Annotated in this window: 56 protein-coding genes, 3 tRNA genes and 1 pseudogene (1 of these 60 running past the window's edge); 28 read left to right on the top strand and 32 right to left on the bottom strand. The window is 38.8% G+C overall.

Annotated features, from left to right (window positions below; genetic code table 11):
* The 3 genes in view from CVT00_RS04945 to CVT00_RS04935 are tightly spaced (at most 30 nt apart) and all read left to right on the top strand, a layout consistent with a single transcriptional unit that may run on beyond the window.
* Positions 1 to 539 carry the 3' portion of a diaminopimelate dehydrogenase gene (locus CVT00_RS04945; protein WP_103558059.1) on the top strand. The gene continues 448 nt to the left of window position 1, outside the view, so only the last 539 of its 987 coding nucleotides appear in the window; its start codon lies off the left edge, out of view; it ends in the stop codon at positions 537 to 539.
* A 30-nt stretch (positions 540 to 569) separates the two neighbouring features.
* A complete protein-coding gene (locus tag CVT00_RS04940) occupies positions 570 to 1,526 on the top strand; it encodes a methionine ABC transporter ATP-binding protein (protein ID WP_103558060.1) in 957 nt (318 codons plus the stop codon).
* Positions 1,526 to 2,200 (top strand): methionine ABC transporter permease, encoded by a 675-nt coding sequence (locus CVT00_RS04935; protein WP_103571991.1) that lies wholly within the window; start codon positions 1,526 to 1,528, stop codon positions 2,198 to 2,200. Before CVT00_RS04940 ends, CVT00_RS04935 begins: the two co-directional genes overlap by 1 nt.
* On the opposite strand, the gene CVT00_RS04930 is transcribed toward CVT00_RS04935, so the two are convergent.
* Positions 2,189 to 3,148: a permease gene (locus tag CVT00_RS04930; RefSeq protein ID WP_103571990.1), complete on the bottom strand. Its 960-nt coding sequence runs from the start codon at positions 3,146 to 3,148 to the stop codon at positions 2,189 to 2,191. The two genes, CVT00_RS04935 and CVT00_RS04930, sit on opposite strands and share 12 nt — an antisense overlap.
* 102 nt (positions 3,149 to 3,250) lie before the next feature.
* Between CVT00_RS04930 and CVT00_RS04925 the strand changes: the two genes are divergently transcribed.
* The 4 genes from CVT00_RS04925 (at position 3,251) to CVT00_RS04910 (ending at position 6,214) form a co-directional block, all read left to right on the top strand.
* A complete protein-coding gene (locus CVT00_RS04925; protein ID WP_103558062.1) occupies positions 3,251 to 3,586 on the top strand; it encodes an ArsR/SmtB family transcription factor in 336 nt (111 codons plus the stop codon).
* A gap of 258 nt (positions 3,587 to 3,844) precedes the next feature.
* Positions 3,845 to 4,627 carry a MetQ/NlpA family ABC transporter substrate-binding protein gene (locus CVT00_RS04920; RefSeq protein ID WP_002940462.1) on the top strand — a complete coding sequence of 261 codons (783 nt, stop codon included), beginning with the start codon at positions 3,845 to 3,847 and terminating at the stop codon, positions 4,625 to 4,627.
* A 76-nt stretch (positions 4,628 to 4,703) separates the two neighbouring features.
* Positions 4,704 to 5,483, top strand: coding sequence for a MetQ/NlpA family ABC transporter substrate-binding protein (locus CVT00_RS04915; RefSeq protein WP_103567524.1), 780 nt, complete (start codon positions 4,704 to 4,706; stop codon positions 5,481 to 5,483).
* A gap of 140 nt (positions 5,484 to 5,623) precedes the next feature.
* Positions 5,624 to 6,214 carry a DedA family protein gene (locus CVT00_RS04910; protein ID WP_107915275.1) on the top strand — a complete coding sequence of 197 codons (591 nt, stop codon included), beginning with the start codon at positions 5,624 to 5,626 and terminating at the stop codon, positions 6,212 to 6,214.
* Between the two features lie 69 nt (positions 6,215 to 6,283).
* Here the strand turns inward: CVT00_RS04910 and murI are convergent, their stop codons facing one another.
* Positions 6,284 to 7,072 carry a glutamate racemase gene (gene murI, locus CVT00_RS04905; protein ID WP_107915273.1) on the bottom strand — a complete coding sequence of 263 codons (789 nt, stop codon included), beginning with the start codon at positions 7,070 to 7,072 and terminating at the stop codon, positions 6,284 to 6,286.
* A gap of 91 nt (positions 7,073 to 7,163) precedes the next feature.
* Between murI and CVT00_RS04900 the strand changes: the two genes are divergently transcribed.
* Positions 7,164 to 8,324: an FtsW/RodA/SpoVE family cell cycle protein gene (locus tag CVT00_RS04900; RefSeq protein ID WP_009293817.1), complete on the top strand. Its 1,161-nt coding sequence runs from the start codon at positions 7,164 to 7,166 to the stop codon at positions 8,322 to 8,324.
* Positions 8,321 to 9,343: an undecaprenyldiphospho-muramoylpentapeptide beta-N-acetylglucosaminyltransferase gene (gene murG, locus CVT00_RS04895; protein WP_107915271.1), complete on the top strand. Its 1,023-nt coding sequence runs from the start codon at positions 8,321 to 8,323 to the stop codon at positions 9,341 to 9,343. Before CVT00_RS04900 ends, murG begins: the two co-directional genes overlap by 4 nt.
* Here the strand turns inward: murG and CVT00_RS04890 are convergent.
* Complete coding sequence (locus CVT00_RS04890; protein WP_107915269.1) at positions 9,335 to 10,069, bottom strand: imidazole glycerol phosphate synthase; 735 nt, start codon at positions 10,067 to 10,069, stop codon at positions 9,335 to 9,337. The two genes, murG and CVT00_RS04890, sit on opposite strands and share 9 nt — an antisense overlap.
* A 115-nt stretch (positions 10,070 to 10,184) precedes the next feature.
* Here CVT00_RS04890 and CVT00_RS04885 point away from each other — a divergent pair, with 115 nt between their 5' ends.
* Positions 10,185 to 10,952 (top strand): hypothetical protein, encoded by a 768-nt coding sequence (locus CVT00_RS04885; RefSeq protein ID WP_107915267.1) that lies wholly within the window; start codon positions 10,185 to 10,187, stop codon positions 10,950 to 10,952.
* On the opposite strand, the gene CVT00_RS04880 is transcribed toward CVT00_RS04885, so the two are convergent.
* From CVT00_RS04880 to CVT00_RS04770, 23 genes and pseudogenes are all read right to left on the bottom strand, one after another.
* Entirely contained in the window at positions 10,953 to 12,203 is a 1,251-nt protein-coding gene (locus CVT00_RS04880; protein ID WP_230853807.1) for an RNA polymerase factor sigma-54, read from the bottom strand.
* 3 nt (positions 12,204 to 12,206) lie between these two features.
* A complete protein-coding gene (gene lptB / locus CVT00_RS04875) occupies positions 12,207 to 12,935 on the bottom strand; it encodes an LPS export ABC transporter ATP-binding protein (RefSeq protein WP_009293825.1) in 729 nt (242 codons plus the stop codon).
* On the bottom strand, positions 12,928 to 13,326 hold the full coding sequence (tsaE, locus tag CVT00_RS04870; protein ID WP_107915263.1) for a tRNA (adenosine(37)-N6)-threonylcarbamoyltransferase complex ATPase subunit type 1 TsaE: 399 nt from the start codon (positions 13,324 to 13,326) through the stop codon (positions 12,928 to 12,930). Before tsaE ends, lptB begins: the two co-directional genes overlap by 8 nt.
* Positions 13,326 to 13,571, bottom strand: coding sequence for an RNA-binding S4 domain-containing protein (locus CVT00_RS04865; protein WP_103558070.1), 246 nt, complete (start codon positions 13,569 to 13,571; stop codon positions 13,326 to 13,328). The genes tsaE and CVT00_RS04865 overlap by 1 nt, the downstream gene beginning before the upstream one ends.
* A gap of 33 nt (positions 13,572 to 13,604) precedes the next feature.
* Positions 13,605 to 14,432 carry an alpha/beta hydrolase gene (locus CVT00_RS04860; RefSeq protein WP_103558071.1) on the bottom strand — a complete coding sequence of 276 codons (828 nt, stop codon included), beginning with the start codon at positions 14,430 to 14,432 and terminating at the stop codon, positions 13,605 to 13,607.
* A complete protein-coding gene (locus tag CVT00_RS04855) occupies positions 14,426 to 16,531 on the bottom strand; it encodes a TonB-dependent receptor domain-containing protein (RefSeq protein WP_107915261.1) in 2,106 nt (701 codons plus the stop codon). The genes CVT00_RS04860 and CVT00_RS04855 overlap by 7 nt, the downstream gene beginning before the upstream one ends.
* 182 nt (positions 16,532 to 16,713) lie before the next feature.
* Positions 16,714 to 17,433: pseudogene (locus CVT00_RS10480) on the bottom strand (methyl-accepting chemotaxis protein); the annotation flags it as partial.
* Between the two features lie 539 nt (positions 17,434 to 17,972).
* Positions 17,973 to 18,473, bottom strand: coding sequence for a PAS domain-containing protein (locus CVT00_RS04845; RefSeq protein WP_103575911.1), 501 nt, complete (start codon positions 18,471 to 18,473; stop codon positions 17,973 to 17,975).
* 27 nt (positions 18,474 to 18,500) lie between these two features.
* On the bottom strand, positions 18,501 to 19,736 hold the full coding sequence (locus CVT00_RS04840) for a type II secretion system F family protein (RefSeq protein WP_103639469.1): 1,236 nt from the start codon (positions 19,734 to 19,736) through the stop codon (positions 18,501 to 18,503).
* Positions 19,733 to 21,484, bottom strand: coding sequence for a GspE/PulE family protein (locus CVT00_RS04835; protein WP_103558076.1), 1,752 nt, complete (start codon positions 21,482 to 21,484; stop codon positions 19,733 to 19,735). The genes CVT00_RS04840 and CVT00_RS04835 overlap by 4 nt, the downstream gene beginning before the upstream one ends.
* Positions 21,484 to 22,023 carry a hypothetical protein gene (locus CVT00_RS04830; RefSeq protein ID WP_021092328.1) on the bottom strand — a complete coding sequence of 180 codons (540 nt, stop codon included), beginning with the start codon at positions 22,021 to 22,023 and terminating at the stop codon, positions 21,484 to 21,486. The genes CVT00_RS04835 and CVT00_RS04830 overlap by 1 nt, the downstream gene beginning before the upstream one ends.
* The gene (locus tag CVT00_RS04825) at positions 22,020 to 22,895 is read right to left on the bottom strand and encodes a CDC27 family protein (protein WP_103569637.1); all 876 of its coding nucleotides are present in this window, start codon (positions 22,893 to 22,895) and stop codon (positions 22,020 to 22,022) included. Before CVT00_RS04825 ends, CVT00_RS04830 begins: the two co-directional genes overlap by 4 nt.
* On the bottom strand, positions 22,888 to 23,715 hold the full coding sequence (locus CVT00_RS04820) for an ATP-binding protein (RefSeq protein WP_103558079.1): 828 nt from the start codon (positions 23,713 to 23,715) through the stop codon (positions 22,888 to 22,890). The genes CVT00_RS04825 and CVT00_RS04820 overlap by 8 nt, the downstream gene beginning before the upstream one ends.
* Positions 23,708 to 25,234, bottom strand: coding sequence for a pilus (MSHA type) biogenesis protein MshL (gene mshL, locus CVT00_RS04815; protein ID WP_103558080.1), 1,527 nt, complete (start codon positions 25,232 to 25,234; stop codon positions 23,708 to 23,710). The genes CVT00_RS04820 and mshL overlap by 8 nt, the downstream gene beginning before the upstream one ends.
* Positions 25,212 to 25,622: a hypothetical protein gene (locus CVT00_RS04810; RefSeq protein ID WP_103558081.1), complete on the bottom strand. Its 411-nt coding sequence runs from the start codon at positions 25,620 to 25,622 to the stop codon at positions 25,212 to 25,214. Before CVT00_RS04810 ends, mshL begins: the two co-directional genes overlap by 23 nt.
* On the bottom strand, positions 25,622 to 26,269 hold the full coding sequence (locus tag CVT00_RS04805) for a pilus assembly protein PilO (protein ID WP_107915253.1): 648 nt from the start codon (positions 26,267 to 26,269) through the stop codon (positions 25,622 to 25,624). The genes CVT00_RS04810 and CVT00_RS04805 overlap by 1 nt, the downstream gene beginning before the upstream one ends.
* Positions 26,266 to 27,786, bottom strand: a complete 1,521-nt coding sequence (locus CVT00_RS04800) for a C4-dicarboxylate ABC transporter (RefSeq protein ID WP_103558082.1) — start codon at positions 27,784 to 27,786, stop codon at positions 26,266 to 26,268. Before CVT00_RS04800 ends, CVT00_RS04805 begins: the two co-directional genes overlap by 4 nt.
* A gap of 60 nt (positions 27,787 to 27,846) precedes the next feature.
* Complete coding sequence (gene era / locus CVT00_RS04795; RefSeq protein ID WP_103558083.1) at positions 27,847 to 28,716, bottom strand: GTPase Era; 870 nt, start codon at positions 28,714 to 28,716, stop codon at positions 27,847 to 27,849.
* Positions 28,713 to 30,035 (bottom strand): HslU--HslV peptidase ATPase subunit, encoded by a 1,323-nt coding sequence (gene hslU / locus CVT00_RS04790; protein WP_012001741.1) that lies wholly within the window; start codon positions 30,033 to 30,035, stop codon positions 28,713 to 28,715. The genes era and hslU overlap by 4 nt, the downstream gene beginning before the upstream one ends.
* A gap of 8 nt (positions 30,036 to 30,043) precedes the next feature.
* A complete protein-coding gene (gene hslV / locus CVT00_RS04785) occupies positions 30,044 to 30,577 on the bottom strand; it encodes an ATP-dependent protease subunit HslV (protein WP_002940451.1) in 534 nt (177 codons plus the stop codon).
* Positions 30,578 to 31,024 (bottom strand): 50S ribosomal protein L9, encoded by a 447-nt coding sequence (rplI, locus tag CVT00_RS04780; RefSeq protein ID WP_021086217.1) that lies wholly within the window; start codon positions 31,022 to 31,024, stop codon positions 30,578 to 30,580.
* Positions 31,025 to 31,047: 23 nt separating this feature from the next.
* The gene (locus tag CVT00_RS04775; protein ID WP_107915251.1) at positions 31,048 to 32,271 is read right to left on the bottom strand and encodes an argininosuccinate synthase; all 1,224 of its coding nucleotides are present in this window, start codon (positions 32,269 to 32,271) and stop codon (positions 31,048 to 31,050) included.
* A 182-nt stretch (positions 32,272 to 32,453) separates the two neighbouring features.
* Complete coding sequence (locus tag CVT00_RS04770; protein ID WP_103558086.1) at positions 32,454 to 33,992, bottom strand: inorganic phosphate transporter; 1,539 nt, start codon at positions 33,990 to 33,992, stop codon at positions 32,454 to 32,456.
* Positions 33,993 to 34,122: 130 nt separating this feature from the next.
* Between CVT00_RS04770 and CVT00_RS04765 the strand changes: the two genes are divergently transcribed.
* From CVT00_RS04765 to CVT00_RS04750, 4 genes are all read left to right on the top strand, one after another.
* Complete coding sequence (locus tag CVT00_RS04765; protein ID WP_103558087.1) at positions 34,123 to 35,025, top strand: disulfide bond formation protein DsbA; 903 nt, start codon at positions 34,123 to 34,125, stop codon at positions 35,023 to 35,025.
* Between the two features lie 30 nt (positions 35,026 to 35,055).
* A complete protein-coding gene (locus CVT00_RS04760; protein WP_103558088.1) occupies positions 35,056 to 35,487 on the top strand; it encodes a GatB/YqeY domain-containing protein in 432 nt (143 codons plus the stop codon).
* A 193-nt stretch (positions 35,488 to 35,680) separates the two neighbouring features.
* Positions 35,681 to 35,755 (top strand) — tRNA-Gln (locus CVT00_RS04755).
* Positions 35,756 to 35,782: 27 nt separating this feature from the next.
* A tRNA-Met gene (locus CVT00_RS04750) sits at positions 35,783 to 35,857 on the top strand.
* Positions 35,858 to 35,885: 28 nt separating this feature from the next.
* Here CVT00_RS04750 and CVT00_RS04745 read toward each other — a convergent pair.
* The 4 genes from CVT00_RS04745 to flgL all read right to left on the bottom strand — a co-directional run bounded on the left by CVT00_RS04745 (position 35,886) and on the right by flgL (position 42,013).
* Entirely contained in the window at positions 35,886 to 36,140 is a 255-nt protein-coding gene (locus CVT00_RS04745) for a site-specific integrase (RefSeq protein WP_223232074.1), read from the bottom strand.
* A 276-nt stretch (positions 36,141 to 36,416) separates the two neighbouring features.
* Positions 36,417 to 37,412 (bottom strand): hypothetical protein, encoded by a 996-nt coding sequence (locus CVT00_RS04740; RefSeq protein ID WP_107915249.1) that lies wholly within the window; start codon positions 37,410 to 37,412, stop codon positions 36,417 to 36,419.
* Positions 37,413 to 37,448: 36 nt separating this feature from the next.
* Positions 37,449 to 39,566 carry an FtsK/SpoIIIE family DNA translocase gene (locus CVT00_RS04735; protein WP_103558102.1) on the bottom strand — a complete coding sequence of 706 codons (2,118 nt, stop codon included), beginning with the start codon at positions 39,564 to 39,566 and terminating at the stop codon, positions 37,449 to 37,451.
* 131 nt (positions 39,567 to 39,697) lie between these two features.
* Positions 39,698 to 42,013 carry a flagellar hook-associated protein FlgL gene (gene flgL, locus CVT00_RS04730; RefSeq protein WP_103558103.1) on the bottom strand — a complete coding sequence of 772 codons (2,316 nt, stop codon included), beginning with the start codon at positions 42,011 to 42,013 and terminating at the stop codon, positions 39,698 to 39,700.
* 141 nt (positions 42,014 to 42,154) lie between these two features.
* Between flgL and CVT00_RS04725 the strand changes: the two genes are divergently transcribed.
* The 10 genes from CVT00_RS04725 (at position 42,155) to CVT00_RS04680 (ending at position 50,402) form a co-directional block, all read left to right on the top strand.
* A complete protein-coding gene (locus CVT00_RS04725) occupies positions 42,155 to 42,901 on the top strand; it encodes a YaaA family protein (RefSeq protein ID WP_103558104.1) in 747 nt (248 codons plus the stop codon).
* Between the two features lie 124 nt (positions 42,902 to 43,025).
* Positions 43,026 to 43,328: an HU family DNA-binding protein gene (locus tag CVT00_RS04720; RefSeq protein WP_012001719.1), complete on the top strand. Its 303-nt coding sequence runs from the start codon at positions 43,026 to 43,028 to the stop codon at positions 43,326 to 43,328.
* Between the two features lie 71 nt (positions 43,329 to 43,399).
* A tRNA-Leu gene (locus tag CVT00_RS04715) sits at positions 43,400 to 43,486 on the top strand.
* Between the two features lie 244 nt (positions 43,487 to 43,730).
* The gene (locus CVT00_RS04710) at positions 43,731 to 44,636 is read left to right on the top strand and encodes an AEC family transporter (RefSeq protein WP_002942203.1); all 906 of its coding nucleotides are present in this window, start codon (positions 43,731 to 43,733) and stop codon (positions 44,634 to 44,636) included.
* A gap of 63 nt (positions 44,637 to 44,699) precedes the next feature.
* On the top strand, positions 44,700 to 44,972 hold the full coding sequence (locus CVT00_RS04705; RefSeq protein WP_103578618.1) for a pyruvate kinase: 273 nt from the start codon (positions 44,700 to 44,702) through the stop codon (positions 44,970 to 44,972).
* A 9-nt stretch (positions 44,973 to 44,981) separates the two neighbouring features.
* Positions 44,982 to 45,644, top strand: coding sequence for a response regulator transcription factor (locus CVT00_RS04700; protein WP_021089189.1), 663 nt, complete (start codon positions 44,982 to 44,984; stop codon positions 45,642 to 45,644).
* Positions 45,637 to 46,800, top strand: coding sequence for a sensor histidine kinase (locus CVT00_RS04695; protein WP_107915247.1), 1,164 nt, complete (start codon positions 45,637 to 45,639; stop codon positions 46,798 to 46,800). The genes CVT00_RS04700 and CVT00_RS04695 overlap by 8 nt, the downstream gene beginning before the upstream one ends.
* Positions 46,801 to 46,934: 134 nt before the next feature.
* Positions 46,935 to 48,410: an aldehyde dehydrogenase family protein gene (locus tag CVT00_RS04690; RefSeq protein WP_103558107.1), complete on the top strand. Its 1,476-nt coding sequence runs from the start codon at positions 46,935 to 46,937 to the stop codon at positions 48,408 to 48,410.
* A 125-nt stretch (positions 48,411 to 48,535) separates the two neighbouring features.
* On the top strand, positions 48,536 to 49,258 hold the full coding sequence (locus tag CVT00_RS04685) for a metallophosphoesterase (protein ID WP_103558108.1): 723 nt from the start codon (positions 48,536 to 48,538) through the stop codon (positions 49,256 to 49,258).
* A complete protein-coding gene (locus CVT00_RS04680) occupies positions 49,239 to 50,402 on the top strand; it encodes a hypothetical protein (protein WP_103558109.1) in 1,164 nt (387 codons plus the stop codon). The genes CVT00_RS04685 and CVT00_RS04680 overlap by 20 nt, the downstream gene beginning before the upstream one ends.
* 27 nt (positions 50,403 to 50,429) lie before the next feature.
* Here CVT00_RS04680 and CVT00_RS04675 read toward each other — a convergent pair whose 3' ends face one another.
* Both CVT00_RS04675 and CVT00_RS04670 read right to left on the bottom strand, forming a co-directional pair.
* Complete coding sequence (locus CVT00_RS04675) at positions 50,430 to 51,251, bottom strand: YihY family inner membrane protein (RefSeq protein WP_103558110.1); 822 nt, start codon at positions 51,249 to 51,251, stop codon at positions 50,430 to 50,432.
* Positions 51,252 to 51,254: 3 nt separating this feature from the next.
* Positions 51,255 to 51,977 carry a plasminogen-binding N-terminal domain-containing protein gene (locus CVT00_RS04670; protein WP_002942758.1) on the bottom strand — a complete coding sequence of 241 codons (723 nt, stop codon included), beginning with the start codon at positions 51,975 to 51,977 and terminating at the stop codon, positions 51,255 to 51,257.
* Positions 51,978 to 52,091: 114 nt separating this feature from the next.
* Here CVT00_RS04670 and CVT00_RS04665 point away from each other — a divergent pair, with 114 nt between their 5' ends.
* From CVT00_RS04665 to CVT00_RS04650, 4 genes are all read left to right on the top strand, one after another.
* On the top strand, positions 52,092 to 53,261 hold the full coding sequence (locus CVT00_RS04665) for a peptidoglycan DD-metalloendopeptidase family protein (RefSeq protein ID WP_087581705.1): 1,170 nt from the start codon (positions 52,092 to 52,094) through the stop codon (positions 53,259 to 53,261).
* Between the two features lie 9 nt (positions 53,262 to 53,270).
* Complete coding sequence (gene mgtE, locus CVT00_RS04660) at positions 53,271 to 54,638, top strand: magnesium transporter (RefSeq protein WP_009293917.1); 1,368 nt, start codon at positions 53,271 to 53,273, stop codon at positions 54,636 to 54,638.
* Complete coding sequence (locus tag CVT00_RS04655) at positions 54,623 to 55,207, top strand: NUDIX domain-containing protein (RefSeq protein WP_103575055.1); 585 nt, start codon at positions 54,623 to 54,625, stop codon at positions 55,205 to 55,207. Before mgtE ends, CVT00_RS04655 begins: the two co-directional genes overlap by 16 nt.
* Positions 55,208 to 55,370: 163 nt before the next feature.
* Positions 55,371 to 57,488 (top strand): RNA degradosome polyphosphate kinase, encoded by a 2,118-nt coding sequence (locus tag CVT00_RS04650; protein WP_258033487.1) that lies wholly within the window; start codon positions 55,371 to 55,373, stop codon positions 57,486 to 57,488.
* Positions 57,489 to 57,671: the final 183 nt, after the last annotated feature.

Below are 57,671 nucleotides of genomic sequence, written 5' to 3'. Positions count from 1 at the left end.
AAGGTGTGAGCCAAGGCCACTCAGACGCCATACGCAGGATAAAAGGCGTCGTGGACGCACGCCAATACACAGTGCCCATAGATAGCGCCTTGGAGCGAGTTCGCGCTGGGGAAAATCCAAATTTAGCGACAAGAGAAAAACACCTGCGTGATTGCTACGTAGTGGCGCAGGACGGCGCTGATAAGGCACGCATCGAGCATGAGATAAAAACGATGCCAAATTATTTTGCTGACTACGACACGAGCGTGCATTTTATCGACCTTGAGACGCTTAAAAAAGAGCATGGCGGTATCCCACATGGGGGATTTGTGCTGCGAAGCGGAGTGAGCGGAGAGCATGGCGAGAACAAACATTTGATCGAGTTTTCGCTAAAACTTGACTCAAATCCAGAATTTACAGCAAGTGTGCTAGTAGCCTACGCCAGATCAGCATATCGCTTGGCGCAAAGAGGTGAGAGTGGCGCATTTAGCGTATTTGATATAGCTCCGGCACTTCTTTCGCCAAAGAGCGCTGATGAGCTAAGGCGAGAAATTTTATAAATTTAGGCAGTTAAAAATAAGGAAAATTTAGTGATAAAAATAGAAAATTTAACCAAATTTTATGGCGGCACACAGATCCTTTTTGATGTAAATTTAGAGGTTGCAAAGGGCGAAATTTTTGCTATCGTGGGGCATAGTGGCGCTGGTAAATCAACGCTTTTAAGGTGCATAAACGGCCTAGAGAGCTACCAAGGTGGCAGCTTAAAAGTCTTTGACCAAGAGATAAAAAATTTAGACGAGACGCAGCAGAGACATTTGAGGCGAGATGTTGGGATGATATTTCAGCATTTTGCCTTGATGGCTAGAAAAAATGTCTTTGAAAACGTCGCTACTCCGCTTAAATTTTGGGGTTACAAAAGCGATGAAACTGAAAAAAGAGTGAGAGAGCTTTTAAATTTAGTCGGTCTTGAAAGCAAGGCAAAAAGCTATCCAAGCGAGCTAAGTGGCGGTCAAAAACAGCGTGTTGCCATCGCTAGAGCACTTGCTTTAAATCCTAAAATTTTACTAAGCGATGAGGCGACTTCGGCTCTTGATCCAAACACGACAAATCAAATTTTAGAGCTACTTGAGAAGATAAACAAAGAGCTAGACATCAGCGTCGTCATCGTCACTCACGAGATGGAGGTGGTAAAGTCTATCGCAAAACGCGCGATACTGCTAGAAGGTGGCAAGATCATAGGCTCTGGAAGCATCGAAGAGCTATTTTTAAAGCCAGATGAGAAGATGAAAGAGTTTTTGGGTGAAGTTGAAATTCTGCCAAGCACTGGCACAAATATCAGGCTATTTTTCCCAAAAGAAGTGGCTCAAAACAGCGTGATTACACACATGGCAAGAAGTCTAAATATCGACTTTAACATAGTCTGGGGCAAGCTTGAGAAGCTAAACGACAACGTCCTTGGCTCACTTGTCATAAACATAGATGAAAAAGATAAAGAAAACGTGCTTAACTATATCAAGCAAAGTGGCGTTTTGTGGGAGGTTGCTTGATGTTTGGTATTGATTTTTCTAAATTTCCAGATGTATTTTCCAGGATACTTTTGCCAGCTATCGGCGAGACACTATATATGAGCATCGTCTCCACCCTGCTCGCCTTTGCCATAGGCCTTATACCTGCAGTTTTGCTCATCCTTTCAGACAAAAACGGTCTAAAGCCAAACAAACAGCTCTATTTTGTCCTTGATATCATTATAAACGTGCTTAGAAGCTTTCCGTTTATCATTTTGATCATCGTGCTCTTTCCAGTCACAAAAATGATCGTAGGCACGAGCATCGGCACCACAGCTGCGATAGTTCCGCTAACTATCGGAGCAGCTCCGTTTGTAGCAAGGCTTATTGAAAATGCCTTAAAAGAAGTTGATAAAGGCATCATCGAAGCTGCTCAAAGCTTTGGTAGCTCAAAATTTCAGATCATCTTTCGTGTGATGTTTGTAGAGGCGCTTCCTGGCATCATCTCTGCATTTACGCTAACGCTTATCGTAAATATCGGCTTTTCAGCGATGGCTGGTGCAGTTGGCGGTGGCGGACTAGGATCTGTTGCTATAAACTACGGATATCAGAGATTTCGCCCAGATATCATGCTCTACACCGTGGTTATTCTTATCATTATGGTTCAAATTTTCCAAGTTTTAGGCAACTATCTCTATAAAATTTCAAAAAAATGATTTTAAAAACATAGCAAATGCTAATGCCACACATAAGATAAAAGCGATAAAAATTGCCATAAATTTTGGCTTAAAAAACCTATTAAGAAGTATTATTTCCGGCAGGCTAACCCCTGCCGCCGTTATTACAAACGCTCCAAATGCGGCCGCACTAGCACCCGAGGCAAGAAGTGCTAAGCCAATTGGCACTAGCGATTCTACTCTAACATAGAGTAAAATTCCAAATAATGCCGAAATAAGTATCGAGGCGATGTCGCTAGAACCAAGGTAGTTTGAGATAAGCTTTTGTGGAACAAATCCGTGTATAGCGGCACCGATAAACATCGCAAGTAGTATGTAATAAAATAGTTTTTTATACTCTTTTACCGAGTTTAAAAGCGCCATTTTGTAAATATTTTTACTATTTTTTATATCCTTGCAAGAGCAAGCTTGTGTCTGATTAATGGGTGTAAAAACAAAGCCTTTAGTTGGATTGTATGGGCTAAATTTTGGTTTTAAAAAATCATCTTTTAAAAATAGATTTTGATCTGCTTTTGATAACAAAAGACCAAAAGCAAGCGATGAGATAAAAATGACCGTAAAATAAATAATGCTAAATTTAAACCCAAAACTCATAAAAAGAAGCGTTAAAATTACAGGATTAACAAGCGGAGAGCTTAACAAAAATACGCTACTAACGCCAAGTGATACGCCGCTTTTTAAAAACCCATTTAAAAGCGGTATAGTAGAGCACGAACAAAACGGCGTAATAGCGCCAACCAAAAACGCCTTGATAAAGCTTGAAATTTTTGTGCTTATAAGGTGTTTTTTGAGTTTTTGACTAAATTTTTCAGATACGATAAATACCAAAAAAGATACACAAAAAAATAGTAGTGAAATCTCTGTAAAATAAAGTATGAAAAATTTGATAAACTCAAATATATTGTGTTGATTAAAAAGATCGAGCATTTTTTTACCTTTAAATTTTTTATATGATTATATACTAATATAGGAATATAGTCAAGTATAAATTTAGCTCTTTTAAGTTAAAATCATAAAAAAGGTATAAAAATGCAATATGTTGATATTCTTGCGCTAAAAAGCGAATTTATGAGAGTTTTGGCTCATCCTATTAGGATCGGGATAGTTGAGGTTTTAGGTGATAAAAAGATGAGCGTAGGTGAAATTTGCGAGCTTTTAAATAAAGAACAAGCAACGGTTTCAAAGCATCTTGGGGTATTAAAAAATGGAGGAATTTTAAAAAGCGAGAAGTCCGGACTTAATGTTTTTTACTCGGTTGATATTTGCTGTTTGCCAAATTTTTTGGAATGTTTAAAAAATATTTTAGAGGAAAAAGCAGCCAAAAACTCAAAAAATGCAAGAGGTGTCATAAAAAGTCTAAGATAAATTTCTAAAATTTATTTTTTTTTAAAGTTTATTTATTTAGAATGCGCGAAATTAATTTAACCGAAAGGATCTAAAATGAAATCAGATATGTGCCAGATGTGCCGCCTACTAAAAAACGCGTCGTCGAAAGACTAATCTCTAAGCACAGAATTTCTTTTTAAGTGCTTAGAAAAAGCTTAAGCGCTTAAAAAGAAATTTAACTTTCTAGCTTAAATTTATCCTTTTTGGTGCTTGGCAAATTTTAAAAAAGGATAACAAATGAAAAAACTACTTCTTACCTCTTTAGTTGCCCTAGGCCTTAGCGTTAGCGCAAACGCAGCTGATAAGTCAAAAACAATAATCGTCGGTGCTACACCTATCCCACATGCTGAAATTTTAGAGGTTGTAAAGCCTATTTTGGCAAAAGATGGCTACACGCTTGAGATCAAAGAATTTAACGACTACACCACGCCAAACCTTGCGACAGAGGACGGCGACCTTGATGCAAACTTCTTTCAGCACATCCCATATCTTGAAGAATTTAACAAAAATAAAGGCACTCACCTTGTAAAAACAGTTGGCGTACATCTCGAGCCTATGGGCGTTTATTCTAAAAAGATCAAAGACATAAAAGAGCTAAAAGATGGCGCAGTGGTCTCTATCCCAAATGATCCAACAAACGAGAGCCGCGCACTTGACATCGTAGCTAGCGCTGGACTTATCAAGCTAAATGACAACCCGCTAAAAACTCCGCTTGACATAGTTGATAATCCTAAAAAGCTTAAATTTGAAGAGATCGAGGCTGCTCAAGTGCCAAGAACGCTTGATGACGTTACTATCGCAGTTATCAACACAAACTACGCGCTAAATGCAAATTTAAATCCAACAAAAGACGCGCTTGTGATCGAGGGTAAAGATAGCCCATACGTAAATTACGTAGTTGTTAAAGCTGGCAACGAGAACAGCCCTAAAACTAAAGCCCTTGATAAAGCTATCAACTCACCAGAAGTTAAGAAATTTATCGAGACAAAGTATAACGGCGCTATCATCCCAGCGTTTTAATTAAATTTATAAAAAGCGACGTAAAAGCTTTTACCTTTTTAGCGTCGCTTTAAATCAAACCAAAAAAGGAAAAACAATGAAATTTATCAAACTTTTAACCGCATCTTTAGTTGCTCTAAGCCTTCACGCAGCCGACAAAGACCACACTATCACTGTTGGCGTCTCACCTGTGCCACACGCTGAAATTTTAGAATTTGTAAAACCAAAGCTAAAAGATAAGGGCTATGACCTTGTTATTTCTGAAATTTCAGACTATTCGATACCAAATGTCGCCACAGAAGATGGCAGCTTAGACGCAAATTTCTTTCAACATTTACCATATCTTGAGGAGCAAAACAAGGCTAGAGGCCTGCATCTTGTAAGCGTTGCGAGCGTGCATGTTGAGCCACTTGGCTTTTACTCTAAAAAGATAAAAGATATCAAAGAGCTAAAAGATGGCGCAAAAGTGGCGATCGCTTACGATCCGTCAAATGGCAACAGAGCGCTTAGAATTTTAGAAAAAGCTGGTCTTATAGAGATCGATAAAAACGTAAAAGTTGCAACTGTAAATGACATAACTAAAAATCCTAAAAATTTACAATTTGTCGAGCTAGAAGGCGCTCAGATCCCAAGAACGCTTGATGATGTCGATATCGCTGCTATTAGCACAAATTTCGTCCTTGATCTTGGCATGAGCGTGGCGAAAGACGCACTTTTACTTGAAGATGCCAACAGCCCTTACGCCAACATCATCGTCACAAGAGCTGGCAACGAGAACAATCCTAAGATCAAAGCTTTAGTCGATGCGGTGCTTAGCCCAGATACTAAAAATTTCATCATCACTCGCTACAAAGGCGAGGTCATACCTGCATTTTAAAAACGGGGCGAGCTTTCGCCCTACTTCTTTATAAATTTTTACTACCCCATTTAATTTAAATTTTATCACTCCATGTTAGTTACTATTAGTAAATAAAGCTTTGCTACAATGGCTCGCTTTATTAAATTTTCGGAGTAAAAATGCTACATGACATTATTGACTTTATCGTTTCAAGCGTGAGTAGCTGGGGGTATGCTGGCATATTTGTGATGATGTTTTTAGAGAGCTCGTTTTTCCCATTTCCAAGCGAAGTGGCGATGATACCAGCAGGATATCTAGCCCACAAAGGCGAGATGAGCCTAGCACTTGCCTTTATCTCAGGCACGCTTGGCAGCTTGCTTGGAGCTATTTTCAACTACTATCTTTGCTACTTTTTTGGACGTGAGATCATCTTGAAATACGGCAAATTTGTAGGCATCACTCATGAAAAGATGGATAAATTTGAAGCATTTTTTAATAAACATGGCGAAATTTCGACCTTTAACTCACGTCTCATCCCAGGAATTCGTCAGTATATAAGCCTGCCAGCTGGGCTAGCTAAGATGAATATTTTTAGATTTTGCCTATTTACCACGCTTGGCGCTGGGATTTGGTGTGCGGTTTTGCTTGGAGTTGGCTACTTTCTAGGCTCAACTCCAGACAAACAGACACTTCTAACGATCACGATCGCCCTTTTAACTGTGGTTGCGGCAATAAGTGCTATCTATATAGTAAAGCAAAGAAAGAAATAATACATATAAAAATACATAAAATTTAGTGTATTTTGCTAAATTTGGCTCAAATTTTTATCTAAATTTAGCCTAGCTGATCGCTCTCATTTTTTCTAGGCGAGCTAAATTTCTTGAAATTTTCTCTAGCTCGTTTTGTTCGCAAACCTCCTCACCTGAGTAAAAAAATTTCACATTTGGAGTTAAATTTACACTTGAAATTTTAAGTTTAAGCTCGCTTATAAGGCGCTTTATCGTCCCTTCATTGCCGTCTATTATACTTACATTTGGAGGCAAAATTTCTCTTAAGCTATCTTTAAAATAGTTAAAATGCGTGCAGCCAAGCACCAAAAAGTCAAATTTACTTAGATCAAATTTAGCTAGCTCTTCTTTTAGATATGACTTAACGTTTTCACTCTCAAATTCAGCCTTTTCAGCGAAATTTACAAGGCGAGGCAAAGCAAGTAGTTCGGTTTTATCTTTTGCGTTTAAATTTGTGATTAGCTCTTTTAGTTTTGCACCATTTACGGTGACTGGAGTGGCTATGACAAGCGTTTTTAGGGCATCATCATGGCTTAGGTCGTGAGCCTTTTTTACAGCTGGCTCCATGCCGATGATCGGCACGCTTAAATTTGCTCTAAGCTCTTTTATCGCCACGCTTGTAGCTGTGTTACAAGCTACTACGACAGCTTCTGCGTCATTTCTAACAAGAAATTTCACCGCGTCAAAGCTAAATTTTAAAATTTCATCCCTGCTCTTTTGTCCGTATGGGACATTTTTCACATCTGCGTAATATAAAAATTCATGCTCGCTAAGCTTGTTTAAAGCTTCATTTAAGACGCTAAGTCCGCCAAGCCCCGAGTCAAATATACCTATCTTCATGCCCATCCTTAAAGCCTGCAATTATAGCAAATAATATCTTTGTAAGCCGTTTTTTATTATACTTTGGCTCATTTTAAAGTTGGAGCTAAATTTGGCAGTTGATAAGGTTATTTTCTATCTTTGCGCGACTTTGATCGCCATAAGCATCATTTTTTCACTATCTTTGCCAGTTTTTACAGTTTTATTTTTTAACTACGACGAATTTCACTTTTTTATCCGCCAGTTTGCAGTAGGCTGCATAGGAATTTTTCTCATGTGGTGGCTCTCTAGGTTAAATCCTGACAAAGCGCTCGTTTGGATAGGCTTTGGACTGCTTATCTCTTGTGGTATCGCTATGGGGCTCATGCACGCCTTGCCAGCTTCGATGGTTACTGACTCTGGAGGTGCTAGACGCTGGATCAGGCTGCCTGGCTTCTCACTTGCGCCTGTTGAGTTTTTCAAAGTCGGTTTTGTCTATTTTTTGGCGTGGAGTTTTACTAGAAAATTTAGTGACGGCAAGAGGACTTTAATGGCTGAGCTAAAGATACTTTTGCCTTATATCATTCTTTTTGGTATCGCTATCTTTCTTATCGCCGTTATGCAAAACGACCTTGGTCAGGTTGTAGTTTTGGCACTTACTTTTGTGACGATGGCGCTTTTTGCAGGGGCTAGCGTTAGGCTCTTTGGTATCGGTATCTTGGGCGCTGCCTTTGTCATGACGGTGGCGATAGTTAGCTCTGAGCACAGAATTTTACGTATAAAATCATGGTGGGGCACGATACAAAACATGGTTCTCTCTTTCTTGCCAGATAGCGTGGCAAACGTGCTTAGAGTGGCAGACGCGCCAGAGCCTTATCAAATTTCTCACTCACTAAATGCAATTAAACATGGCGAGTTTTTTGGCGAGGGGCTTGGAGCTGGGATATTTAAGCTTGGCTTTTTAAGCGAGGTGCATACAGACTTCGTGCTAGCTGGCATAGCTGAAGAGGTCGGCGTTTTTGGCATTTTGTGCATCACAGCGATCTTTATCACGCTACTTTATAGGATATTTAGAATTTCAGCTAGGAGCGAAAACAAGGTCTATCACCTATTCTCACTTGGTATCGGTCTTATCTTGTCATTTTCATTTTTGATGAATAGCTACGGCATCACATCGATCACACCGATAAAAGGTATCGCTGTGCCATTTCTTAGCTACGGCGGCAGCTCCGTGCTTGCTATATGCATCGGCATCGGCATGGTCTTGATGGTTAGTAAAAAGGCAAAACTATGATAGTTATTTGTGGTGGCGGCACTGGCGGACATTTGGCGATCGCTAGAAGCTTTTGCGAGGAGCTAAATAGACGAGGCATAAAGCCAATTTTTATCGGCTCAACTAGTGGTCAGGATAAATTTTGGTTTGAAAATGATGATAAATTCGCAAAGAAATTCTTTTTACCAAGCAGTGGCGTCGTAAACAAAAGAGGTCTTGCCAAGCTAAAATCACTAACAAACATTATAAGCCTAGCTCTAAAATGCAGGCAAATTTTTAAAGAAAATGGCGTTAAAGCAGTCATCAGCGTAGGAGGCTACTCAGCAGCGCCAGCAGCCATAGCAGCCATCATCTCAAAAACGCCACTTTTCATCCATGAGCAAAATGCCGTAACTGGCAAGCTAAATAAAATTTTAAAGCCATACGCAAAGGGCTTTTTTAGCTCTTATGATGAGCTCTCGCCCTGCCCTTACCCTGTGGCAAATAATTTTTTTGAAAGCCAAAGAGTTAGAGAGGAGCTAAAAACGATACTATTTTTAGGTGGCTCACAAGGCGCAAAAGCGATAAACGAGCTAGCTATAAATTTAGCCCCATATCTTAAAGAAAAAGGGATAAAGATCATTCATCAATGCGGCAAAAACGCCCTTGATGAGCTTAAAAAAAGATACGATGAGTTTGGCTTTAGCGAAGCAAATTTAGAAATTTTTGACTTTAGCAAAGAGATAGAAAAGAAGATGAGTGAGGCTGATCTTGCCATATCAAGAGCTGGAGCTAGCTCACTTTGGGAGCTTTGCGCAAACGCCCTGCCATCTATCTTTGTGCCATTTCCTTATGCTGCTGGCAACCACCAATTTTATAACGCTAAATTTCTAAAAGATAAAGGCATAGCTGAAATTTGCCTGCAAAATGGCGAAAATTTAGACAAAGATGAAGTCATAAAAATGATCGAGAGCTTTGATCTAAACAAAAGTAGCAAAGCCCTAAAAGATATCCTTTTGCCAAATGGGGCAAAAGAGATAATGGATAAAATTTTAAGCTAGATCCTCGCCTATGGCATAGGCTTTTAGCTCTCGTAGCTCGTAAATGAGGTAGTGATAGATAAGCTCGTTTGTCTTTAGGCTTTTGCCTGAAAGCACAGGCCTTATCATCTCGATGATCCTATCTGTGATGCCAGCGATCTCAACCAAAAGTAGCTCATCGCCCCTTTGTTTGGCAACCCTTATGCAGTTGTAAAAAAATGTGTAGATAGTTTTAAAATTTTCCAAAACTACGTTTGAGACGATCTGAGAGTCGAGATGTAAAATTTTATTCATCCTATTTTGTAACTCCATTAGCTCGGCAAGTAGCCCTCTTATCATCGCTGTGTCGCCACTTCTTGAGAAGATACTCTTCTTCTTTTTTTTATTTTGTATCTGATACTCAGCGACTAAAATTTGCATGATGTTTGAGATGCTTGTCAGGCTCTCCTGCAAATTTTGATTAGTCTTTAGGCTCACACCAGCCTTTTCTATCTTGTAGTATAGGCTTTTGTTTGTCTGCTCGAGGTATGAGCTAATGTTTTCGTAGTAATCTTCAGTATTAAAGACATTTTTAAAAAAACTGCCCTCATCTGTTGTGCTGTAAAGTCTTTTTTTGATCTCTTCGACATTTTTATTAAAAGTGAGCGCATCGATCTTTGTTTCTGGCTCGACAACGCCGTTGTTTTCGATAACTTCCAAGTTTTTCTTAAGTGTGCTTATCAGCTTATCAATCTCATTAAAATCCATTTTGCCTCTTTGAAATTTTTGGCTATTTTACTATAAAAAACTGAAGTTTTCGCTTGCAATTCTTAAAAAGATATTTATACTTCTTTTAATAAAATATCTCAAAAAAGGAGCAAAAATGAATGGTGAAGTTTTTAACTCTTGCATTATCGTAGCCTCTATAAAGCAAGCATTAAAGTCAAATTTAGAGCTAAACTACAAAAGCGAAAAATATATAAAAAGCCTAGTTTTTGACTTTATCTTAGGTGATGAGCCAGAAAAAAGAGAGCAAGATAGCATAAATGAGTGGTTTAAGCACGCCTTAAAGCTTGGACTAAGCGACGTGAGATACGCCACAAATTTGACGGTCTCTTCAGAGGAGCGCTCGCTGCAAGGCTTTTCAAACGTAAGCCACAAGTCGATTCTTTGCATTTATAAAGATAAGATGAGCTATCTCGTGCCGCACTGGAGCTTTAAAGAAGATAAAAAGGGCTGGGATGTCTGGGAGATAGTCTATAAAGAATTTAGCCTAGATGGCACGCCAGAAATTCAAAAATTTAGCGATAACACTTTGGAGTTTAAAGATATCCTAACAAGGATCTCTAAATTTGCTGATGAGATAGAGTGTGAGAATTTTGGTGATTGCTTTAGAAAGGGGCTAAAAGCGCTAAATGAGCCAGAAAAGATAGAGCAAAATATCCTAAACGCGCCACTTATGCCAAAGCTAAATTTAGCCCTTTTTACTGCGGCAAGTGCGGCCGATGTCTTTGGTGGTATGGGCTCTTGGAATGACGACGCAGCGGGCTGGGCGCAGCATAAAAAACGCGCTAAAGAGTATGATGAGCTTAGCAGTGAGCTTTTTACGCAGATGCGTAAAGCCACACTTTTTGCCATAAATGAGTGGTAGCTAGCCGTTTATATGATAGATCTTTTTTCGCTGGCTTGAGCTGCCAATGTTTAGAATTTTGCGGTACTTTGTGATAGTTCGGCGAACGATTTGGATGTTAAATTTAGCTTGAATTAGCTCTTGGATTTTTAGATCAGAAAGAGGCTTTTTATGATCTTCGTTTTTGATAAGCTCTAGCAAAAATTCCTTTATCGCGGCATTTGAAGTCTCCTCGTCAAAGCCAGTTGCGAAGAAATTTTTAAGTGCGACCGTACCTCTTGGAGAGCTTAGATATTTGTTCGCGATCGCTCTTGAGATGGTTGAAGGATTGCGTCCAAGCTCGTCAGCTAGGTCTTTTAGCTTCATAGGCTTTATGTCACCGCCCAAAAAGTAGTCATACTGATACTCAACTATCATGAGCCCTATCTTATAAAGTGTCGCCTTTCTCATCTCAAGGGCGTCTATGAGCTCGCTTGCCTCTTTTATACGCGAGCTTACAAAGGCCTCTTTCTCGTCTAGTCCCTCGGTGTCGATAGAAATTTCAGGATAGTACTCGTCATTTATCTGCACACTTATGCCACTACTTGTGCTTAGTACGAAGATGTCAGGCACCGCCTCTTTTTCATCTTCAAGATACTCAATGGCTGGGGGATTTTTAAATTTCTTTATAATCTTTAGTGCGTCGTCGTAAAATTTAAGCTTTCTAAGCTTCTCTATATTTTCAAAATTTAAGATGATCTTTTTTGCGCACTCTATGATCTCATCACTCGCCTCTGCCTCGCCAAGCTGAAACAAAAAGCTCTCTTTAACATCCTTTGCACCCACGCCACAGGGCTCAAGGTAGGCAAATCTCGCCCTAACTCGCTCCACCTCATTCTCATTAAAATCCGCAAAAATTTCATCATCATAAGAAAAATATCCCTCATCATCCAAGCACTCGATGATCTTATATGCGATATCTTGGGACTTTTGCGTGGGGAAAAGTGGTGGATTTATCTGGCTAACGAGCTTTTCATAGAGGCTTTCTTTATATATGCTTAAAGCCTCGATGCTCTCGCTAACCGAGTTTCTACTAACCTGCTCGAAAAAATTTCGCTTTTTTTCGCTTTTTTCTAAATTTTTGTGTTCAATCGTGGCAAAAGGATTATCTTTTATAAAAGGCTCAAGCGTCTCTTTTAGCTCATCAAGCCCGCTTTGAAGGATAGGAAGCCAGCTTCTTAGCGTTTGGTTTAGTTTGATCTTTGGCGCTAAAGTTTGCTTTTGCCTTAGCATCATCTACTCAAGTAGCTTAAATTCTTCGCCAAGATAGTGCGTTCTAACAAGCTTGTTGTTTGCCACTTCGCTCGCACTGCCGCTTGCTAGCAGCGAGCCATCTTTGATGACGTAGGCTCTGTCGCAAATGGCTAGCGTCTCACGGACGTTGTGGTCAGTTATCAAAACGCCGATGCCTAGCTTTTTAAGGTCTCTAACGATGCTTTGGATGTCGCTAACTGCGATAGGATCGACGCCTGCAAATGGCTCATCAAGCAGCAAAAATTTTGGCTTTATGATGAGGCTTCTAGCGATCTCACAGCGTCTGCGCTCGCCACCACTTAGACTAACGCCCTTTCTTAGGCGGATAGGCTCGATGTTTAGCATATTTAGCATCTCATTTACTCTTTTAGATATCTCTTCTTTGCTTTGATTTAAAATTTCAGCCCCAAGGAGCAAATTTTCTTCTACGCTTAGCTCTTTAAATATGCTTGATTCTTGCGGCAAATAGCCAATACCAAGGTGCGCTCTTTTGTGAAGTGGGACGTTTGTGATCTTTTCGTCATTTAAAAAGACATCTCCGCTAGTTGGCGAGATGAGCCCACAGATCATATAAAAAGTGGTCGTCTTTCCAGCACCATTTGGTCCAAGAAGTCCCACGACTTCGCCGCTATTTACCTCTAAAGATATACCTTTTATGATCTCACTTTTTTTAATCGTCTTTTTTAGATCTTTTACTTCTAGTTTATGCACTTATAACCTCGTATTTTCTACCATTTTTGCTAAGAGAAATTTTTACTAACGTATAGCTCTCGCCGTTTTTCTTTAGAGCTTTTTCTAAATTTTCATCGCCCCACTCTACTAGATGAAGCCCCTCTTCAAATAAATTTTCAAAAAGGCCATTTTTTGCCATCCCGTCAAATCCGATCTGATAGATGTCGTAGTGGTAGATATCTTTACCATAAATTTGCATCAAAGAAAATGTCGGCGACGTCACACTCTCGTCTATCCCATGAGCCTTGATGATCGCCTTTACAAGCGTCGTTTTGCCACTTGCTAGATCACCACTTAGTAGCACCACGCCACTTTTTGGCAGCACCTGCACAAGCTCATTAAGCTCATTTTCTAAAAGCTCAAAAACCATCAAAGCTCTTTTACATACTCGCTCTGGGCGCTTTTTGGTATGCTTTTTGTAGTTGGGACCGCTAGCACCTCATATCTCGCCTCACGAGCTAAAAATTTGATAGTGATTACGTCGCCTATCTTAACATCTTTTGCAGCTTTTGCCTGCACGCCGTTTATGCTCACAACGCCGCTTTTGCACATATCTTCGCTAACGGCACGCCTTTTGGTGATATTTACTACGTTTAAAAATTTATCTACTCTCATGCGGCGGATTTTAACAAAAATAGCCTTAAATTTTTAATCCTTTAGATATTTTAAAAGCTCTTTTAAATTTAGAGGTATGACGCTGCCGTGGGTTTCATTTTTAAAAAGCTCAAAGTGAGAATTTACCCCACTTTGCTTTAAAATTTGTGCTAGATCACTCGCCTTTAAAATGCCAGCTTTGTCAGTTTTGCCCTTTCTCTTTTCAAGCTCGCCAACGCTAAGAAAGACGAATTTAGCCTTTAGTTTTTCTTTAAATTTACCCTCGCTCACATTTTGCTTTAAAATTTCAGACCCACCCCACCAAAGAGATGGCGAAGCGATAAAGAAATTTGAAAATATGCCATCATTTTTAAGCATCGCATAGAGCGTAAAAAGGCCGCCAAAAGAGTGTCCATAAAGGCTTTTTTGGCTGCCTTGCACGTTAAATTTCTCATCAATTAGCGGCACTAAATTTCTAGTTAAAAAGTGGTAAAACGCATCTGCGCCGCCACCTTTGCTAAACTCCTCGCCCTCTGCCTTTGGCGTGAGATCTCTTGTGCGTTTTTCTATCTCGTAGCTTTTGTCTGTGTCATATCCTATGCCTATTATTAGCGGTGCGGCCTTGCCATCAAATTCATTTAAAAGCATGTTAAACTGGGCGTTTGCGTCAAGCAAGAAAAGCACGTTTTTAAACTCATCTTGCCCCTTTAGCTTGGCTGTAAAAATTTTATAAATTTCATCATTTGCGCTCATTTTAAAGGTTGAAATTTCAAATTTACTAGCAGCTTTTTGGCTAAGTGGCTCAGGCGTTTGTTGCGGAGCTGCTTGTAAAATTTGCGTCACACCAAGCGTAAAAAGCAAAAATTTAAAGGCTCTTACCATTTTGCAGCGACCTTAAACCAAAATCTCCTGCCCTCTTGCGGATACCAGTAGTAGTTGCCGTCGTCTGCTAGCGCCTCATCGTATCTTACTTTATCAAAGATATTGTAGGCATTTAGGCTAAGCGTCAGGTGCTTGTTTGCATCCCAACTGACGCCTGTATCGAAAGTGAGTAGGTCTTTTGTGTTCTCTCTTACTCTATTGCCAGCGCCAAAATTTACGCTTGTTAGCTTACTCTCATAGTTTGCGCCAAAAAATGTCTTTACACTCTTTATAGGCTTATATGTAAGCGTGGCGTGAAGTGTGTGCTCTGGCGTTGCTGTTAGACTTTTGCCATCAAGTCTAGCTAGGTTTGTCTCGCTAAATTTCATAGGGCCTCTTGGCGTGTTTATCGTTGGGTTGCCAGTTTTTATCTTTGACTTATTATAAGTGTAGTTTGAGCTGAAATTTAGATTTGAAAGGATGTCATAGTCGCCACTTAACTCCACGCCCCAAACGGTCGCACCCTCAATGTTAAAGTAAGTTCCCCAACCAGGGCAACCCACACTTGGGATTTTTGCGCTTGGCGGGCAAGGACCAAAGGCTGGAATTTTATTTACATTACTGCCGTCGGTGTCTAGGATCTTATCTTTAAATTCATTTCTAAAAAGCGTTACCGAGCCTCTAAAATCAGCCCCATTATCATAATATGCCCCGACTTCATAGGTCGTGCTCTTTTCTGGCTTTAGGTCCTTGTTGCCAAAATCAACTATCCTCCAGCCACCTTGGATAGTGCCTACTTCTGGGGAGATTTGATTGACATTAGGTGTTTTATAACCAGTCGCTACGCCACCTTTTAAGCTTATCGTATCTGTGGCGTTATAGACTAGGTAGGCCCTTGGCGAGAGGTGGTTGCCAAAAAATTCGTTGTGCGTGAGTCTTGAACCAAGCGTTAAAAAGAGCTTCTCATCTAAAATTTGCCACTCATCCTCGATAAATCCCGCATGCTCGCTCATCGAGTAGGTCTTTGGATCTTTTAAGCCGTTTCTTGAGGCGTTTGAGACGATGAAGGTTGTACCGACATTTTGCTTACTAAAGTCATAACCAAAAGTTAGAGTGTGTGCGCCAAAAAATGTTGTAAATTTTGAGTTAAAGTTGTGATTTTTGGCTTTTGCAGGTATGAGGCTGTCAAAAAGGCTCGTTCTTTGGGTCTCATCATAAATGTAGCTCAGATCGGCATTTAGGCTATCAAATTCGCCAAGATAGCCCACGCCATAGCTCTTTTTCTCGTAGTCATAAGCGTTTAAAACCTTATTTGTCTTTATGGTAGCTGTTTTGCCGACTGTTCGCGAGTAGTCGTGTTTTTCACTTGAGCCAAGGATAAAAAATTTATTGTGTTCATCTGGCGTGATCCAAAGCTTTGCGCTTAAATTTCTCTTATCGCTCTTTTGATAGCCACCTTTGTAATTATCCTCATCTCTTAGCTTTTTGTATCCCCAAAGCTGAAGCGCGAAAAGGTCCTTATAAAGAGGTAAATTTATATAAAAGTCGCCTTGTCTGCCGTCGCCTATGCCTTTGTGAGTGTTTATCGTGGTTGAGATGCCGACGTTGCCGCTAAATTTTGAAAAGTCTTTTTTGGTAATGATATTTATAACGCCTCCAACCGCGTCGCTACCATAAAGCGAGCTCATAGGGCCACGGATAACCTCTATACGCTCGATCGCTTCAGCTGGTGGGATGAAATTTGAGTTCATATCCCCTGCTCCACCCTTTGGATTTGCGCTGCTTGAATTTACTCTTTTGCCATCAATTAAAACTAGCGTTTGAGACTTCTCCATGCCACGTATAGAGATGCCACTAGCTGCCCCGTCCTCGCCACCGACGACATTTACGCCTGGCACTTTTTGGGCGATTGAGTGAAGTGAGGTGAAGCTATCTTTTGTTAGCTCATCACCTTTTATTACGCTGATGCTTGCAGGGGCTTCTTTTATCTGCTGCGAAAAGCCGCTCGCACTTACTACGACGCCATCTAGCTTAGTTTCGTTGTTCTCTTTCTCTACTGCATAGAGAGAATTTGCCACACAAGCACTAAGGCAAATGGCGATAAATTTTGATCTATTCACGGATATCCTTTTGTTAAATTTAATTTTTGATAATGAAAGCGAAACGCAAATTTAACAAAGCAAGCATAAAAACAATATTAATTATCATAATTTTAAACAACAATGTAGAAAAAATTTATGAAAATAAAATTTAAATCAATCTAAGAGGAGCTAGACCCAAAGCGAGTCTAGCAAATTTGAAGTTATTTTGAAGCGACCATTTCGTTGTATGAGTTAAATATCTCTCTGCTAAGATCTTCAAGCTTTCTAAACTCAGTGACAAAATGTTTTAAATTTTTCTCGTTATAGCCCTTGCCAGCTTCTGTCAAGATGGCTTTGATGTTTTTGTTAAACTCATCCACTAAATGGCGTGATTTTTCGTAAATTTTAGTGTGACTAAAGCTCTTTGCGCACTCATTTTCATACCACGCTACAAGATCATCTGCGTCTTTTGCTATATCGTCGCCGTAACCCTGCTCATTTACAGTGTCTGAATAAACACCCACTTTATAAACGATGATAGCTATCTTTGCGATGATGCCAAAGGTCTTGTCTTCTACATATTTTGATCTTTGGGCTGTCTCTTTTGCATTTTGGTTAAAGCTAGCTAAAGTTTGTTTGAAATTTTCGACATTTGCTGTGGCGATCTTTGAAATTTCATCTATCTTTTTAGAGTTTTCATCTATATCTTTGGCTTCTTGCTGAAGTGTTTGGATATTTACGCCGATCTCGTGTGTCGCTTTTTGGGTATTTTCAGCTAGTTTTCTAACCTCATCAGCGACAACAGCAAAGCCGCGTCCATGCTCACCTGCGCGTGCTGCCTCGATGGCTGCGTTTAGAGCTAGTAAATTTGTCTGCTCAGCTATATCTTTTATCAAATTTACAACTGAAGTGATGTCGTCTGTTCTGCTATTTAGCGTGCTTATAGCGTGGCTTGAGCCCTCTATCAGCTCTTCAAGCGAGCTCATATTTATGCTTAGCTCATTTATGCTTTGCGTCGTGTCCTCAGCGATCCTAGCTGTATCTTGTGCCATGTGCGCCATTTGGCTTAGGTTTTTAATGCTCTCATTTAGATCGTTTCTAACATCTTCTATACCGTCGTTGCCATTGCCAAGTGTGTCAAGCTCTTTTGAAAGTAGGCCTCTTACTTTACTTTTGTGACTATCTTTTATACCAGTTACGCCGTTGCTCATAGAGATGGCATTTTGTTTAAATATACCGCGAAATCCCTCTGTAAAGATATTTCTATATGTTAGTCCGCTTTGAGCAGCGTCTATTGAGGTTGAAATTTCTCTTTGGAGCGCCTCAACTTGATCAAGCAAGTCATTTATACCAAGTGCTACCTCATAAAGAGGGTCATTTTCTTTTACATTTACTATCCTAGGCTCTAAGATACCGTTTCTAGCTGAGCCTACCACGCTTAAAATTTCATTTATAGAGTCAAGTTTTTTTCCAAACATCATTATAGCCTTTGTAGGTTATTTACAAATTCATCATAACTTATATTTTTTTCTTTTAAAAATTCAGTTAAAAATTTCATCGAAGCATCCATGCCACCGCTCTTTTCTACCGATAACAACTTTTGATATATAGGCTCTATTATCTCAATCGCCTTTGGATTTGGCTTGCGTCTAACTGAGTAGTAGCCAACTGGATTGTTTTGCACATCAAGCGAAGTTGTGATATTTGCAAATACCCAGTAGTACCCGCCATCAAAGCTTTTGTTTTTAACATAAGCAAAAATTTCTTCTTTATTTTTTATGCGCTCCCAAAGTAGCTTGAAAACAGCTCTTGGCATATCTGGGTGTCTTATGATGTTGTGAGGCTTACCCAAGACTTCAGCTTGTTTAGCTCCAACTATCTTTAAAAATGGCTCGTTACAATATGTAATACGTCCTTTTAAGTCGGTCTTTGAGACCAAAAAGGCGCTCTCTTCGACCATGTGTTCTTTGTTTTCAGACATCTTCTCTCCTTTAAGATTTTAATTATTTTAGTTTTTAACGGCTTTTGATAGATCCCACATCGGCAAAAATATACCAAGAGCTAGTAAAAGCACCATACCTGCTATAAAAACAAGCAAGATAGGCTCGATATAGTTTGAGATGTTATCAATAATATCGTTAAATTTCATCCTGTAATAGTCAGTTACTTTTCCGGTCATATCATCCAAGCTACCGCTTTGCTCGCCAGCGCTTATCATCTGTATGAGCATATTTTCATATAAATTTGTATCTCTAAAAGCCTCTGTTAGGCTAACGCCCCTACCAACAAGTATCTTAACGCCGCTTAGTTTCTTTTTGATATCCTTGTTTGAGACCGTTATCACAGCCGTATCAAGGGCATCTGCTATAGGCAAACCAGCTCGAACAAGCTCTGTAAAGATGAGGTTAAACCTGCTCATATTTGAATAAAATATGATCTTGCCGATGAGATAGACTTTCAAAAGGTATTTATCGACCTTATCTTGAAATTCTTCACTCTCAAGGTAGTATTTTCTAAGCAAATATCCGATAAACGCAAGTGCTCCAAGGATATAAAAGCCGTAGTTTGTCATTACATATTCGATATTTAGCAAAATTTTAGTTGGCAGTGGTAGCTCCGCATTTAACTGCTCGAAAATTTCTCTAAACTGCGGCACAACAAGTATCATGAGGATGACAAAGGCTATGATGATCGCACAAATGACGGTTATCGGATAGCGGATAGCTTTTTTAAATTTTTGCTGATTGTCCCAGACCTCTTGCAAGATAGAGGCGAGCTTTGCAAGCGCGTCAGCCATATTACCAGTGCTTTCCCCTAGTCTTATCATCGCTAGCGTCACGTCGCCTAGCTCTTCTTTAAAATTTTCTATACTATTTGTGAGGCTTGAGCCTTGATTTAGCTCCTCATCTATGGTTTGAAATATAAATTTAAGGCGCTTATCCTCGGTGGAGTTTGCAACCTCTTTAATGCTATCGTGGATAGAAATTCCAGCATTTGTCATAACGCTAAGCTGCCTTATAGTGGCTACTAAATTTGGGATTTTCACCTTTGGATTAGTAAAAGCCTTTGCGATCACATTTTGTAAATTTTCAAAGTTATTTATGCTAGAAGTTTGCGTCTCTTTGATCTTTACGATCATGCCAGTGACATTTGCTTTATCTTTGATCTCGTTTTTATTGTTCGCTCTTAGGCTCATCTTATGGCGTTTGCCGTTTTGGATATACTCAACCTCAAAGTATTTCATATCTTAGCAACCCTATAAACTTCTTCAAGCGTGGTTATGCCATTTGCCGCTCTTATGACGCCATCATGAAACATATCTATAAAGCCCTCTTCGTAAGCTACGCTTTTAAGCTCATCTTTAGAAGCGCCATTTGCAACCATGCTTGCTATATGGTCGCTAATAGGTAAAATTTCACTTATCATCTCACGTCCTAGATACCCAGTTTGTGAGCATTGCGGACATCCGACGCTTTTGTAAAACTGGTAGTTTTCAGGGACAAATTTCTTAACCTCGTCAAATGCCTTTTGAGATAGTGTGATCTTTTGTTTGCAGTGTGGGCAGAGCTTTCTAACAAGCCTTTGAGCCTCTATGCAAACGAGCGCGCCGCTTACTAGATAAGGCTCGATGCCCATATCTATCATACGAGGAAGTGCGCTAATGGCATCATTTGTGTGAAGCGTAGAAAAGACAAGGTGACCAGTAAGTGCCGCTTGTATCGCTATGCGAAGCGTCTCTTGATCCCTGATCTCGCCTATCATTATGACGTCTGGATCTTGCCTTAAGATAGAGCGAAGGGCTGAGACAAAGGTAAGACCAGCCTTTTCATTTACATGCACTTGTTGGATCATATTTAGCTGGTATTCGACCGGATCTTCAACTGTTATGATCTTAGTTTTTACGCTTTTTATATCATTTAGCGCACCGTAAAGTGTCGTAGTCTTACCTGAGCCTGTTGGACCAGTGACTAGGATGATGCCATAAGGTGCTTTCATGCTCTTTTTAAATTTAGCAAAGTTATCAGGATGCATGCCAAGATCTTCTAAATTTATAATGACCTTTGACTTATCCAAGATTCTTAAAACTATACTTTCACCGTTTAAGATAGGTAGCGTCGAGATACGAAAATCATACTCTTTGTCTAAAATTTGAGCTGAAAATCTACCATCTTGTGGGCGGCGGCGCTCTGCGATGTCCATGTTTGAAAGTAGCTTCATACGGCTAACCATCGGCGGATAGATATCTTTATCAAATATAAATGTCTCGCTTAGCATACCATCGATCCTGCTTCTTACGATGCAGTTTGTCTCGGTTGGCTCGATGTGGATGTCGCTGGCTCTGCTTTGGATAGATGTTTTTAAGATGATCTCGATTAGCTTTAAAATTCCAGAGTTTTCACTGTTTTGACCTTGGCTAGCCGAGCTTGAAAGCTCTCTTCTGATCTCTGTTATCACATCTTTTATGCTCTCATTTAGCGCTAGCTTGCTTATATATTTTTCTATCTGAGTTGGCTGAGCTATGGCAACTTTTAGCAGTTTTCTATTAAATAAATTTTGCACCTTATCTTGAGCCATAACGTCAAATGGATTTTTAAAAGCGACATATACGCTTATCTCATCTTCTTTTACTGGGATCGCACTATATGTCTTTAGCTGAGCGGTGCTTAGTTTTTCGCTGATACGGTAGTCGATGTCGATATCATCAAGATCAAAATATAAAACCTTAAATTTCTCGCTTATAAATTTAACAAAAGCCTTGATATCAAGCTCAAGATCGTTTGAAATTTCATCGATATTTACATGCCCTCTCCTATAAATATCAGACAAAATTTCCATAAAGTCATCGTCATTTAGTAAATTTTCATCTCTTAAAATTTTAACAAGGCCTTTGCCTTCTTGCTCGCTTATCTGCTTTATCTTTTCTATATCTGATGTGCTTAGTTTGCCGTTTTGTTCTATATTTTTTAAGATTACATTTTCTACATTTTTCATTATCTATACTCTATTTGTGATTTCAGGTCGTTATTTTTAAAAATTTTAAGCACTAGCTTTGGTATTTGTCCATTTGTTGGGCTTATCTCATACCTTGTGTCAGAGTTTGGCTCTTCAAAGATAAATGTACCAAGCTCTTCGACATACTCTTTTTTTACAAATTTATCAAACAAAAATGAAAGTATATAATCACTCTTTGGAAGCCTGATATAGCTTATATCAACGCCATCTATCATAGCGTGAAATAAGAGCTTTTTCTTAAATAAGATGTCAGCAAAATAGGCAGCATTTTCTCTTGATTTTTCGCTCTTTACTAGCTTATCAATCGGAGTTGCTAGCCTGTTTAGATCATTCATCTTTATGCAAGCGATGCCAAACATAGAAATTTGCTCTTCGTTATTTTGTGTTTTTAAAAAATCCTCAACCTTTTGATTGCAGACTTTTGCGTAGTTTGCGCTGTTAAAGTCATCCCTAATCTCAGTTAGGCTAACAGCAAAAACTTCACAAACAAAAACAAAAAAAATAGCAAAAAATTTCATAATGTTCCACTTTTTATCTTATTTATAAGCTCATTTATCGAAGCTTTGTTTAAGTTTTTATTATACTCCATTAGAGCTTTGACGGCATCATCGCTTTGCTTTAGCTTATATTTTGACTTTGCAAAGATGATCCACGACTCCTCTAAGCTATTATCTATATCGTTTGCAGCAAGCGACCACTTTATAGCTTCTTTGAAATTATTATTTCTAAAATTTAATCTCGCAAGCTCAAGTGCAATAGTTGGATTATTTGTCTTTAAAAATTGTTCTCTTAGCACGCTCTCTTCATTTGATGCTGAAGTTACTTGTATATTTACACGCTTTCTGGCTGGCTTTGACTCAAGATCTATCACTTCATCTTGTGGCACGCTTATGCCATTTATACCATTTTGCTCGGTAAGTGGCTCTTCATCAGGGATGTTTAGCTTAAGCCAACCTTGTGAGCTTCTTTGCCTTTTTGGGTCATTTTTTGAAGTATCGTTTGTTTCGTTTATCTTTACAACCTCTTCAAGCTTTTTAGCTATCTTGTCAGCTAGCTCATCTTGCTTTTTACCCTCTTCAAATTTAGCCTTAGCAACCTCGCTCTTTTGCTTTAGCTCACTAAGAACGCTTGCATTTGTCTCATTTTTTTCTACCATTTTTACAGCAGTTGCATTTTTGGCTAAAACTTTATCGCTTTTACTTGCAAGACTTGGAGTTTTCTCTATGCTTAGCACTATCAATGTAGCTAGCAAAATGATGATAAGCAAAAGCTCGATGATTAAAATTTTAGAGTTTTTGGCATTAAAAATTTTATGCAAAAAGCCACCATTTTTTTTCTTGTAGCTCTCATAAAGCTTTTCTAGTCTTTGAATTTCTTGTGGTTCAAGCATCGATTAGCCCCGCATCAAGTGCAGCCATGGTGAGTATCATGATATTTGCCTTATCACCGCTAAGCTTTGAAGGCTGATACTGCTCGTAATATTCGCAAATTTCATAGAATTTATACATGATCTTGTTTAGTGTTCTTAAATTTCCACCGCAAAATGAGTAGGCACACTCGTAGTCTTTTTTATCAAATTTAAGGTATTTATCATAATTTTTTTGACTAAGCTTTCTTTGCAAGTATATGATGATCTCATTTACATCAGCGCTACTTAACTCGATACTCTCCCAAATTCTAGTCTGAAAATAATCTTTTGCCAAAATATCTTCGTTTTCGGTTTTGTGTATCGTAAAGAGAAATTTAAACATCCTAGTATCAGCCATAAGCCTTATCTTCTCGATAAGCTCAGTCGGATAGAGCTGCGCTTCATCTAGGATAACCGTCATTTGATTTTTTAAAATTTCATCTTTACTGCTAAAGTCTTTTGAGTAAAATTTTATAAAGCTCTCAAAGTTGTTTATATCTTCAAGCTTTTTTCCATAAATTTGCTCACAAAGTGCCTCGATAAATGTCGCCTCGCTAAAAAATGGATGTGGAAAAAAGATGAGGCTTTTATCTTCTTTTAAATCATTTGCGATCTTGTTTAGCAAAAAGGTCTTGCCGCTACCTGGCTTACCATAAAACAAGATGAGCTTTAGTGGCTTTTTTAGAGCTAAAACTATCTTGTTGTAGCAGCTTATAGAGTTGTCTAAATTTACGAAATTTAAACTCTCGTCTTCATCTATGAAAACATCTTTTATATGTGTATAAATATTTTCGTTACTCATAGATCGATTTAGAAAATCCTAGATCTTTTAGCGACTGCTGAACTGGTTTTGGATCTTCAAGATCAACAACTCTTGGCGTGATGACAAAGATAAGCTCAGTAGTTCTTACGCCATCTCTTGTGCTTTTAAAGACGCTTCCTATCAAAGGTATGTCGGCTAGAAGTGGCACAGCTGTGTTTTGCTTATCTTTGGTCTGTCCGATAAGTCCGCCAAGTATGATCGTATCGCCGCTATTTACCTGAACTACTGTTGAGAGTTTTTTCTGAACTGTATCAGGGGCGATCTCTCTAATGGCTGTATTTTGTGATCTTGTGTCATCTTCTGCATACTTAAAGCTACTTAAGCTTGGATTGATGCGAAGCATGATCTTATTGTTATCTGAGACTTCTGGGAGTAAATTTAACAAGATACCGATAAATACAGAGTATTGTTTATAAGTTGTTGTAAGCCTGTTGTTATTGTTATTGTTGCTACCATTATCTGTCTCTTCCATTACGCGGTAGTTTATATTATCGCCCACAGAGATTAGCGCTTGTTGGTTGTTTAGAGTGGTTACTTTTGGACTTGAAACGACCTTTGTTTTGCCATTTGTTTCAAGGAAATTTATCATACCATCAAGGCTAAAGTTTAAATTTGCAGCGATATTTAGTGTGCGACCAAAGCCATCGCTTAAGCTGTTGCCCTTGTTTGTCCAGCTTGCACTTGAACCGGTGCTAGAGCCTTGGTTGCCGATATATGAGTTAAATCCGAGCTCAAATTTACTCCAATCAACGCCTTGCTTATACTCGTTATTTAGATCAACTGCGATGATAGAAACGTCGATGATGACTTGCTTTTTAAGCCTTCTTTGCATCTCAGCTATATATTTTTCAACGCGTTTTAGCTGTGACGGGGTCGCTGTAACAGTGATAAGTCCAGCATTTTGGTTTATGATAGGATCTGGCGCTGTGATGTGCTCACTGCTATTATTCAAGATAGCTTTTAGCTCAGCATCAAGCTTCTCCCAGAAGTCAAATTTCTCAGTTGTTCTTATCAAGTTGTTTTCATTTTTTATGTCGTTTGAGCTAGTATCGCTGCTTGAGCTACTGCCTACTTCTGATGGAGAGGCATCAACCGAAGCTTTTGTAATGGCTGTGCCTTCACGGATAGAGGTTATATAGTCTATTTTAAAAATTTTTGTTTGAAGCGATGAGATTTTTAAGACATTATTTGAAAACTCATAGCTTAAATTTTTTTCGTTTAAAAGCAGATCAAAGACCTCGCTTAGGCTCATATTTCTTATATTTACACCAAAGACTTTATCGTCAAGCTCTTTTTTGCTGTAAGCATCTTTTGCAACGATACTAAAATCACACATTTCAGAGAGCTGATTTAAAACATCTCCAAGACTTATGTCGTCTGTGATCTTCATACTAAAATTTTTACTCAAGCATGTGCTTGGTTTTGCCATCATAGGAGTAGCTAAAAATGAAGCCAACGCCACAGTTATAATAAATTTACTTAATTTTGATACCAACATTTTTACTTCCATTTTTAAGAGTTAGCTCTTGTTTTTCATCATCTTTTACGATGATAACCTTGCTGCCATAAACACTTGTGATATTGTAATCATCAATCATATCTCCCACTTTATACCACTTGCCATTTATATTTGCTTTATTTAGCAAAATGGCCTTTAGCATAAACCCCCTTGCAGAAGAGTATTTTGTAGTGTTTTGATCGCCTTTTGGAGCAACTGGCAAATTTAGCTTGAAAGGATCTTGTAAGCTAGAAATTTCACTGCCATTAAGCCCTTTTCTTTGCTCTTTTATCTTAACAAAAACTTCATCATAGTTTTTCATCTCGCCTTCAAACTCACTGCCAAATAGACCAAGAGATAAAATTAAAAATAAACCAAATTTTTTCATCAGTACTTCATACCCCACACTGAGATAGAGAGCTTAGCACCTAGATCTTTTTGAGTGGAATTTATATCCATTTTGTGAAGATCTACTACGAGTTTTGACTCTTCAAGTCCGTTTATATAGCTAAGCATATCTTTAAAATTTCCAAGACAAGTGACATCTATATTTAAAATTTGCTCTATCTTTTGGAAATTTGGCTCTTTTATATCGCTTTTAAGCTCTAAAATTTTTATATTATTTTGCTTTGCTAAAAGCACGATACTATCTATGTAGTTTGCCCAGTTTTGATTGTCAAAAAGCAAAAAAGAAAACTCTTTAAGCTTTGAATCAAAATAGGTATTAAATTTCAAAATATTCGTGTAGCGAAGTTTTAGATTGCTTAAATTTCTATTTTCTTCATTTATCTTGAAATTTCTATCGCCATCAGGGGAGCTCACTGAAGCTAGATAGTTTCTAGTGTTTTCTAGTTTTGTAGAAATTCTCGTATGTTTATCAAGCTTTTCATCAAAGAAATTTTGCGCAGGATCAAAGCATAGCATATAAACAAGATAAGCTATGATAAGCGCTGAGCCAAGAAAAATAAGGTTTGTTTCGTTTGGCTTTTTGCTATCAAAGTATTGATCTATTTTGCTTAAAATATCTTGTCTCATTGTCTAATCTCTATGCTTATATTACTTTCATACTCGTGTTTAGCGTCATCTGAGCGAATTTTTTTAGTATTTACCAAGTATTTTTCATCTTTGCTGATATCTTTGATCAACTGGGTTATCCTTTTTTCATTATCGCTAACTGCAGTTATAGTCAAATTTCTATCGTTATTTACGATGTTTGTGATATGAACTGTGTTTAGATTTAAAATATCGGTAATTTTAAAAAGATTTAAACCCTTCATAGCGTAATTATCTTTTTTATTTTCGATCTCAGCAAGCAGACCTTTTCTAAAATTTAGCTTTTCATTCTCTTTTTGAGTCTGCTCTTTTACTGCCTCTTGTTCTCTTGAAATTTTAGCTAGTGTCTCTTTTATCTGCATCTCTTGTGCGTTTAGGACGCTATATTCGTCATTTAGTCTTGCGCTGTCTTTTTCTAAAACAAGACCAGCTATGTAGTTGTAAGCTGGATATAACATACTTAGCGCAAATGCCGCAGCGCAAGTGAGCAAGAATTTGCCACTTTTTCTTTTGACAAACGGATCTGGGCGAAGCATATTTGAGAGGTTAAAATTCTCATAAAATGGCTCTTTGGTATAAAATCTACCAAATAAAGCCATAACGTTATAACGCTCGTTTATAGTATAGTTTTTGTTGTTTATCGCAACTTTTATGTTTATATACTCTGCATCCAAACCAAGTTTGGTTGAGATGAAATTTGCAAAATTTTTGATCTCATAGTCGCAATCTATGTAAATTTTCTTTATAGATATGCCATTTTGGCTATTTATAATGTTTAAAATATCGTTAAAGTAAAAGATATAATCTTCAAAAACTGTGTTTAGATCGTAGTTAAAGCCATCATCATCTTTATTTACAAGTCCTCTTTGAGATAAAACTTCGAGAAATTTATCATCGCTTAGGCGGTCGCCGCTTTGCTCTAAGAATTTATCTTTAAGATAGTTTAGGTTATAGCGGATTTCTCTAGCTGTAAAAAAATCACCATCTAAATATATACTTAAAAATGATTCATCTTTTCTAAGCGCGATAAAGCAGTCTGCTTGCGTGCTAGGCAGCAAGCCTTTTTTGTAAATAGCAGAGTAGATCAAAGGCTCAGGTGCAAGGTAGTCGATATATGGGACTTTTTTTGCAACCGCTTTAAAGGTCGAATTTATATCTTCATTTGTGATAGCAAAAACAGTAAAAATTCTCTCTTGAGCTTTTGTAGAGCCTTCTGAGAAAAATATCTTATTATCAAGCGCAGGATCTAGCGAAAGCTCTGCATAGACCTTTGAATAAAGCTCCTCGTAAAGGGTGTCGTTATCAACGCTTCTAGGGATAAAAATAGTTGTTGTTTTTAAGTCTTTAAATTTTATGTATGAGATGAAAAAGTCGCGTTTATTGACTGTTTTTGAAAAGTTAAAAGCTTCTACATTGCTGTTGTGATAACGAAATCCTTTATAGTCATACGGATCTAGTGCAACTATAGAAATTTCACTATTTTTTTTAATATTCATCATGAATCAAAAAACCTTCCTAAACGCTTATATTTGGTATTTTAATATCTTTAAAATAAAAAATCAATAGCCGATTATCTGATTTAGGCTCTTTTCTTCTTTGCTCCAGCCTTTTTTAACGACTACATCGAGCTTTAAAAAGACCTTTGTGTTGGTTAAATTTTGTATTAACTTTCTTGCAAAAATTCCAATTCTTTTAATAGTTTCGCCATTTTTCCCGATAATCATACTTTTATGGATGTCACGCTCCGTGATGATGCTTGCATAAATTTCAGTTATGCCAGTTTTTTCTTTTACGCTTTTTATGATCGCATCGCTAAGATAAGGTATTTCGTCGCTTAAATTTTCATAGATCGCTTCAAGTATAAATTCTCTAAAAATTTCCTTTTCATTTGTCGTCGTGAGAAATTCTGGATCATAAAAGTACTCATGCTCTGGCAAAAGCTTGCAAATTTCATCAAGAAGCGGCTTTTTATAGGTAGGCTGCTTGGTGCTAAAAGTAAGAAGTGCTGCAAATTTATCTTGAAATTTTTGATACTGAGTGATCTTTTCAAGCACTTTTGCGTTTGAGCTCTCATCGACTTTTGTTAGCACTAAGATGTGTGGTTTTTCAGGATTTAAAGCTAGAAATTTCTCGTAGTCGCTTGTATCATCATGGATAGGCGCTAAAAATACGATGAGATCGCAGTATCCCATCGATTTTATAGCTTGGCCAATTAGTAGTTGATTTATCGCTTTATTACTCTCGTGAAGCCCTGGCGTGTCGGTGAAGATGATCTGATCTTCACCGTTCATAACTATGCCATTTATCTTTCTGCGAGTTGCGTTTTGTTTGTGCGAGACAATGGCGATCTTTTCGTTCAACAAGGCATTTAAAAACGAGCTTTTGCCAGCATTTGTGCGTCCTATGATGCTAACAAAGCCTGATTTCAAAGTATATACCTCGCTAGATCTTGATCCTCAACCACGTCTTTTAGGCGCTCTTTTACAAGCTCTTTTGTCACATTTATCTTCTCGCCGCTCTTTTCGCTAGCCTCAAAGCTGATATCTTCTATCACGCGCTCGATCACCGTATGAAGGCGTCTAGCACCGATGTCTTCCATCTTTTCATTTGCTGCGTGAGCGATCCTTGCTATCTCCTTTATCGCTTCATCGTCAAATTCTAGCTCGACATTTTCAGTTGAAAGAAGTGCGATATATTGTTTTAAAAGCGAATTTTTTGGCTGAGTTAAAATTTGATAAAGCGCGTCCTCATCAAGGCTATCTAGCTCTACTCTTAGTGGAAAACGGCCTTGAAGCTCTGGGATGAGATCGCTTGGCTTGCTTATATGAAATGCGCCAGCTGCGATAAATAAAATATGATCTGTCTTTAAATTTCCAAATTTAGTATTTACATTCGAGCCCTCAACGATAGGTAGCAAGTCTCTTTGCACACCTTCTTTGCTAGGGTCTTGCCTATTTGAGCTACCTGAGCCAACAGCGACCTTATCGATCTCATCTATAAAGATGATGCCCTCGTTTTCAGCTCTTCTTAAAGCCTCAGTTTTTACGCTCTCAAGGTCTAAAATTTTATCATTTGCTTCGCTTTGAAGGGCTTTTTTAGCATCTTTTACCTTCATCTCTTTTTTGATATTTTTGCCGCCGATACCAATTATCTTTATAAAACTCTCTTGCATCTGCGCCATATCAGGTGGCACGTTTGAGCCAGCTTCAAGTGGGTTTTGCTGCACCTCTATCTCGATACTTAGCTCGTCAAGCTCGCCGTTTCTTAGCCTATTTAGCATCTTGTCATAGCTCTTAGCGTACTCTGCTTGCTTCTCTTCGCTCGCACCTTTTGGAAGTGGCGGAAGTAGCTTTGAGACGATCTTTTCTTCGATGTAGGCGTTTATCTTATCTTGATTTTTCTCGCTTTGCTCGTTTTTTACGAGATTATATGAGGCCATAGCAAGGTCTCTAACCATACTTTCAACGTCACGACCAACAAAGCCAACCTCAGTATATTTGCTAGCTTCTACCTTGATAAATGGCAGTCCCATCATCTTTGAAAGGCGCCTTGCGATCTCGGTTTTACCAACGCCAGTTGAGCCGATCATCAAGATATTTTTTGGCATGATGTCATCTTGCAGGCTCTTTTCAAGCTTCATACGGCGGTAGCGGTTGCGAAGTGCGATCGCTATGATCTTTTTGGCGTCCTTTTGACCGATCACATAGTCATCTAAAAATTTAACAATTTCTCTTGGTGTTAAGTTCATTTTCTCTCTTATTCTAAAACATAAGTTTTGATGTTTGTATTTGTATAGATGCAAATTTCGCCAGCGATCTTGAGGCTCTCTTTGACTAGCTCTTCTTCGTCGATATCGGCAAATTTATCTAAGGCACGGGCTGCTGAGAGAGCGTAGTTTCCGCCGCTTCCAATAGCTGCTATCTTGCCATCTTCTGGCTCGACAACATCTCCAGTGCCACTAAGTAAGAAAATTTTATCCCTATCAAGCACAAGCATCATCGCCTCAAGCTTTCTTAGATACTTGTCTTTGCGCCACTCTTTGCTAAATTCTATCACCGCCTTTAGCAAGTCCCCCTTTGTATGCTCTAAATTTTTCTCAAACATATCAAAGAGATTAAACGCATCAGCAGTGCTGCCAGCAAATCCAGCTAGAACTTTGCCGTTGTGAATTTTGCGTATTTTTACGGCGTTGCCCTTTAAGACGGTGTTGCCAAAGCTCACCTGTCCATCGCCGCCGATGACCGCTTTATTTTTGCCTTTGTAGGCTAAGATGGTTGTCGCATGAAACATCTACTCTCCTTGCACATCAACCTTTAAGGTCGCATTTATCGAGTGACCAAGCTTTATAGAGACATCATAAAGACCAACAGCTTTTAGGTGAGTGTCTAGGTCGATAGCCTTTTTCTCAACTACCAAATGATGTGTCTTTTCAAGCTCTGCTGCGATCTCCTCTTTTGAAACTGAGCCAAAAAGCGAGCCATTTGCACCAAGAGTTTTCTTGACGACGACTGTCACTTTTGCAAGCTCTTCTTTAAGCTTTTCTAAATTTGCTATCTCATATTTTAGCTCTTCAGCCTTTCTCTTTTGAGCTGCTTCGTATTGGCGAAGGACATCTGGAGTAGCTGCTTTTGCAAAGCCTTTGCCGATTAAAAAGTTGTTGCCATAGCCGTCTTTTACCTCTTTTATCTCGCCAGCTTTGCCAAGAGCCTTTACATCTTTTATTAGTAGTACTTTCATTTTTATCCTTTTAAATTTTATTTTTAGTCAAATTTTCGCCCATTTTTGCGTGCGATGATGAAACGAAGCGCATTTAGTTTGATAAATCCTTCCGCATCTTTTTGATCATAAACGCTATCTTCTTCAAATGTGCAGTATGCCTCGCTAAATAGATTATCATTTTTACTGCTTCTGCCAAGGATAGTCACGTTGCCTTTATAAAGCTCAACTTTTACAGAGCCATTTACGTGCTCTTGGCTCTTGTCGATGAGAGCTTGGAGCATATTTCGCTCAGGTGACCACCAGTAGCCGTTATAAACTAGCTCAGCATATTTTGGCATGATCTCATCTTTTAAGTGAGCTGCACCGCGGTCAAGTGTGATGCTCTCGATCGCTCTGTGAGCTTTTAGCATTATCGTGCCACCAGGTGTTTCGTAGCAGCCGCGGCTCTTCATACCAACTGAGCGGTTTTCTACGATATCAAGTCTGCCGATGCCATGTTTTGCGCCAAGGCGGTTTAGCTCGGTTAAAATTTCAGCTGGGCTCATTTTTTTGCCATTTATGCTCACTGGATCACCTTTTTCATAGCCGATCTCGATGATCTCGCTCTTATCTGGAGCATCTTTTGGACTTACTGTCCATCTCCACATATCATCTTCTGGTGCGTGGCTTGGGTCTTCAAGCACTAAGCCCTCGTAGCTTATGTGAAGTAAATTTGCGTCCATTGAGTATGGGCTTTTGCCTGGTTTTTTGGTGATATCTATGCCGTTTTTCTCAGCGTATGCTAAGAGTTTTTCACGGCTGTTTAGATCCCACTCGCGCCATGGAGCGATGATAGTTAGGTTGTCACCAAGCGCGTAGTAGCCAAGCTCAAAGCGAACTTGGTCATTGCCTTTGCCTGTTGCTCCGTGGCTCACACCATCAGCGCCAACAAGTCTTGCGATCTCGCTTTGGCGTTTTGCTATTAGTGGGCGCGCGATTGATGTGCCAAGCAGATATTCGCCCTCATAGACTGCGTTTGCTCTAAACATTGGAAATACATAATCACGTACAAATTCTTCTCTTAAGTCTTCTATAAAAATATTTTCAGGTTTTACGCCAAGTGCTAGGGCTTTTTTGCGTGCAGGCTCTAGCTCTTCACCTTGTCCGATGTCAGCTGTAAATGTGACTACTTCGCATTTGTATTCGTCTTGAAGCCACTTTAAAATAATACTTGTGTCAAGTCCGCCTGAGTATGCTAAAACAACTTTTTTTACATCTTTTTTCATAGCTGTCCTTTTGTTGAAATGGTCGTATTTTAGCCTAAATTGATTAATCTTTAATAAATTAATCTATTAAATAATGTAAGTAAAATTTTATTTTTCTGATAGTTTTTTATCCGTAGAAATTAGAAATTTTAGTTTAAATGAAATTTGCTTGCAAATTTTAAATTTACAAGCAAAGTGTTTTTCTAAACGCCTAGAAATTTAGCAAGGGCGAAATAAAATATAGCCGATGAGATAGCAGCTGCTGGAAGCGTGATGAGCCAAGCTAGGATGATAGGTCTTACCATTTTCCAGTTTGCATTTTTATTTACGATGCCAATGCCCAAAACTGCGCCTATTAGGATATGCGTCGAGCTAACTGGTATGCCAAGCTTTGTAGCTAGAAGTATGACAATACTTGAGGCAAGCTCCGCGCTAAAGCCAGTCGTAGGTAAAATTTCAGCTAGTTTTGAGCCGATAGTGGTGATCACCTCTTTGCCTAAAAACCAAAGTCCAACGACAAGCGAGATGCCAAAGGTTACCATTGCGATGCTTGGTATAGGTGAGCTTTCGTTTATAGAGCCAGTTTTTAGCACGTCAAGCACAGCTGCAAATGGTCCAACGGCATTTGCGATGTCGTTTGCGCCATGTGAAAATGCAAAAGATGAAGCGGTAAAAATTTGAAACCATGAGAAAATTCTATTGATACTCTTTTCGCTGTCGTTTTTACTCATGACGTTTATAATAGCAAGGCTTGCAAGATACGCTAGAGCTCCGATGACGAAAATGATCCAGACTGTTTGGATGATGCTAAAGGCTAAATTTATATGCTCAAGCCCTTTAAAAAGCATCATTGATGAGATGACCATCGCGGCAAATCCAGCGATGATCGGAATGTGCTTTTTCATAGCTTTAAAGGTGTCTATCTCTTTTTCGCTATCTTTCATGATGCGAATTTTTGAGCGGTACTCGCTGTATTCAGTGGTTTCGATCTCGTCCTCATCGATAACTGCGATCTTTGAAAGAGTGGCTATTTGCTCCTCAGCTGGCTTTGTTTTAAGCGCTCTTATAAAGCTTTCTTTATAGGCTTTTCTCTCAGCTTTTAATGCTTTTAAATTTGTCTTTAGCTCGTGCGTTGGCTCGATTATTTTGCTTTTTACATAGCCAAATATAATGTAAGACATCACGCCGCCAAGCAGTGGCGAGATGACCCAGCTAACGGCGATCCTGCCGATCTCACCCCAAGAGACCATATTAAATGGCTCAGGGTCTTTTATCATAAATCCCATAGCAAGTCCTGCGCCAACGATGCCACCAACTATCGAGTGAGTGGTCGAGACTGGCAGACCTTTTTTGGACGCGTAAAATAGCCAAAGACCAGAGCTTAGAAGGGCTGAGATCATAATGATGACAAATTTCATCGGGTTTATGTCGCTTGGAAATTTCACGATCTCGTTTCTAATGGTATTTGTAACCTCAGATCCTGCAAATATCGCACCGCTAAGCTCAAAAATGGCGGCGATTACAAGAGCTTGTTTTAGTGTGAGTGTTTTTGCGCCAACGCTTGTGCCAAAGCTGTTTGCAACGTCATTTCCGCCGATATTAAACGCCATAAAAAGACCAAACATACCAGCGATCAAGAATAAAAAGTAGTTATTTGCCGGGATGTATTGATAGCCCCAAACGAAAAATCCAACGCTGCAAATCGCAAAAATAACTAACGCCAAGAAGTTATCTCGAAGCAATCAAGCCCCCTTGTAAGAGTTTTTGGCAAAATTATATCTTGAAAATTATTAAAGTTTTTAGAATTTTCTCACTTTAAATGATACTAAATTATCATATGTTAGAATTTGGCAAAAATATTAAGGATAAATTTTGGTTATAGCGATCGATCTTGGCTCAAACACCTTTCGCGTGGCACTTATAAAAAAAGAGCAAAATGGCTTTGGTAACGAGCAAATTTATGAAAAGATAGTTGGAGCTGCAAGGGGCTTAAACGAAAGTGGTAAGATAGGCTTTGAGGCTAAAAATAGGCTTTTTGAAGCGATAGCAGAGGCTAAAAGCAAATTCGACTTTACTAAATTTAAATGTGTGGCAGTCGCAACTGAAGCTTTTAGAGTAGCGTCAAATAGTGAAGAAATTTTTAGCGAGATAAGAGAGAAATTTGGCATAAATTTTCATATCATTGACGGGCAAGCTGAAGCAAAACTTACATTTTTAGGCGTGCAAAATGCCTTAAGAAAGCTTGGCATAAATGATAAATTTAGCATCATCGACATCGGCGGTGCAAGCTCAGAGATAGGCGAAGATGGAAAATTTATAAGCTTTAAATTTGGCATCATCACCTTTTACGAGAGGTTTAAAGCGCTTGATCTGATGCAAGAAAATGCAAAAATTTATACAAAAGAGGCAAGGGAATTTTTAACAAGTCTTAACAATAGACTTATCGTGCTAACTTCTGGCGTGCCGACCACTATCGCAGCGCTAAAGCTTGGGCTAAACTACGAAAGCTACGATCCCAAAAAAGTGAACGGATATGAGCTTAAAAATGACGGTCTTGTTTGGTTTGTAAATGAGCTTTTAAAGATGGATGATAAAAGCGCTGATGTGGCTGTTGGAAGAAGTAGAAAATATCCGCTCATCGCTGGAACGCTGCTTTTAAAAGAGCTACTAAACGGGCAAGAAGCGAAATTTATAGTTATCGACGATGGGCTTAGAGAGGGCGTTGGGGCGGCTTATTTAAAAGGCATATTTCAAGAAATTATCACAAAATTTTAGTTATGATTTCAAAAATTTAAAGGAGAGAAAATGAGCATAAGAGAGCAAATTTTGGCCGACATAAAAGAGGCTATGAAAGCAAAAAATGAGTTTAAAAGAGACACCTTAAGGACGCTAAATGCAGCACTTAAACAGGTCGAAGTCGATCAAAGGATCGAGATGACTGACGAGGTCGTGCTCCCACTACTTCAAAAAGAGATCAAAAAGAGAGCTGACTCGGTTGAGCTCTATCTAAAGGGAGCAAGAGAGGACCTAGCTAAAAAAGAGCAGAGCGAGATCGAGCTTATCAAGGCATATCTACCAGCTCAGCTAAGTGATGATGAGCTAAAAGAGAAGATTAAAAGTATCATTGAAAAGGTTGGTAAAAATTTAGGCGCTGTGATGAAAATGGCAAAAGATGAGATCGGAGCGAGCGCTGAAGCAAAACGCATAAGCATGATCGCAAAAGAGCTTTTGGTATAAAACTAGATAAACCCATGTAAATTTTCGCATGGGTTTTAAAAGCTATAGTTAAATTTTAAATGCTATAAAAGCATTTCATTTATTTTTAAATTTTTAAAAAGCTACTTTGAAAAATAAAATAAATTTACATATTTTTTTAAAAAAGCTTGACAAATGGCATTAAAGTCTATATAATTACAACTCTTAAAAACATTGGGGTATCGCCAAGCGGTAAGGCAACTGGTTTTGGTCCAGTCATTCAGAGGTTCGAATCCTCTTACCCCATCCACTTTTAAAAATCCCAAACAACTCTTATCGCGGAGTAGAGCAGTGGTAGCTCGTCGGGCTCATAACCCGAAGGTCGGCGGTTCAAATCCGTCCTCCGCAACCAAATACCAAGGACTTTTACCACCTTTTAACTAAACACCAACTCCCACACCATCACGTATATCATCAACATTTAGATGCACGTAATGTAGGCTACTTTTAATATCTGTGTGACCCATAAAAGCCATCAGTTTATGTGCGTTAAATCCCTTCAAACTCACTAACCTAGAAGCCACTGTATGGCGTAATACGTAAAGTCCGTGAGTGTTGCTAGTCCCTAAATATCCAAGATGGTTTCTCACAGCCCACCACATACGATTTGCTGTATCGTGATTTAGGTGGGTTATAGGACACTTATCAAGTGGTAGGTCTTTGCAGTTATTATAAGATTAATTAAAGTGTCAAATTTATTTCGTTAACGTCAAGAGCATTGCTTTTTTGTAGTTATAATATAGCTCTTTTAGGTATCAACTAGCACATTATGCGAATTTGTTTCATAAAGAGTTTAAATATTTTTGATTATGTTTTTAGCTATTTCTAAAATTTATTTTTAAATTTTTTACGATAGTTTTAATTTGCAAACAATTAAATTTAGTAGAAAAATTTAAATCAGCACAAGGCTTTTATATCTTATCCGCGACACATCTAACAAGTTTATCTTCGTTATCGCCCGGATATTCACTCCAAAAATCAATCTTCAAAATTTTTCCTAACTGCTTTGAATTTTGCAAATTATCCAGCCAACGACCATCTATATAATCAACCTTTTTAACTTCTGAGAGTAGAATTTCTTGTGTTTTTAGCTCGTAAGTTTTTCTAATAAACGATCCATCGTAATCATTCTCTTCTTGCGCATCATTTAAAGATTTATACTTTTCTATACACTCTTCGTATCTCTTATACTCTTTATTTCCATGGTATAGCAAATTTACACTTTTATCTAGCCTATGATTTACAAAGTCCATTAGCACTATATACTCTGGCACAGGACCGTTATTAACACTACTAAAATACCTTACAAGCTTGAAATCTTTTCCATTTAATGCAAAAACATATTCCCAGTATCCGTACTTGCCATAACTATAGAAAAATTTTAGTTCGCTATTTTTTATCTCTACTACAAGCTCTGGTGGAAAATAAGCTCCGCCATCTTCATTTGGACTCTCAAATATATCTCTCTTAGTTACTAAAGCCTCATATTTGTCGCCGTTTGAGAGCAAGATCACGATACCACGACGATTTTTATTTACTATTTGACACCATTTGTCGTCTTTGGTGCTCTCATCGCAACCATCACTAAACGGCATAAATTTTTCCTTAAATGTTTCTTGAGTTATCACAGCTACATCCTCTATGCCATCTTTATTTAGATCACCCTTGATGGCATCATATAATGCAGTTTGTTTTGGCAATGATGCTTTTACAGCCGCTAGCATCTTATCATCTAGCTTGGATAAATTCTCTATCTCATACTCATCACCAGAAAAAGGTATGCTCATCTGCTTTAGAGTTTTTAGTATAGATGTTGAGTTTTTCTCTATATTGCTCGTATTAAGATCTTTAGCAAAGCAGAAATTTAGTGTAAAAAGAATACAAACGAGAACTCCAAATTTAAACATTTTTATTCTTTTATCTTTATACATTGTTATATAAATTCAGACCAAAATTTCCCTCTGCCCTTTTGCATTGACAGGGCTTAAAACGCCCATTTTTTCCATCTGCTCGATTATATTTGCAGCTTTGTTATAGCCTATTTTTAAGCGTCTTTGTAGGTAGCTGATCGATGTTTTTTGCTCACTTAAGATGATCTCTTTTGCCTCTTCGTATAGCTCATCAAGCTCATCTTCACCTAGCACACCAGCAGCTGAGCCTGCGCTAGAGCCCTCTTCTGCTAGAAATTTCTCATCGTAAATCACATCTTGTTGCTCTTTTAAGAAATTTACGATTGTTTCTATCTCTTTTTCACTCGCAAATGGCGCATGCAGCCTGATCACACCAGGGCTTCCAGGAGGCGTAAATAGCATATCTCCTCGCCCTAGCAAGCTCTCAGCTCCCATTTGATCAAGGATGACCTTACTATCGATCCTCTGCCCTACTCTATAGCTTATCCTGCTTGGTAAATTTGCCTTTATAAGGCCAGTCACGACGTCGACACTTGGGCGCTGGGTCGCCACTATCAAGTGTATGCCACTAGCCCTTGCCATCTGCGCTAGACGGCCTATATAAAGCTCCACGTCCTTGCCGCTAGTCATCATAAGATCGGCTAGCTCATCGATGATCACGACAATATATGGGAACTGCTCGCCACCCTCACTCTTCATCTTTTCGTTGTAGCTCTCTATATTTTTTGTGCGAGTTTGGCTCATTATCTTATATCTTCGCTCCATCTCAGCGACCATGTTTGAAAGCGCCGTGATCGCCTTTTTAGCCTCTGTGATGACCGGCGTCAAAAGGTGTGGGATGTCGTTATATATGCTAAACTCAAGCATCTTTGGATCGATCATCATTAGGCGCAAAGTTTGTGGGCTATTTCTATAAAGCAAGCTTAAAAGCATCGCGTTTATACCCACGCTCTTGCCTGATCCTGTTGTACCTGCGATTAGCAAATGTGGGAGCTTTTTAAGGTCAGTCACAAAAGGAGCGCCCACGATATCCTTGCCAAGAGCCATGGTTAGCGGACTGCTCGCGTTTTTAAAGACTTCGCTTTCTAAAATTTCTTTTAGATAGATCGTCTCTAAATTTTGATTTGGCACCTCTATGCCAACGACATCCTTGCCAGGGATCGGCGCTTGGATACGGATAGTTTGGGCCTTTAGCGCCATCGCTAGGTCATCTTGTAAAGTGAGAATTTTACTCACCTTGATGTGCGGCGCTGGACGAAACTCAAATGTCGTAACGATAGGGCCAGTATAAGTTCGCACCACGTCGCCATCTATCTTAAATTTACGTAGTTTATCGAGTAAATTTGAAATTTGCTGATCAATCTCCGCCTCATTTATATTATGCGAACGCTTTGGTGGATCGTTTAGAAATTTAAGCGGCGGCAAGACAAAGTCTTTTGGCTTTTCAACCTTGCCGCGCTCTATCTGATCAAGAAGCTTTTTGTTTTCAGCCACTTCATTTAAAATTTCAACCCCGCCTATGGTTACAGGTCTGCTCTCTTGTGCCAGCTCCATCTCTGGCTCTGGCTCAGATTCTGGCTCACTATCTAAATTTGACTCATCATCATTTAGCACCTGAGCGTCTATAAGCTCTTCTTCTTTTATCTCGTCAGCTTTTGGCTTTTTGCGCTCTATCTTTGGTATCTGCCTTGCCCTTACCTCTTTTACGCTTCTGCTTTTTTCTTCATAGCCATTTGGCTCTTTATCTACAAAAGCCTTTCTTAAAACGATGATAAAATTTTCTCTAAAAGCAAGTCCAAGTGAGATAATAAATATCATAAGTATAGCAACCGCAGTGCCGATAGCGCCGATGACTTCTTTTAGCGCTGAGACTATAAAGCCACCTATCACGCCGCTATTTGCCCCAGAAGTACTTAGCGCTTGAAACATCAAAAATGCGATAAAAAATAGAAAAATCCCAACTACAAACTGGGCAAAATCAAAGTCAAATTTCTTAAAATTTTTATATACAAAATAGCCTAAAACGATAAGTAAAAATGGATAAACATAGGCTATAAGTCCAAAATATTTAATATTAAAAACGCCAAGGCTTTGTCCAAGTGAGCCTACAAAATCAGCAGTCGGAGCAGCCGTAGCGATACCAAAATATATAAAAAAACAAACAAAAATAGTAAATAATATATGTCTTAAAATTTTAGATCCTTTTGTTAAAAAGGCTTATTATAGCACGCTTGAGTTTAATTTTTAAAAAATCAGCAAGCTAGGCCTGCTGATTTATCATTTTAGTTTAGGTAGTTTAGCAAGCTTAGTTGATTTATCTTAGCACTTGCTTGAAGAGTAGCTTGATATGAGAGTGAAAGCTGTGTAAATTTAAGATATGACTCTGCATAGTCTGCGTCTATGACGTCATTTTTTACAGTTAGCACATTTACTTTCATGACCTCTGCACGCTGATTTGTCGCCGTTAGAAGCTTTGTTTGAGAGCCTATCTTTGTAAGCTCTTTATTTGCGTGATCTATCAAGTGATCAAGCCTTTTTAAAGCGCCTTGCATGCCTGTATTTCGTGGGTCGTGATTGTTAGCGTCTGCTCTATAGTAGCCATTTCTAACGGCAAATATCATATCATCAAGGTCTTGAAAGACGCTTGTGCTTGGCTCATCTATCGTTAAAGCATTATTTTCGTTAAAGCTAAATACTGAGCCCTTGCCTTGAGGGTGGCTTGCAGCGCCAGCTGTGTTCATGCCGGTGCTATCTCCGTCAAATATATCACCATTTTTCGCATCATACATAGTTAGCTCTATATTTGTGACAGATTTTGTCTTGTCAGTTAGTACCATCCTGCCTTTATCATCTAAATTTACCTCTACTGCGCCTTTAGTCTTTGACAAAGCGTCTTTATAGGCGTTGTAGTTTTGATCTCTTCTTACCTTTTCGATATCTGTATCAAAATTTGCATTTTCTACGTTTTGAGGATCAGGGATATTATCGCTTGCAGCCATCGCTACGATATCCATTAGCTGACGATATGTAAAGTCGCTTGCATAGGTTCTGTAGCTGCCAAATTCATCTGAGTTATAGACGGTCAAATTTCTAGTTGGAGATACCACGCCAGCAGCTGTTGTTGATGTTATTTGAAACTGCACTGGGGTATTTACGCCACCTGCTTCGCCCATTTTTACTTTGATGTCATACATTGTGCCAGTGATTGATTTTACTTGAAGACCTATCTCTTGATTATCTATATTGTAAAGTTCTCTCTTTCTTGCATCGACATCTTTTGGGTATAAATTTCTATTGTAGCTCTCTTTTGTGCCAGAAACCTCGCTTAGCTTTGTCTGATCAGTTGCAAACTCGCCCGTTCTTCTAGCTACTTGAGGTAAATTTGCTATTAGCTCATTGTCTTTTCGCTCAAATCTAACTTTGTCATAGTCAAATGCGTTTGTTAAATTTCCATCTTTATCAAGGTATTTGCTCTTTGTAAATTCAGTTATATGAACCGTTTTTGGCACAGCATTTGCCATATTTTCAAGCGTTTGTAGCGAATTTATCGTATCAAGTGTATTATTTGGAGCTATCGCATCACGATTTGCTGCCACAGAAGTAGCTGCAACCATGTGAAAGTCTATCGTTTGATTGCCTTTAGTAAGGTCTTTTATGTTAAATTGTCCGTCGTTATTTATGCTCACATCGACAACTTTTGTCGTCTTTGTGTTGCCAAATTCCATACCGATCTTCTCCATCAAACCAGCCATTGACGTATCAGCACTCATCTTAAATTTACTCGTAAATGTCGTGCCGTCTGGCTTTTTGCCCTGCATGAAAAAGTATGTGTCAGGGAAATTTACATTTGAAGTATCCAAAAAGTCAAAATCTGGCTCGATAGTGCCTTTGTAAGAGCCATCACTGCCCACGACTGAGTCACTTGCGTAGTTTAGACCGATCATATTTTTTATCTTGCTATTTTCATCAAGATATTTTGGCGCATAAGCGATGTCGGTTCTAGTTTGATCAGCTAGCATCACGTTTGTTGTTAAAATTTTGTTGTAGTCGCCATCTTTTCCTAGAAATAGATCAAATCCTGGGATATTGTAAGGCAGCTCTACCTGCGCGCCGGCTGAAGTTTTCATATAGTCGCGGTTGCCTTGATATTTACCTGAGCCATCGATCGGCTTAGTATCCACAGCACTACCTGAGAATAAAAACTGCCCATTTATAGAGGTATTTGCGATATTTACAAGGTGGTTTTTGATGCCCTGAAGGTCGTTTGCCAAAGCTTCAAGAGATGTTGTGCTATGCACATCACTAGCTGCTTGAACGACTTTTGTTTTAAAATTTTCAAGCTGTTTTTCAAATTCTTGCAGCGCATTGTCCGTGTTTTTTGCAAAATTTACTGACTTACCGGTAGCATCAGCCACTTGAGTGAGAGTGGTCGCTTCATAATCAAGCCTCATCGCATCGTTATAAACCGCAGCACCGTCGTATGGATCTTGGATTTTAAGTCCGTTTGAGAGCTGCTGGTAGCTTTTATTTACGCCAACCATATTTTTTTGATAGTCGTGCAAAGTCTGACTAAAACGTAGTTGATTTGTAATTCTCATAATTTTTCCCTAAATTTTTATTCACTCTAAGCAAGAATAATTCCGCTTTGTGATATATCGGTGAAAATTTGATTTTTTTTAGTGCAAAAAAGTTTTATTGTATAATCTACCAAAATTTACATATATAAAATAGGAAAGAAAATGGCGTTAAAAATCCTCTTCTCACCAAGCGAAAGCAAAATTTCTCTAAACACAGGCGATAAATTTGATGGAAAAAATTTGATATTTCCAGAGCTTTTTAGCAAAAGGGCTGAAATTTTAAATAAATATGATGAGTTTTTAAAAAGCGCAAATTTAGACGAGATAAAAAAGCTTTTTGGACTAAAAGAGCTTGAGGATAGCGAGCAGCTACGAGAAAGCCTTTTTCAAAAAGGCAGCATAAAAGCTATCTTAAGATATGACGGCGTTGCCTACAAGCACCTAAACTACCGCGGACTAAGCGATGATGCTCAAAAATATATAGATAATAATGTTTTAATATTTTCAAATTTATTTGGGCCTATTTTAGCAAAAGATGAGATAGTTGAGTACAAACTAAAACAAGGCGAAAAGCTAGCTGGCTTTGATATTTCAAAATTTTATGAGCAAAATTTTAGCAAAGCGGTCAATCAGTTTTTAGAAAATGATGAAATTTTAGATCTTAGGGCTAAATTTTATGAGAAATTTTATGTGATAAAAAAAGAATTTACGACATTTTGTTTCTTGAAAAACAAAAAGATACTAAGCCACCATGCAAAAGCTTATAGAGGTGAGGTTTTGCGCCAGATCGCAAATGCTAAAGTGACAAACAAAGATGAACTAATGGCTCTAAATTTTGAAAATTTAAAACTTGTGGATATGAAAAAGATAGGGCTAAAAAACGAGTTTACGTTTGAAATTTGTGAGTGAGAGTTCAAAATTTGGTCTTTTTTACTAAAAAAATGCAAAAAAAGAGCTAAATTTAGGGAAAAAGTATTGTATTTTTTTTTAAAAGAGTGTAGAATTGCCGCATAACTTCTTAAAAGGATGGTTCATGAAAAAAGCTGAATTTATTCAAGCTGTTGCCGACAAGGCTGGTCTTTCAAAAAAAGATACTCTAAAAGTTGTTGATGCTACTTTGGAGACAATCCAAGCGGTTCTTGAAAAAGGCGATACAATTAGCTTTATAGGCTTTGGTACTTTCGGTACTGCTGACAGAGCTGCAAGGAAAGCTAGAGTCCCTGGAACTAAGAAAGTAATCGACGTTCCTGCTAGCAAAGCAGTCAAATTCAAAGTTGGCAAAAAACTTAAAGAAGCAGTTGCTGCTGGTGCTGCTAAAAAAGGTAAAAAGAAATAATTTTCTTTTTCGGGGAGCAAGCCTCCCCTTTTTCTTTCTTCTCACAATTTTAAAATTTCAATCTTAACTTAGCCCGAGTGGTGAAACTGGTAGACGCGTCAGACTCAAAATCTGATAAGGGCAACCTTGTGTCGGTTCGAGTCCGACCTCGGGCACCATTAAATTTCTCTTTCAACTGTATCAAATTTTAAGATCAAAAAACACTAACAAATTTACAGATAGATACAAATATAAATTTTATAGTGCAAGTTATTTCAAAATAAAAAGTAAAAAGATAAATTTGTGTAAAAAGCTCTTTTAAACACAAACTAGACAATAAATTTTTGAAAAAGTTTATTGTAATTTAATCTTTTGGGGCATATAATCAATTCTTTGTAAATTCCAAACTTAAAAGAGACTGCTATGAATTTCACACCACTTTTTGCAATATTTTTCATAATCGCAACTGGTTTTTTTGCTAAAAAAGTCGGCATTGTTGAGCAAAAGCACTCGATCCCATTTGTGGATTTTGTCCTTTGTTTTGCAATGCCTGCGCTAATCTTTGATAAAATTTACCACGTAAATGTCGATGCCTCGCTTATAAACACGATCCTTATCGGCTTTGCCTCAACCGCCATTAGCGCTGCTTTGGCATTTGTCATAGGTAAGATTTTTAAATTTACCAAAATAACAACCGTCAGTATGGTCATGCTAAGCCTTTTTGGTAACACACTATTCGTCGGTATGCCTGTCATTCAGGGCTTCTTTGGCGATGCGATGGTAAATGAGGTCATCTTTTACGACCAAATAGCCACTGGTATCCCGCTTTCTATCCTTGGACCACTCATCCTATCTTTTGCCGCACCAGAGAAGGTTTCGCTATTTCAAAATACAATGAAAATTTTAAAATTTCCACCATTTATAGCGCTCATTATGGGGCTTGTCTTAAAAGAAGTCCCGCTTCCAGATTTCATCTTTGCGCCACTTAGGATGTTTGAAGGCAGCGTCACTCCAGTGGCACTTTTTGCGATCGGCGTTGGTCTTAACTTTAGTAGCATCACAAGCTCATATAAAGGCGTTAGTGTCGTGCTTTTGTGCAAGATGATCTTGCCAGCTATCGTATTTTTCATCATATTAAAAGTCTCAGGTATCCAGATGAGCAAAACTTGGGTCGTTGGTCTCTTTCAATGTGCGATGCCAACATCAGCTCTTGCAAGTGCGATGGTCATAAAAGCTGGACTTGATAGCTCACTAGCCATCTCATCAGTTGCTATTGGCGTGCTTTTTTCATTTATCACGCTTCCAGTTATCTATTTTGTATTTGCGTAAATTCACACTTATTTCACACTAAGTGACTACAATTGCAACATAATTTAATTTAAAGGAGACTTTATGAAAAAGTTAATCTTAGTTGCACTTGGTGCTATGTTTATGTTTGGCGGTCTTGCAAATGCTACTGAAATGATGCAAAAGGACAAGATGGGCAAAGATGAGATGATGAAGAAAGAGCAGATGATGAAAGATGATATGTCTAAAAAACATCCTGTCAAAAAACACGAAGCTAAAAAAGAAGACATGGGCATGAAAGACGAAATGAAAAAAGACGACATGGGTATGAAAAAAGACGACATGGGCATGAAAGACGAAATGAAAAAAGGCATGTAAAGGCACTTGATGGTCAGAATTTTGCTCGTTGAAGATGATGAAACATTACTTGATCTAATAAGCGAGTATCTGGGCGAAAATGGTTACGATGTCACCACTACAAACAATGCCAAAGACGCACTAGATCTTGCATACGAGCGAAATTTTGACCTACTTATACTAGACGTCAAACTCCCGCAAGGCGACGGCTTCTCCCTACTTTCATCGCTACGTGAGCTTGGCGTCACAACACCTAGCATATTTACCACCTCGCTAAACACCATAGACGACCTTGAAAAAGGCTACAAAAGCGGCTGCGATGACTATCTAAAAAAGCCATTTGAGCTAAAAGAGCTACTTATCCGCATGCAAGCTCTCATAAAAAGAAATTTCTCACACCAAAACGGCGAAGATATCAAAATTTTAGATGATCTTTGCTTTCACCCACAGAGCAAAACTCTAAGTAAAAACGGCGAAAATGTAAATATCTCGAGCAAAGAGAGCGACCTGCTCGCCCTATTTTTGCAAAACAAGGGCAAAATTTTAACCAAAGATGAAATTTTTAATAAAATTTGGAAATTTGACGAGGAGCCAAGCGAGCTTAGCCTTCGTGTCTATATCAAAAATTTACGCCAGATTTTAGGCAAAGATGCCATTTTAAACAGGCGCGGGGACGGCTACATCTATGTCTGAAAAGACGCAAATTTTATTTAAAATTTTATCCCTCTATCTTGTTAGCTCTGTGCTTTTTTTGGGCTATTTTTTCATAAACGACTACAAAAATAAAAAAAATGCGCTCATCTTAAACGAGGTCAAGTCTCTAAAAGAGATAAAAATGGGCATTTACATGAAAGCTAGAATGAGTGGACTTGACTCAATCTCAAGTCTAACAAAAGAAAAAGGTGTACATGCTTGTATCGTGCTAAAAAATGACGAGAAAATTTACAAAGACTTTGACTGCCAAAAGATCGACAAAAGCAAAAATGTAAATTTGATAGACGGCAAGGTCTCGATATTTGAAAAGATCCAGTACATGGAGGATAACGCCACGGACGAGCTCGCACGTGCAGATATTTTTCTAGTTGGCAAAAATATTAAGGTTGAAATTTTATCTTTACAAATTTCAACCACACTAAAGGCGCTCTTTTTCCTTTTCGCCCTGCTCTTCATCGCCTTTTACCTAGCAAAACTAAGCCTAAAACCGCTTTATAAAAAGATAGAGACGCTAAACCGCTTCATAAAAGACTCAACGCACGAGATAAATACACCCCTAAGCGTCATCTCGATGAGCATAGAAACAGCCGATCGTAACAACCTAAATGAGCGAAATTTAAAGCGTTTTAATAACATCAGCCTTGCTGCAAAAAGCCTAGGTAGCATCTATGACGCGCTAGTTCATCTAAGCTTTAACCTAGATAAGCCCAGCAAAAAAGAGCCAATAGACCTAAATTTACTAACCACGCAAAGGCTAAACTACTTCTCGCCATTTTTTGCTAAACGCGGGCTTAAGATAGAGGCCAAACTAAAGTCAAGCCTTATAAACGCAGACCTTGAGGATATGAGCAAAATTTTAGATAATCTCCTTAGCAATGCCGCAAAATACGCAGCGCAAAATTCAGAAGTGCGCATCATTTTAGAGCCAAATTTCTTTAGCATAAGCAACCTTGGACACGGTATCAGCAAAGAACAGCAACTGCAAATTTTTGATCGCTACACGAGATTTAACGACGATCAAGGCGGCTTTGGCATAGGGCTAAATTTAGTAAAAGAGTGTTGCAAGAAAAATGGCATCACCGTAAAATGCCAAAGCGAGCTTGATGGCGAGACTACATTTTCGCTCTCTTGGTAGAGTTAAATTTAAAACACCACCCTATTCTAAACAATAAAATTTATTAAAAAAGAGAATTTATGTCCAAAATTTATTTTTGATAAATTTTATTAATATTATAATCCTTTTACAAAATCTTAATCAAGGAGAAAAGTATGAAACTACTTGAAAAATACGGGCTTTTCATAAATGGTGAGTGGCGTGACGCAAAAGACGGCGCTACACTTGATGCCAAAAATCCAGCAAACGGCGAGCACCTTGCAAAGATCGCTGACGCTACTGAAGAAGATGTAAATGACGCAGTTCGTGCTGCACGCGAGGCTTTTAAGAAATTTAAACACACCACAATTAGCGAGCGCGCAAAGCTTTTAAACAAGATCGCTGATATCATCGACGAGCACAAAGAGCACCTCGCAAAAGTTGAAAGCATGGACAACGGCAAACCAATCCGTGAGACGCTAAATGTCGATATCCCTTTTGCAGCCGAGCATTTTAGGTACTTTGCTGGCGTTATCATGGGCGAAGAAGGCAGCGCAAACGTGCTTGACGAGAAGCAACTCTCTATCGTTTTACGCGAGCCAATAGGCGTTGTGGGTCAGATCGTGCCTTGGAATTTTCCATTTTTAATGGCAGCTTGGAAGCTAGCTCCAGTGATCGCAGCAGGCGATGCGAGCGTATTTAAGCCTTCAAGCGAGACAAGCCTAAGTGTGCTTGAGCTATTTAGGCTGATAGATAAAATTTTGCCAAAAGGCTTAATAAATATAGTAACTGGCAGAGGTAGCAAGAGTGGCGAGTGGATCAAAAACCACCCAGGCCTTGACAAGCTAGCATTTACTGGCTCAACCGAGATCGGCCGCGATATCGCCATAGCTGCGGCTCGCCGTATCATCCCAGCTACACTTGAGCTTGGCGGCAAGAGCGCAAATATCTTCTTTAGCGACGCAAATTTAGACAAGGCGCTTGACGGCCTTCAGCTTGGAATTTTGTTTAACCAAGGTCAAGTTTGCTGCGCGGGATCGAGAATTTTCGTAGAAGAGAGCTTTTATGAGAAATTTATAGAGGCTGCGGTTAAGAAATTTAGCACTATAAAAGTTGGCGATCCACTTGATCCTAACACTCAAATGGGCTCTCAGATCAATAAAAAACAAGCTGAGCAAATTTTAAACTACATAGAGATAGGTAAAAAAGAAGGCGCAAAAGTGGCAGTCGGCGGCAAGGCCTACACCGCAAATGGTTGCGACAAGGGCGCATTTGTCGAGCCAACGCTGCTAGTTGATGTAACAAACGATATGAGAGTGGCTCAGGAAGAAATTTTTGGACCAGTTGGCGTAGTCATCAAATTTAAAGATGAAGCCGAGCTTATCAAAATGGTAAATGATAGCGAATACGGCCTTGGTGGCGGAATTTTCACACAAGACATCACAAAAGCACTTCGCGTTGCAAGGTCTATGGAGACTGGCAGGGTTTGGATCAACACTTACAACCAAATCCCAGCAGGAAGCCCATTTGGCGGATATAAAAACTCAGGTATCGGCCGTGAAACGCACAAGATCATCCTTGAGCACTACACTCAGATGAAAAATATCATGATAGACCTCACCGGCAAGGTTAGCGGCTTTTACGCACAATGATTTTAGGGGGTTTACCCCCCTACTGCTTTAAATTTCATAAATAAAATTTCTTTTTAAATTTATCAGCAATTAACAATCTTTATTTTTAAGCTTAATAGACTAAAATTTGGCGCAAAGGAGAAAATTTGAGCGAGCAAATTTACATTATCGGCGACGTTCACGGCTGTTTTAACACACTTTTAGAGCTTATCAAGCAGTTTCCAAACAAAGAAAAATCTCAAATTTGCTTTGTTGGCGACGTGATAGATCGTGGGCTTTTTAGCTGCGACGTGGTCGAACTTATCATGCAAAATAACTATAAAATGGTCATGGGAAATCACGAGCGAAGGCTACTTAGCAATAAATTTGAGTTTTTAAACAACAAAGTGCCATTTGACAGGAGCTGGTTCTTTGGAAATGGTGGCGAGGCGACATATAGATCATATCTTGGACAAAGCACGGAGTTTAAGCAAAGGCATGTGGATTTTTTAGAAAGCAGGCCAGTTTATCTGGAATTTAAAGATTATAAAACCCAAAATGGCGAGCATCTGGTAGTCTCTCACTCAGCCGTTGGCAATATGTGGGAGCTAAGAAACGATAAATATGCTAGCGAAGAGTTTAAAAGGCACCTGCTCTCAGGCAGAGGCGATGAGATACAAGTTAGTGGCATATTTAACGTCTATGGGCACACGCCAGTAAGAGAGGTAAAATTTTATAAAAATAGCGCAGATATCGACACAGGCTGTGTTTTTAATGAAGTTGGTTTTGATAAACTAAGTGCGTTAGAGTTTCCATCGATGAAAATTTATACACAAAAAAATATTGAAAATTTTAACAAAAAGGATAAAAATGTCGTCTTCTCAGGATAATCTTACTTTTTTAAGCAGGGTTGATAATTTTTGGAATGAATTTGGCAAAAATTTAGGCACTGTTGAAAAGCATTTAAGAAATAAAAATTTTATGACTGCAAACAAAATAATGGAGCAGTATCTAAAACTATGTCTAATTGATCAAAAATTTAAGATATCTCTTATTGGTGATAAGGTCGATCTTATGCTTAGAACAGAATCCATCAAAGAGAAGCTTTTATGGCTTAGATTTATGAAATCGCGCATGCCAAAAGAACTTGAATCTAAGCTTACTTTAACGATCGGTAATGTACCTGATAGCAATGCCTCTATAGTGGTAAACCGCACTAGGATCAACGCGAAAGATTTCATATCATATACAAAATTTAACGATAAAAGTGTATCCATTTACATTTACAACAATGCCATTAACAGATTTGCAGAAGAAGAAGACGATTATGAAGCAGAGCTTTTATCTTATGCCATTTGCGAAAAAGTCCTTGGCGAGATGATAATGATAAATGTAGTAGAAAGTGTTAGTATATACTACGAGCCGTCAGAAGAAGATATGAAAGACGATGATGAAGATTATGAAGAAATAAAAAATGACGATGAAGACGAAGAAGTAGAAGATGATATCTTTGATGAAATACCAAAAGAAAATGCTATTGCGCTCAATGAGCTTGGCGCTATAATAGTTGAAAAATTTGGCAAAGAGATATTAAGTGACACTTTTAATAAATTTGAATCCTACAAACAAGAACCTTCTGCCAACGCGTTAAGAAAAGATATCTATGAAGGACGCACACTTTTATATGATCTTTGTTGTGAATATATCAATAAGCAAAAATACACCTATGAGGATGGCTTAGAATATGGTATAAATTTTTGCTTTTTAGCACTACCTTACAATGGAGATATAAAGCATAGTATTGATTACAGAGACAAGATAGAAAAAGAGCTACAAGAGAGCAACTTTTGTGTAGTTATAGGCACTGCAGAGGGCAAAACATATACCTATATAGATCTTTGTTGCTATGATAAAAATGAGCTTGCAAAAGCTGTAGATAAAATTAGAAAAGATATTGAAATAAATATAGAATTATGCGAATTTAAGCCTTGGACTTTTTTTGGATTCCTTTTTGGTCTATTTGGAGATAAGTAATAAATTTATTGCCAGCTGGCAATAAATTTATCCTTTAAATTTAGAGCTGTTTGAGAGATAGGCGCAAAATTTAAGCCCATATAAAAAGATGATCCACGAGATGTAGATCCAGACAAAGAAGAAAAGTACGGCTGAAAATGAGCCATAGACGCTTAAATAGGTCTTGTTGTAAAGGACGTAATAGACAAAGGCTGACTTGCCAAGATACCAAACGAGCGAGGCAGCAAACGAGCTAAAAAATGCGCTTTTAAATTTTATCTCGTCATTTACAGAGATGAGATATGTGACGCAAAATATCACCCAAATGATGAGATATGGCACGATGCTTAAGAAATTTATCGAGCTTGTTATCACGTTTGAATTTAACATCTCTTGCACAAGGCTTGAGAGGTAAAAACTGCCAGCAAGTCCGAGCGGCGCAAGCGTGATGAGCGTCCAGTACGAGCTAAGTGCCGACCAAAAGCCCCTAGCCTTGCTAGCTCTTGTCACTTTTAAGACTACGTATTCATAATCGCTAAAAAACATAGCTGAAGTAAATATCATCGCCACAAAGCCAACTATGCCTAAATTTCCGCTATTTTGGAGGAAATTTTGCAAGTAGTTTGAGATGATCTCTTGGTTGCTTGGCAAAAGGGCTGAGAAGACAAAGTCTTGAATTTTGGCGTAATAATCCTCAAAGCTAGGCAGTTTTGTAAAGATAGAAAACGATATAAGAAGTATCGGTATGATCGATAAGATCGTGTGAAAACTAAGGCTTGCTGCGTAGTGAAAGAGCTCTTTGTCCTTAAGAGCAGCTAGCAAATTTAAACCACTCTTTAAATCGCTCTTGCTTAAGGACAAACGGCTCATTTATCAGTTATCTTCTTCAAAAAGTTTTTCGTAGTGAGCGTCGTAGTTGTTGATGTGCTCGCTATTTAGCTTCCAAAATACAGTGTCTATGTCGCTAACTCTTGTATAAAATGGTAGTTGATAGTACTCAACCTCGCCAGTTTTAAACTCTTTTAGCACTTTAAAGCTTTGGCAATCAGCAAAAACGCTTCTGCCATCCATCGCGACAAAGATAAGACCAGCTGCACTTTGAGCGCACATCTTTCTAAAGTCATCTCTGCTTGGGTTTGGCTTGTATTCGTAGCTTAAGTATGCTCCAACAAGGTCTGGATGGATAAATATCATATTAGGAAATGCGCCCAAAACCTCTTCATAAATTTCTTTATTTGGCACGACGATTAGCGAGCGGTTATAAAGGTAGTTTAGCACGACTATATCGCCACTTGCAGGTGCGATGCCAGGGAGTGGGAGAGCCTTTTGCTCAAGTAGGTCAAACACCTCAAATCTAACCTTCGCAAAGCCGGCATTTTTTGAGACAACGCTCACTCTTGCGATGATAGAGCTATCAGTGTCAAATTTATGGAGCACAACGCCGCTTGATCCGATCAAAATTTCAGGACTATCAACTATCGTTGCTGTGCCGTCACTCTCGACGCTAATAAGAGGAGTTCTATACTCATTTAAAGAAAAATCAGCCCCAAAAGCAAAGCCAAAAAACAGCGATAAAATCACGATTATACGTTTCAAAAATATCTCCTAAGTTTAAATTTTTAGAGCGATTATAGCCTAAAATGCTTTATCTTTTGCAAAATTAAAGCAAGTTTTAGTTAAAATCCCCTCCAGCTTTTTAAAAGGATATCGATGCCTCGTATTTTTGTGATTTTTGCAATATTATGTATAAATTTATATGCCATAAAACCAACTGTCGATGAGCTTAGTTGGCCAAACGGCAGCAGCTTTTTAAATTTCCTTGAGACAAATAAAATCCCACTTTCACTTTACTACAACCTAGCAAGCGAAGATCAAGAGCTAACAGAAGAGATCATCGCTGGCACAAAATATCAAATTTACAAAGACGATAACGGCGAGGTTAAACAAGCTCTTATCCCCGTTAGTGACGAGCTTCAGATACATATTTATAGAGATGACAAGGGTAAATTTCAGCTTGAGTTTATCCCGATCTTATACCAAAGCGAAGATAAAGTTTTAGCCCTAAAAGTCGATAAATCAGTCTCTGAAGATATCTTTGACTACACTGGCTCTGGCACGCTAGCGCTTGGTTTTAAAGAGGTTTTTAGCGGCAGCGGGATCGATTTTAAAAAGATAAACAAAGGCGATACGATAGCTATCGTTTATAACCAAAAACTACGCATGGGACGCTCTTTTGGCACACCTGAAATTTATGCAGCGATGATAGAGACTAAAAACAAACGCTACGTGATGTATAAATTTGAAGATAAATTTTATGATAAAAACGGCAAGAAAAATGACAAATTTTTGCTCGTTCGCCCTCTTGCAAACGCAAGAATCACATCAAATTTCACCCTAAAAAGATGGCATCCGATCCTTCAAAGATATAGAGCTCACCTTGGAGTTGATTACGGTGCTCCAAAAGGCACACCGATCAAGGCTGCAGGCGATGGCACGGTCAAATTTGTCGGACAAAAGAGCGGTTATGGTAGAACCGTCATCATCTCTCACGCTGGCGGCTACGAGACACTTTATGCCCATCTAAATGGCTTTGCAAAGGGCATAAGAAGCGGTCTTAAAGTAAAACAAGGCACGCTGATAGCATACGTTGGCACAAGCGGCATGAGCACTGGCCCTCACCTACACTTTGGCCTCTATCTAGGCGGCAAGCCGATCAATCCAGAAAGCGCCATCAAGGTCGTAAAAAACATAGAAGACAAGAAAGAGTCGGCTAAATTTAAAGCAGTCATAAATAGAAATGATGAGCTGATAAGACAAGCTCTAAGCAACGACAAAGAGTATCACAAGGTGGAATTTTTCCCTAACGTAATAGACTTTTAAAGGTAAAACTTGAGCCAAGAACTAGAAGAAGCAAAAGAGCTGATAGATCAGCACTTAGATGAAAATTTAGAAGACGGCGAGCTCTCTGCTTACGAGCTAGCCCAGCATCTTAAAACACTTAAAAAGCACGATGAAGAGCTTTTTGCCAAGTATCTTGAAAAACTAGATCCTGAAATTTTGGGTGATGTGGCGATCGAGCTTCCTGATCACATGCTAAAAGACGTGATCGACACACTCCCAGCTGAAAAGATCGTAGAAGCGCTTGAAGAGCTAGAGAGTGACGATGCGACAGACCTACTTCAATACATCGAGGATATCGATGAGGACAAGGCTAGAGAGCTTTTTAACGAGCTAGATAAAGAAAATCAAAACGAAATTTTAAGACTTAGAAGCTATGATGAGGATAGAGCTGGTGCGCACATGCAAACAGAGCTATTTTCAGCTCATCTTGAAGAGAAGCTTGGCAGCGCAGTCGCAAGACTAAGACAAGAGAAGCAAGAAGGCAAACTAGAAAACGTCTCACAGCTTTTCATCATCGATAAAAATAGCGTCTTGCAATACGCCATCCCGCTTGAAGATCTCATCCTATTTGACTTTACAAAGACGCTAAAACAAAATATCGAATCAACCCAGATCGACCACTACAAGCCTCACATGGCAAACGATATGGATCTCATGCAAGATGTCGCTGATATGTTTCAAGAGTACGATCTAAACGTTATCGCAGTTACAAGTAGCACTGGAATTTTGCTAGGTCGTATCACGTATGATGATATCCACGACTACATCCAAGAGAGCGCTACAGAGCAAATTTATAACCTAGCTGGCGTTGATGACGAGTCAGAAGAGGACGATACGCTATTTAAAGCGGGTCGTGGCCGTGCGGTTTGGCTTGGCATAAATTTACTAACAGCACTTTTTAGCTCATCTATCATCGGACTTTTTGACGAGACGATCGCAGCTTACGTCGCACTTGCCGTGCTTATGCCAATAGTTGCTTCAATGGGTGGCAACACTGGCACGCAAGCACTTGCCGTTACGGTTCGTCGTTTGGCACTTGGCGAGATAGAATTTAAAGATGCAAAGAGCGTTTTAAAGCGCGAGGTGACGATCTCACTCGTAAATGGCCTCATCTTTGGCGCTATCATGGGCGTCATCGCCGCTGTTTGGTTTGATAAAGGCATGCTTGGCGTGGTTATTGGCCTTAGTATGGTTACAAATTTATTCTTTGCTGGTTTTTTTGGCACGATCATACCTTTGACGCTAAGGCGCTTTAACATCGATCCTGCCGTTGGCTCGGCGGTCATTCTTACTACATTTACTGATGCGATAGGATTTTTTAGCTTTTTAGGACTTGCAAAATGGATACTACTATAACAAATTTAGAAATTTTACCTCTTGGTGAGTCAAAATACCTAAAGCCATTTAAGATGAAATTTAAACAAAATGGCTTGCAAAGGGACTGGGACTGCGTCAAAGTGATGAATAGCGTTAGTATATTTTTATATCACGAGCAAAAAGATGCATTTTTGTTTGTCAAGCAGTTTCGCCCAGCTGTTTGGTACTCGCAAGAAAAAGAAGGCATCAAAACAAATGAGCAAGGCTTTACCTATGAGCTTTGCGCAGGGCTTATGGATAAGGGGCTAAGCGAAGAGCAAACAGCTAGAGAAGAGGCAGTCGAAGAGGTCGGATATGAGCTAAAAGAGATGGAGCATATCACGATGACGTATGGCGCTTTTGGCTTTGGTGGCAACATGCAAACAATGTTTTACGCAAAGATCGATGAGAGTATGAAAGTAAATGCGGGTGGTGGCGTCGATGGCGAGGATATCGAGCTAGTTTTTATAAAACGAGAAGATATGATGAAATTTGCCTTTGATGAGAGCAAGGTCAAGGGCTTTGGGCTCATCTTTGCCTACTTGTGGTGGGAGAAATTTAAAGGCTAAAATGAGACCTTTTTGATAAGCGCAAAGACAACAACCGCCACAATAAAAATGCCAACTAAAATAATATAATCCGACATAAGAAACCTTTATGTTTAAAATTTGCACTATTGTAACTAAATTTTTAACAAAATAAGAACTTTATAACCGCACATATCATAAAATAATCAAAAATTATAAGGAGAAAATGATGAGCGAAAATGAAACTCTTTTTATCAACCGCGAATTAAGCTGGCTACGCTTCAACTCAAGGGTGCTCGCTCAGTGTGAAAAGGATATACCTTTACTTGAAAAGCTAAAATTTATAGCCATTTATATGACAAATCTTGATGAATTTTATATGATAAGAGTAGCTGGTCTAAAGCAGCTTTTTGCAGCTGGAGTGACGACAAGTAGCAGCGATGGCATGAGCCCACTTGATCAACTACGTGAGATCAGAAAATATCTTCAAGATGAGCAAAATTTAGTTGAAAGCCACTACAAAAGCACCGTTGATGCGCTTAGCAAAGAGGGTCTTTTTATCAAAAACTATGACGAGCTTGATGATAGCTTAAAGCAAAAATGCGACGAGTATTTTTTCTCAAACATCCTGCCAGTTATCGTGCCTATCGCTGTTGATGCGACACATCCATTTCCGCACCTAAACAACCTTAGCTTCTCGCTTGCCGTTAAGCTTGCTGACATAGAGCATCCTGAAATTTTAAAATACGGCATGATAAGAATTTCAAGAGTTCTGCCAAGATTTACCCAGCCAAGTAGCAATGTTTTCGTGCCAATAGAAACGATCGTTCACCGCCATGCAGAAGAAATTTTCCCAGGGTATAAGCTTATTAGCTCGGCTGCCTTTAGAGTAACAAGAAACGCTGATATCGTCATCGAAGAAGAAGAAGCGGATGACTTTATGATGATACTTGAGCAAGGGCTAAAGCTTCGTAGAAAAGGGGCTTTTGTGCGTATGCAGATAGATAAAGACGCAGACGCTGATATCTTAGAGTTTTTAAATTTTCACATGAAAATTTTTCACAAAGATATCTACTTTTCAAGCATCCCACTCACACTTAGCTCCCTTTGGGAGATAGCTGGGAGCAAGAACTTTAGCCACTTAGCAAACCCGCCCTACGCCCCAAAGACGCTGCCTCCATTTGGCAATGGCGTCTCGATCTTTGACGCCATAGACAAAGAGGATGTGCTGTTAGTTCATCCATTTGAGAGCTTTGATCCAGTCGTTAGCTTTATAAGAGAAGCGAGCAAAGATACAAAGGTGATCTCGATACGCATGACGCTTTACAGGGTCGATAAAAACTCACCGATCATCCAAAGCCTGATAGACGCTGCAAGCGACGGCAAGCAAGTAACCGTAATGGTCGAGCTAAAAGCAAGGTTTGATGAAGAAAACAACTTGCACTGGGCAAAGGCGCTTGAAGATGCTGGCGCACACGTGATATATGGCATCACGGGCTTTAAGGTGCATGCAAAAGTTAGCCAAGTGATCCGCCAGATCGGCGATAAACTCAAATTTTACATGCACTTTGGCACCGGCAACTACAACGGCAGTTCGGCTAAAATTTACACCGACGTTAGCCTATTTACCAGTAAAGAGGAATTTAGCCAAGATACGACCTCGTTTTTTCACATCCTATCAGGATATAACAAAAACCGCCGTCTAAACGCCCTTAGCATGTCGCCCTTTCAGATAAAAGAGCGCATCATCGAAAAGATAAGAGTGGAGGCTAGCAAAGGCAGCGAGGGCAGGATCATCGCTAAGATGAACGCGCTAATAGACGAAGATGTGATAAATGAGCTTAGCCGCGCCTCAAATGCAGGCGTGAAGATCGACTTAATCGTCCGAGGTGTGTGCGGACTAAGGCCTGGCGTAAAAGGCAAAAGCGAAAACATCAGAGTTCGCTCGATCATCGGTAAATACTTGGAGCACGCTAGAATTTTATATTTCAAGCACGCTAATCCAAAAATTTACATCTCAAGCGCTGACTGGATGCCACGAAATTTAGAGCGCCGCTTGGAGCTTATGACACCTATCTTTGAGCCAAGGCTTCAAGAGAGACTGCTTGAAATTTTAGAGCTTCAGCTAAGCGATAACGACCTAGCATTTGAGCTACAAAATAACGGCGAATACACAAAAGTAGCTAGACGCGAGGGTGAAAAAGTGATCTCTTGCCACGAAGTTTTAGAAAACTATATCTCTAAAATTTATAAATCAGTCAAAAAAGACACCGACAAAGCAAAAGCAGATATGCTTGCAAGCAAGCTTTTAAAAGAGAGCTAAAAGATAAATGGCTTTTAAATTTAAGTTTAAAAGCCATTTTTACCATAAATCCTAAATCTTAAATCCAAATTTCTAAATTTTTATATACTTTAAATTTACATTCTAAGTCTCTATAATGCTAACTTTTATCGCATAATAATTTTTATATATAAATTACTCATAAAATTTCATAATTAATTATCG

Origin of the sequence: Campylobacter concisus, from assembly GCF_003048675.2 — a bacterium.
Classification (GTDB): domain Bacteria; phylum Campylobacterota; class Campylobacteria; order Campylobacterales; family Campylobacteraceae; genus Campylobacter_A; species Campylobacter_A concisus_F.
This window is presented reverse-complemented; position numbering and strand designations above follow the sequence as displayed.

What these genes read in the sequence shown, in the direction of transcription:
- CVT00_RS04720 (WP_012001719.1), top strand. Translation starts at nt 43,026, where the DNA reads ATGAAAAAAGCTGAATTTATTCAAGCTGTTGCCGACAAGGCTGGTCTT.
- CVT00_RS04710 (WP_002942203.1), top strand. Translation starts at nt 43,731, where the DNA reads ATGAATTTCACACCACTTTTTGCAATATTTTTCATAATCGCAACTGGT.
- CVT00_RS04885 (WP_107915267.1), top strand. Translation starts at nt 10,185, where the DNA reads ATGAATGGTGAAGTTTTTAACTCTTGCATTATCGTAGCCTCTATAAAG.
- CVT00_RS04680 (WP_103558109.1), top strand. Translation starts at nt 49,239, where the DNA reads ATGTCGTCTTCTCAGGATAATCTTACTTTTTTAAGCAGGGTTGATAAT.
- CVT00_RS04930 (WP_103571990.1), bottom strand. Translation starts at nt 3,148, where the DNA reads ATGCTCGATCTTTTTAATCAACACAATATATTTGAGTTTATCAAATTT.
- CVT00_RS04665 (WP_087581705.1), top strand. Translation starts at nt 52,092, where the DNA reads ATGCCTCGTATTTTTGTGATTTTTGCAATATTATGTATAAATTTATAT.
- CVT00_RS04890 (WP_107915269.1), bottom strand. Translation starts at nt 10,069, where the DNA reads ATGGATTTTAATGAGATTGATAAGCTGATAAGCACACTTAAGAAAAAC.
- CVT00_RS04740 (WP_107915249.1), bottom strand. Translation starts at nt 37,412, where the DNA reads ATGTTTAAATTTGGAGTTCTCGTTTGTATTCTTTTTACACTAAATTTC.
- CVT00_RS04675 (WP_103558110.1), bottom strand. Translation starts at nt 51,251, where the DNA reads ATGAGCCGTTTGTCCTTAAGCAAGAGCGATTTAAAGAGTGGTTTAAAT.
- murG (WP_107915271.1), top strand. Translation starts at nt 8,321, where the DNA reads ATGATAGTTATTTGTGGTGGCGGCACTGGCGGACATTTGGCGATCGCT.
- CVT00_RS04760 (WP_103558088.1), top strand. Translation starts at nt 35,056, where the DNA reads ATGAGCATAAGAGAGCAAATTTTGGCCGACATAAAAGAGGCTATGAAA.
- mshL (WP_103558080.1), bottom strand. Translation starts at nt 25,234, where the DNA reads ATGTTGGTATCAAAATTAAGTAAATTTATTATAACTGTGGCGTTGGCT.
- CVT00_RS04800 (WP_103558082.1), bottom strand. Translation starts at nt 27,786, where the DNA reads ATGATGAATATTAAAAAAAATAGTGAAATTTCTATAGTTGCACTAGAT.
- CVT00_RS04880 (WP_230853807.1), bottom strand. Translation starts at nt 12,203, where the DNA reads ATGCTAAGGCAAAAGCAAACTTTAGCGCCAAAGATCAAACTAAACCAA.
- CVT00_RS04835 (WP_103558076.1), bottom strand. Translation starts at nt 21,484, where the DNA reads ATGAAAAATGTAGAAAATGTAATCTTAAAAAATATAGAACAAAACGGC.
- CVT00_RS04695 (WP_107915247.1), top strand. Translation starts at nt 45,637, where the DNA reads ATGTCTGAAAAGACGCAAATTTTATTTAAAATTTTATCCCTCTATCTT.
- CVT00_RS04810 (WP_103558081.1), bottom strand. Translation starts at nt 25,622, where the DNA reads ATGAAAAAATTTGGTTTATTTTTAATTTTATCTCTTGGTCTATTTGGC.
- flgL (WP_103558103.1), bottom strand. Translation starts at nt 42,013, where the DNA reads ATGAGAATTACAAATCAACTACGTTTTAGTCAGACTTTGCACGACTAT.
- rplI (WP_021086217.1), bottom strand. Translation starts at nt 31,024, where the DNA reads ATGAAAGTACTACTAATAAAAGATGTAAAGGCTCTTGGCAAAGCTGGC.
- CVT00_RS04910 (WP_107915275.1), top strand. Translation starts at nt 5,624, where the DNA reads ATGCTACATGACATTATTGACTTTATCGTTTCAAGCGTGAGTAGCTGG.
- murI (WP_107915273.1), bottom strand. Translation starts at nt 7,072, where the DNA reads ATGAAGATAGGTATATTTGACTCGGGGCTTGGCGGACTTAGCGTCTTA.
- hslU (WP_012001741.1), bottom strand. Translation starts at nt 30,035, where the DNA reads ATGAACTTAACACCAAGAGAAATTGTTAAATTTTTAGATGACTATGTG.
- CVT00_RS04690 (WP_103558107.1), top strand. Translation starts at nt 46,935, where the DNA reads ATGAAACTACTTGAAAAATACGGGCTTTTCATAAATGGTGAGTGGCGT.
- CVT00_RS04865 (WP_103558070.1), bottom strand. Translation starts at nt 13,571, where the DNA reads ATGAGAGTAGATAAATTTTTAAACGTAGTAAATATCACCAAAAGGCGT.
- CVT00_RS04840 (WP_103639469.1), bottom strand. Translation starts at nt 19,736, where the DNA reads ATGAAATACTTTGAGGTTGAGTATATCCAAAACGGCAAACGCCATAAG.
- hslV (WP_002940451.1), bottom strand. Translation starts at nt 30,577, where the DNA reads ATGTTTCATGCGACAACCATCTTAGCCTACAAAGGCAAAAATAAAGCG.
- CVT00_RS04700 (WP_021089189.1), top strand. Translation starts at nt 44,982, where the DNA reads ATGGTCAGAATTTTGCTCGTTGAAGATGATGAAACATTACTTGATCTA.
- CVT00_RS04725 (WP_103558104.1), top strand. Translation starts at nt 42,155, where the DNA reads ATGGCGTTAAAAATCCTCTTCTCACCAAGCGAAAGCAAAATTTCTCTA.
- CVT00_RS04820 (WP_103558079.1), bottom strand. Translation starts at nt 23,715, where the DNA reads ATGAGTAACGAAAATATTTATACACATATAAAAGATGTTTTCATAGAT.
- CVT00_RS04705 (WP_103578618.1), top strand. Translation starts at nt 44,700, where the DNA reads ATGAAAAAGTTAATCTTAGTTGCACTTGGTGCTATGTTTATGTTTGGC.
- CVT00_RS04915 (WP_103567524.1), top strand. Translation starts at nt 4,704, where the DNA reads ATGAAATTTATCAAACTTTTAACCGCATCTTTAGTTGCTCTAAGCCTT.
- CVT00_RS04830 (WP_021092328.1), bottom strand. Translation starts at nt 22,023, where the DNA reads ATGAAATTTTTTGCTATTTTTTTTGTTTTTGTTTGTGAAGTTTTTGCT.
- CVT00_RS04925 (WP_103558062.1), top strand. Translation starts at nt 3,251, where the DNA reads ATGCAATATGTTGATATTCTTGCGCTAAAAAGCGAATTTATGAGAGTT.
- CVT00_RS04920 (WP_002940462.1), top strand. Translation starts at nt 3,845, where the DNA reads ATGAAAAAACTACTTCTTACCTCTTTAGTTGCCCTAGGCCTTAGCGTT.
- CVT00_RS04825 (WP_103569637.1), bottom strand. Translation starts at nt 22,895, where the DNA reads ATGCTTGAACCACAAGAAATTCAAAGACTAGAAAAGCTTTATGAGAGC.
- CVT00_RS04845 (WP_103575911.1), bottom strand. Translation starts at nt 18,473, where the DNA reads ATGTCTGAAAACAAAGAACACATGGTCGAAGAGAGCGCCTTTTTGGTC.
- CVT00_RS04655 (WP_103575055.1), top strand. Translation starts at nt 54,623, where the DNA reads ATGGATACTACTATAACAAATTTAGAAATTTTACCTCTTGGTGAGTCA.
- CVT00_RS04860 (WP_103558071.1), bottom strand. Translation starts at nt 14,432, where the DNA reads ATGGTAAGAGCCTTTAAATTTTTGCTTTTTACGCTTGGTGTGACGCAA.
- CVT00_RS04935 (WP_103571991.1), top strand. Translation starts at nt 1,526, where the DNA reads ATGTTTGGTATTGATTTTTCTAAATTTCCAGATGTATTTTCCAGGATA.
- CVT00_RS04805 (WP_107915253.1), bottom strand. Translation starts at nt 26,269, where the DNA reads ATGAGACAAGATATTTTAAGCAAAATAGATCAATACTTTGATAGCAAA.
- CVT00_RS04775 (WP_107915251.1), bottom strand. Translation starts at nt 32,271, where the DNA reads ATGAAAAAAGATGTAAAAAAAGTTGTTTTAGCATACTCAGGCGGACTT.
- tsaE (WP_107915263.1), bottom strand. Translation starts at nt 13,326, where the DNA reads ATGGTTTTTGAGCTTTTAGAAAATGAGCTTAATGAGCTTGTGCAGGTG.